Consider the following 57,671-nt stretch of genomic DNA (forward strand, 5'->3'; position numbering starts at 1 on the left):
TGCTTTCTTTTTCGCAGGGCCCCCGGACACCGTCCGGGGGCCCTGCGGCGTTCCGGGGGCCCGCGGCGCGCGGGACGCGGGCCCCCGGCCGGATTCGGGGCCCGCCCCTCTCCGCGCCGCGCGTGCCGAGGGGCTCCGGGCGCGGCGCGCGCGCCGCGGCGGCTCCGGAACCCCCCCCCTCGGCCGCCGCAAGGTCCTCCGGACGGGGCCTCCCCGGCCCTTCGCGCCGTAGCGCTCCCGGGAGGGGTCGTGTTGATTCTGCGCGGGGGAACGGGGGCCGGTCGGGCCGAGAGTATAATGGAGCGAGGAGCATTCTACCTGCATGCTTTCATACGGGGACGGAGGAACGTCTGGTGAGCGACAAGGCACAAGAGGCGGCGAAAACGGCCGAGTTGGCGATGCGCGACGAGGCCAAGCTCGTGGAATTGACGGAAGCGCTGTCGGGAGGGTCGCGACGCGCGCGTCAGAACGCCGCTTCGGCTCTTGCCATCGTTGCCAAGGGGGCTCCCGAATCGCTTGTTCCCCATGGGTCCGCCTTCGTCGACGCGCTCAATCGCCCTGAAGCCCAGACGCGTTGGGAGTGCCTCGACATCCTCACGTCGCTCGTCGACTACGATTCCCGCACGTGCGACAAGGCCGTGGCGGGGGCCGAGGCCGCCCTGTTCGACGAGGAGAGCGGCCCGGTTCGCCTTGCGGCCATGCGCTTTCTGTGCAAGTTGGGCGCTACGACCGAGAACCGTTCCGAAAAGACCTGGCCCTTGATCGACGAGGCCATCCAGTGCTGGCATGGCGACATGGAGTTCCAGGACATGCTCGTTGCGGTGGTGGATTTCTCCGCGGGCAAGCTTGCCGTCCAGGTGAAAGAGGAGCTGGGCGACCGTATGAAGTTCGACGCCGAGAACGGCAAGGGCGCGCTCAAGCGGCGTGCCAAGCAGATCGTCGACAACGTGCAGGCGAGCTGACCTTTTTCCGTATACGCGGCGGGCCTTTCGGGCCCGCTTTTTCGCCGCGCCTTCCCGGATCTGCGGCGCACGGGGATTCGGCAAAGGAGAGCATATGGCACAGCATAAGGTGACGCTCATCCCGGGCGACGGCATCGGCGTGGAGACGTCGGCCGCCATGCAGCGCGTGGTGGAGGCGAGCGGCGTCGATATCGTTTGGGATGTGGCGCCGGCCGGCGCGGCCTGCGTGGAAACGCACGGCACGCCGCTTCCTCGGGAAACCATCGAATCCGTCAGACGCACCAAGGTGGCCATCAAAGGGCCCGTGGCCACGCCGGTGGGCACGGGTTTTCGCAGCGTGAACGTGGCGCTTCGCAAAGAGCTCGACTTGTACGCGTGCCTGCGCCCCGTGCAGTCGCTGCCGGGTGCCGGGGGTCGGTACGACGACGTCGACCTGGTCATCGTGCGGGAAAACTCCGAAGACCTGTACGCGGGCGTTGAGTTCGAAGAGGGGTCCGAGGGCGCCCGCAGGCTCATCGAGCTGTGCGAGGAGGAGGGCGCAGGGTCGATACGGCCCGATTCGGGCATAAGCATCAAGTCCATCTCCGTCACCGCTTCGGAGCGCATTGTGCGCCACGCTTTCGAGTACGCGCTCGAGCACGGCAGGAAGAAGGTCACGGCGGCCCACAAGGCGAACATCATGAAGCATTCGGACGGCTTGTTCCTGCGCGTGGCGCGCGACGTGGCCAAGGAGTACGAGGGGCGCGTGGCGTTCGACGAGCGCATCATGGACGCCTGCTGCATGAACCTGGTGATGGACCCGACGCAGTTCGACGTGATCGTGTTCCCGAACCTGTACGGAGACCTTGCGAGCGATCTTGCGGCTGGCCTCGTGGGCGGCCTGGGGTTGGCTCCCGGCGCGAACGTGGGCGAGGAATACGCAGTGTTCGAGGCCGTTCACGGATCCGCGCCCGATATCGCGGGCCAGAACAAGGCAAACCCGACCGCCCAGATCATGTCTGCAGCCATGATGCTGGACCACCTGGGCGAGGTCGACGCCGCCGCGCGCATACGGCGCGCCGTATGCGCGGTGTACGCGGAGGGCGCCCATTTGACGGGGGACATACGCCGTGCGTCCGGTTCGGCTGGGGCGCCGGCAACTTGCACGGAGTTCACCGAAGCGCTCGTTGCGGCGCTCGACTAGCGAAGACGAGAGGAAGGCGCCGAGGGACGGGATCGCCCGCCCTTCGGCGCACGGCAGCCGCCTCGCGCGGCGGAATGGAGCAAACATGACCGACGAGACGAACCGTTTCGCCGCCACGCTCGACGTGGACGGTGCGAGCTACACCTACTTCCCCGTGTCGGGGGTGCCGGGTTCCGAGAAGCTGCCCTACGCGCTCACGGTGCTGCTGGAGAACGTGCTGCGCAACGTGCGCGACGAGCAGGCGGCCGAAGAGCTCGCCGGGCGCATCGTGGCCGCGGGCAACGCGGGCGAGGTGGGCAGCGAAGTGGAGTTCTCGCCGGCGCGCGTGCTGTTCCAGGACTTCACGGGCGTGCCGGTGTTCGTGGACTTCGCCGTCATGCGCGAGGCGTGTGCCTCCCTCGGCGGTGATCCGGCGAAGATCAACCCGCAGATCCCCTGCGATTTGGTGATCGACCACTCGGTCATCGCGGACGAGGCCGGTTGCGCGGGCGCCCTCGAGCGCAACATGGAGCTGGAGTTCTCGCGCAACAAGGAGCGCTACGATTTCTTGAAATGGTCGCAGCAGAGCTTCGACAACGTGCGCATCGTGCCGCCTGGGGCGGGCATCTGCCACCAGCTGAACATCGAGCAGTTCGCGCACGTGGTGATGACGTCGGACGATGCGGGGGTCGCGCGCGCGGACGGCGAGAGGCCCGTGGCGTACTTCGACACGCTCGTGGGCACCGACAGCCACACGCCCACGGCGAACGGCATCGGCGTGTTGGGTTGGGGCGTGGGCGGCATCGAGGCCGAGGCTGCGGCGCTCGGCCAGCCCATCACGACGCTCGTGCCGCGCGTGGTGGGCGTGCGCCTGACCGGCGAGCTGGCCGACGGCGTGTGCGCTATGGACGTGGCGCTGACGTTCGCGCAGATGCTGCGCGCCAAGGGCGTGGTGGGGTGCTTCGTGGAGTGCTTCGGACCGGGTCTCGACAGCCTGAACGCCACGCAGCGCACGTGCATCTCGAACATGACGCCGGAGTACGGCAGCACGTGCACGCTGTTCCCGGTGGACGATGCGACGCTCGCCTACCTGCGCTTGACCGGTCGCTCCGAAGAGCAGGTGGCGCTCGTCGAGGCCTACGCGAAGGCGCAGGGGTTCTGGAACGACCCGGAGGCTCCGGCGCGCACGTACGCCGAGGTGATCGAGTTGGATCTGGGCTCGGTGGAGCGCTCGCTGGCCGGGCCCTCGCGTCCGCACGACCGCATTCCGCTTGTCGGCGCGCAGGAGCGATTCCGCGCGGTGTGCGACGAGCGCGGGCTCGATCGCGCGAAGACGGTGGACGTGGAGCTGGCGGGCGCGACGCACGAGCTCACGCACGGCGCGCTGGCCATCGCGGCCGTGACGAGCTGCACGACGGCCACCGACCCGCGCATGATGCTGGCCTGCGGGCTCGTGGCCCAGAAGGCGGCTGCGGCGGGCCTCGCGCCCAAGCCGTGGGTGAAGACCATCCTCGCGCCGGGCAGCAAGGCCACCGAGCTTCTGCTCGAGCGCGCCGGGCTCTTGGACGGCTTGCGCCAACTGGGCTTTTACACGTGCGGTTTCGGCTGCATGAGCTGCATCGGCAACTCGGGCCCGATCTTGGACGAGCTGCACGCCGTGGCCGACGACATCGAGCTGGCGAGCGTGCTTTCCGGCAACCGCAACTTCGAGGGGCGCATCTCGCCCGACGTGTCGCAGAACTATCTGGCCGCGCCCGCCACGGTTATCGCCTACGCGCTGGCGGGCACGATGGACGTGGATCTGGAGCACGACGCGCTGGGGCACCGCGCGGATGGCACGCCGGTGCATCTGGCCGACATCTGGCCGACCGACGCGGAGATCGACGCGCTCGTGGACGCGCAGGTGAACCGCGAGCTGTACGAGGACGGCGCGCGCGGGCTGTACGACGGCGACGCGGCCTGGCAGGCGCTGGGAAGCGAGCCGAGCGACACGTTCGCGTGGGACGACGCCTCCACCTACGTGCGCCGCGCTCCGTACTTCGACGGCATGGAGCGCGAGCCGTCCGCGCCGGAGCCCATCGAGGGCGCTCGCGCGCTCGCGCGGCTCGGCGACTTCATCACCACCGACCACATCTCGCCGGCCGGCTCCATCGCGGCCGACTCCCCGGCGGCGCGTTACCTTGACGAGCGCGGCGTCGAGCCGGCCGACTTCAACACGTACGGCGCACGTCGCGGCAACCACGAGGTGATGATGCGCGGCACGTTCGCCAACGTGAAGCTGCAGAACCTGCTGGCCGAGGTGAAGAAGGGCGGTTGGACGCGCGACTTCTTGGAAGGCGATGTGCGCCCGTTGTTCGACGCCGCCATGGACTATGAGGCCGCCGGCGTGCCGCTCGTGGTGGTGGCCGGCAAGATGTACGGCAGCGGCTCGTCGCGCGACTGGGCGGCGAAGGGGCCGGCGCTTCTGGGCATCCGCGCGGCGTTCGCGGAAAGCTTCGAGCGCATCCATCGCTCCAACCTCATCGGCATGGGCATCCTGCCGCTGCAGTTCGCCGAGGGGGAAAGCGCCGAGAGCCTGGGGCTGGACGGTTCGGAGCGCTACACGGTGGGGCAGGTCGACTTCTCGGCCGGGCTGCCCGAGCCGCGCGTGGTGGACGTGAAGGCCGAGCGGGCCGACGGCTCGACGGTGGCTTTCGAGGCGACGGTGCGCGTGGACACGCCCACGGAAGGGCGCTACTACGAAAACGGGGGCATCCTGCCGTACGTGTTGAGAAGTTTATTGTAAGGGCAAAGTAACGTTGGCGCCCGATTGCGCGAGGTAATCGGGCGCTTTGCCGTATAATAGATACTTTAGGCAATCGTAGGTTACGGGAAAGGGATGCCGTGAAACAGACATCCGGAATCGACGCGCTGCTCGAGGCGCTCAAGCAATCAGGGGTCAACGTCGACGGTCGGTTCGACGCCGATGCCGAGGCGCCGTCCGACGGCGCCGGCCGCTCAGGCGGCAACGGCGGCGGCGCGAAGCCTCCCCACGTGCACATGGAGGTTCCGTTCGCGGACCGCATGGCGGCTTGGGGCAAGAAGGCGCTCATCATCGCCGCCATCGTGATCGTGCTCATCGGCTTGGCCGCCTATTGGTGGTTCCATCCGCCCATCAACATCCACAGCACGGACACGTGGATGTTCGTGGCCGTGTTCATTCTGCTGCCGCTGTTCCTGGTGTTCTGGAGCAAGTCGCACAGCTACAAGGCGGGCACGGGCAAGGTCGAGGCGAACCCCGGCAAGGCCAAGGCGTTCAAGTTCGCGAGCTACGTGCCGGTGGCCGTGGCCGTGCTCGGCGTGATCGGCGCCATCATGTCGCTGTCCATCTTCCCCGGCAACGCCGAGAAGTACGCGAACGTGCTGCAGACCGACACGCTCGATTTCGCCAACGACATCAAAGAGGTCAACTACTCGGAGATCCCCATCATCGACCGCGACTCCGCCGTGCTTCTGGGCAACCGTGAGATGGGCTCCATTCCCGAGTTCGTGAGCCAGTTCGAGATATCGCCGCTGTACAGCCAGATCAACTACCAGGGCGCGCCGGTGCGCGTGAGCCCGTTGGGATACGCCGACCTGTTCAAGTGGTTCACGAACCGCGAGGCGGGCATTCCCGCCTACGCGCTGGTGAACATGACGACGCAGGACGCCGAGATCGTGAAGCTGGGCGACAACCCCATCCACTACTCGCAGTCCGAGCCGCTCGTGCGCAACATCGACCGCCACGTGCAGCTGAGCTATCCGTTCTACATGTTCGACGAGAAGTCGTTCGAGATCGACGAGGACGGCCACCCGTGGTGGATCTGCCCGGTGCAGACCCGCACGATCGGCCTGTTCGGCGGCACGACCATCAACCGCGTGGTGCTGTGCGACGCGACGACGGGCGAGACGCAGGACCTGGCCATCGAGGACGTGCCGCAGTGGGTCGACCGCGCGTATCCGGCCGAGCTGCTCATCGAGCAGTACAACTGGAGCGGCAAGTACAAGGACGGCTGGCTGAACTCGGTGTTCGGCCAGGCGGGCGTGGTGCAGACGACGCCGGGCACCGACGGCTCGCTGGGTTACAACTACATCGCGAAGGACGACGACGTGTGGGTGTACACGGGCGTGACCTCGGCCACCGCCGACAACTCCATCGTGGGCTTCGTGCTGGTGAACCAGCGCTCGGCCGAATCGCACTTCTACTCGGTGCCGGGCGCGACGGAGGCGTCGGCCATGCAGTCGGCCGAGGGCCAGGTGCAGAACCTGCGCTACAAGTCCACGTTCCCGCTGCTCATCAACGTGTCCAACGAGCCGACGTACTTCATGGCCCTGAAAGACGATGCGGGCCTCGTGAAGAAGTTCGCCATGATCAACATCAAGCAGTATCAGTATGTGGCCATCGGCGACACGGTGGCGGAATGCCAGAAGTCCTACCAGGCCCTGCTCGCCACCAACGGCGTGTCGACGGGCGATACCGAAACCTTGGGCGTGCTGGAGGCCCAGGGCAAGATCGTGCACATCGCGCAAGCGGTGGTCGAGGGCAACTCGCACTTCTACGTGAAGCTGGAAGACGGCGACAACATCTACGACTTCGCGCTTCCGGGCCTTATCGAAATCGTGGGGTACAAGGAGGGCGACCCCATCGCCTTCAAGTACGTGGAGGCCGAGCCCACGAACCCCGTTGAGGAGATCCTCGCAGCGGACGGCGCCTCGGCTGCCGCTACGGCCAAGGAAGCCCAAGCCACGGGCGACGCGGCCGGTAACGCCGCGTAGGGCGATTGCCCGGAAGGGCCTGCAGGCAACGATGACGCCGTAGGGGCGGGCTACTGCCCGCCCCTACGGGGCTTGGCGTGTTGTTTTGAGCGCGGCGGTTGACATTTTTCGAATTGATGGCAAAATATAGCAGTTGCCTCTTCGGAAGCGACACGATGAAAGATAGTTCCGCTGCCCAAGACAGCAGGCACCGAAAGGTTTAATCGCAGACGATGCGGCCCGCCGAGGTGGTTGTATAAGTTTCGCGCTTAGACGACCCCTGCTGTCATGAGACGGCGGGGGTCGTTCCTTTTTCTCAGGCGACGATCCCACCCGCGAGGGGCGGAACCCGAGTTTGAGAAGAAGGAGGTGTACTACATGCCCAACGTGAAGAACCAAGAGATGCTCGCCAAGATCAAAGAGGATCTGGACGGCGTTTCCGCTGTGTGGGTCGTGGACTACTGCGGCCTGACGGTGAAGGACATCCAGGCGTTGCGCGTGGCTATCCGCGAGACCGGTGCGAGCCTGAAGGTGTACAAGAACACCCTCATGCACATCGCGCTGGAGGAGTCGGACCTGCCCACGCTCGACGATCTGCTGGAAGGCCCGAGCGCGTTCGTGTTCGCCGGCGACGACGTGGCCGCTGCCGCGAAGGCCGTGAAGACGTTCGCCAAGACCAACCAGAACCTGGAGATCAAGGGCGGCTTGATGGAAGGCGCGCAGGTTTCCGCCGCACAGGTGGAGGCTATCGCATCGCTTCCGTCCCGCGAAGAGCTGCTGGCTCAGATCGCCGGCGCCATTTCCGGTGTTGCCCGCGGCCTTGCCGTGGCGCTCAACGGCGTGCCGAGCGGTTTGGCCCAGGTCACGAAGGCCGTGGCCGACCAGAAAGAAGCTGCTTAACCCGCAGCTTGGCAGCGTGACGAGCGCTGCCTAACCGAAAGTTGTACAAGCATCGGTCGGGAAGGCCCGACCGCTTTGAAAGGAAGCTAACATGGCTGTTACTCGCGAAGAGATTATCGAGGCCCTCAAGGAGATGTCCCTGCTCGAGGCGTCTGAACTGGTGAAGGATATCGAGGAGACCTTTGGCGTTTCCGCCGCCGCCCCCGTGGCCGTGGCCGCCGCCGCTCCTGCCGAGGGTGGCGCCGCCGCCGAGGAGAAGTCCGACTTCGACGTCGTGCTCGAGGGCTTCGGCGACAACAAGATCGCCGTCATCAAGGTTGTCCGCGAGATCACGAGCCTGGGCCTGAAGGAGGCCAAGGAGCTGGTCGAGGGCGCGCCGAAGCCGATCCAGGAGGGCGTGGCCAAGGACAAGGCCGAGGAGATCAAGGCCAAGCTCGAGGAAGCCGGCGCCGCCGTCACCCTCAAGTAGCTTATCGCTGCAGGTTGAATCGCGACCATGTGGTCGCTTGGAGGGGCCCGTTGCTTTTGCGGCGGGCCCTTTTCGTCGTAACGCGGGCTTCGCGCCGAAGGCGTTTCTTGGTTGCTGACGTGTCGGCAACGGTTCTTTCTCGTTTTTTAGAGCATGCGTATAGTTAACCGCGTAAACTGGTGGAACGTGAATCGAAAGGCTGCACGGAGGTGCAGCCGTCCGGATAGGAGGCCGCCATGCAGGGATACTTTTCCGCCGCTTGGAACGACATCAAGAGCTCGCCCGGATGGTTCGGCAAGCTGTTGCTGCTGGGTCTGGTGAGCCTCATTCCCGTGTTCGGAGCCATCGTGGTGGCAGGCTATCTGTACGGATGGGCGCGCGACATGGCATGGGGCGTCCACGCTCCCTTGCCCGCGCGCATTTTCGGCAACGAGGACGGCAGGCTGTACAGCCGCGGGTTCTTCGTGCTGGTCATCGGGCTCGCTTGCTCGCTGCTGCCATGGGTGGTCGAGATCATCGGATCGATTCTGACCGGGGGCTCTTTCGGGTTCTGGGCGGGCTGGGGGTACCGTTCCGGGTTCCTGTCGTTTCCGTTCGGCATGGCGTCGGGCTTGGTCGGCCTGGTGTTTTTCGTCTTGTCGATAGCGGCGAGTTTCTTCGCGGTGTGCTTCTACTGGGTTGGCTCCATGCGTATGAGCATCTACGGGCGCTTGTCGGCGGGCTTCCAGTTCGGCAAGGTTTGGAGCATGCTGCGCCATGACATAAACGGCATGCTGCGCATCCTGGGCATGGCCGTTCTGATGGGCATCGCCGTAACGGTGGCGGTGTCGATCATCGCGCTTCTGGTGGTGTTCGCGTGCATGGCCGTCGGCTTCGCCGTCACGGGCGGCAACCTCAACATCAACGCGAGCCGGCCCGACGCGGCCATCGTGAGCATGGTGTTCGCCATCGGCGGCGTGGCCGTCGTTCTGGTGCTGCTCGCAGGGTTCGCATCCATGGTGCTGGCGATGTTCGTCATGGCGATGATCACCCGTGCGCTGGGCTATTGGACGAGGCAGTTCGACGTGCCGGCATGGCGCGGACAGGACGATCCCATGCCGTTCGAGCTGGCGGGCGCCGCAGGCTGGCCGGGCGGACCGGGCCAGCCGCCGAACCAGCAGCCGCCGATGCGCTGATCGGCACGCTTCGAACCCCTCCGACGGGCGGTCGGAGGGGTTCTTTGCTTTCGGGCGCCGCGCGCATCTTGACGCGCTATACTGGTTCGCGAAGGCGCGCTTGAGCGCGAACAGGGGGAAACGAGGTAAGACATGGATTACGGTGAGCTGAAGGAACAGATCAACGGATTGGACGAGCGGCAGCGCAAAGGGTGCGCCCGCGTGCTCTCGCTGGTTTCCATCGGGGGAGGGGTGCGGCCTGAGTTCCGCGAGCATCTGGACGGAGCGTCGACGTACCGCGAGTTCTTCGAGGCGCTGTACGGCGACGACGCCCTGCGCTTCACGAAGGCGTGGGCGGCATGGGCCCGGCACGATGGCAAGCAATGGGTCGAGCGCTTCGAACCGGCCCAGGCGGCGGAGCATGTGCCGTTCGCGGGGCGCGGGCTGCCGGTGGAGTTTTCCGGGAACACCATGCTCGTGCCGTTGGGCGGGCACGGGAAGAAGGCGCGCGTCCTCGCGTTCGAGGACGGGGCTTTCAACGAGGACGCGGCCGCGTACTTCACCTCTTTGGAAGGCGCTTTCACCTGCGGCGGCCTGACGTTCGACGGCATCTACGATGTGTTCACAAGCGGTAACACGGTGCTGTTCGAGCGCTGGACGGTCAACGAGAAGGGCATCCGCGTCAAATCCGCCCAGCTGGCGGAAAACTACGGCCTTACCGGTTGACACTGATCCGGCGGGCCGGTCGGCCCGAAACGATGCGAAGACCGGGACGCTTGCCGAAGGCGCAGAATCGTGCGTCCTTGGCAACCGTCCCGTAGGGCAAGGGCTCTGCCCTTGCCGTCGACCTGCGGAAACGTTGCTGGCTGAGCGGCAAGGGCAGGGCCCTTGCCCTACGGGGAAGACGCGAGGCGCAGGGACGTGCGCCTTACGAGAATTTGACGACGCAGAGCACGACGAACCCTCCGACGACGACGGCCGCCGTCAGGTTCATCACGCGCAGCGGCAGTTTCGCCAGCGCCTTTTGGCACAGGGGGTAGATCACCCAGGTGTAGAGCATGGCCACGGCGCCCAGCGCCACGTCGTTCACGAGCCAGGCCTGGCCCAGCACGTTGAGCGGCAGCTGGGAGTTGTCCCAGAGCGGGTAGACGCCGGCGGCGTTCGGCTGGTTCAGCATGAAGCCCATGCACAGCTCCATGAGCATGCAGACGACGACGGTGACGATGAAGAACTGGACGCCGGCTCCGACCAAGGTGCGCCGCCGCTCCACGAGCCTCGTTTTGAGGGGCACGAGCACGATCACGCACACGGCGGTTCCCACCCCGTACACAAGGAAGGGGTACATCGGGTCGTCCCATACGAGCGAGTCGGCATCCACGATGCCGAACAGGTTCATGAACGAGCAGTAGGCGATCTCCATCCAGTGGCCGAGCACGCTGAACACGCAGAAGTACACGGCCAGGTTGCGCCAGAACGCGAAGGAGTCCGGCGCGTAACCGTGAAGCTCGTCTTCTTTCGACAGAAGGGGCATGGGCTAAGCGGCCCCGAGGGCCCTAGGCGCCCGCATCGGAATCGTACTGGCGTGAGAACTCGATCGTGCTCTCGCCCGTGTCGTCGTCCGCCGTCACCTCGACACCGGGAATGAGCACGTTGATGCAGTACAGGAAGAACAGGATGCAGAATCCGACGACCACGGCGATGAAAGCGATGTTCATACCGTCGCGGGGCACTTTGGCGAGCCAGCCCTCGAGCGCCGGGTAGATAACCCAGGTCATGAGCGTTGCCACCACGCCGAAGGCCACGGCGTTCTGCAGGCACACCTGACCCATGAAGTTGCAGAACATGTCGCTGTAGTCCCATAGCGGCAGCTTGCCGTCGGGCCCGGGCTGGTTGAGCATGAGGCCCATGGCCAGCTCGATGAGCGTGCACACGAGCGCGTTGATGAAGAAGCTGATGATGAGCGGCACCACGCGGCTGCCGATGTGCTTCTCGAGAAAGTTCTTCACGGGGTAGAGCAACAGCACGCACGCCACGGCGCCGAATCCGTAGACGAGGAAGGGGTAGAGCCAGTCCGACCAGATCTGGGAGTTCGGATCGTAGATGCCGGGAATGAGACCGAAGCGGATGAGCGTGCAGTAGCCCGCTTCCATCCAGTGTCCTACCACGCTGAACACGCAGAAGTATATGATGAGGTTGCGCCAAAACGCCCAGGTCTTGGGCTGGTAGTAGTTGATGTCCTTCGAGAGCTCTTGCTGCTTGACCTCGGCGTTGAAGGGCTTCGTGAGCACCGCCTTCGCGCGGCGCGACGTGAGGAAGTACGCGAGCAGGATGATGTCGGACGTGCAGGCGAGCAGCTGGTCCGCGGGGTTGAACACGCCGGTGGCGATGTTGAAGGCGGTGCCGAGAACAATGTTGAACAGGCTGAATCCGATGATGAAGTAACGCGCCAGCCTCTTGCGCTGCCAAATGAGCCAGAAGCTGATGCCGTCGAAGATGAGGTTGACGAAGTCGAGGATGTCCTCGAATCCCAGCTCGTAGTTGCCTTTCACCAGGAACACCAGCAGCGCGATGGTGACGATGACGTTGAAAGCGAAGAACACTTGGAGAAGCCGCATGAAACCGAGCTTCTTCGGGTTGCTGAAATCTTTTGCCATGGGCGGTGACTCCAAACCGTGTGGGGCGAACCGGTGCTATGCGGGAAGGGCCCCCTCGGCCGCTCGCCCGCAATCGTCGTGATTATACCGTAACGTCTCTCGTCGACGCCGCCGCACGGGCGGCGCTTCGGGCGTTCGTGGCGTTTCGAGGGCCTTTCGTTGCGTGCGAGCTGCGGCTGCGGTGCGGTGGACGGCAAAATACGCAACATGCTGCATAGATGCCCGCATACGCGCGTGGCGTTTCGCGGGAGGCGGGCATGCGCTAGCGGCCTTCCGCTTGCGGGGCCGTCTTCGGGCCGCGGGGGTTATCGCTCGCGGCGGCCCGCAGCGTTTCCACGACCTTGGCCGAAGCGGTTCCCACGATGCCCGATCCGAGGATGGTTTGTATCGGGTTGGCGTTGTTCCCATGGCAGGCCTCGTCGCTCATGACCTCGAGCAGGCCGCCCAAGGTGAACCTGACCACCACCATGGCCTCGCTGCTTAAGCGCGATTCGTCGACGTTGAACAGGTCGAACCAGGTTTGCATGACCAGGTTTTTGAGCGTTGCCACGAGCTCGCTCGATCCGTGCTTGCCCACGACGAGCAATGCCCGGTTCAGGCGTTTCCTGAGTCCGGGCTCGTTCGCCAAGGCGCTTATCTGGGCGTCGTCCGTTTCGTTCGGCAACCCGCCCCGCATCAGGAGCATGCGGGCGACTTCGCGGGGGAGCATGTGGTCGAGCGCCTCTTCGGCCAACGATTGCAGTCCGTCGTAGTGGTAGTAGAACGCGTTCTTGTTAACATGGGCCCGCTGCGCGATCTCGCCGACGGTGATCTTGGCGTAGGGCTTCTCGGTGAGAGCCTCCCAGAACGCCTCTTCCATGCGCTCGCGGGCGCTGGGTCCTTCTTGGTCTTTGCGCGGTCGTGGCATTTCTGCACCTCAAAACTAGACAACAAGAACAATATTATCCATTTTAATTAGTCATATCGACCAATAAAATGACTTCCTAAGGATAAGCGATGCCGGAGGGCCGGTCAAGTGCCCGCCGGTAGGTGAGAAGGAGGCTTCCGATGTTCGAGAGACTCGGGAAAGCGAAATACGTGGTGCCACTGGTGCTTGGCATCGTGGTGGCGTGCGTGATGTCCGTCATGTTCTACCCCATGGCGAACATGGAGATGAAAGGGCTGCCGTTCGCCGTGCTCTCGCTCGACGAGGGCGTGGAGACGCCGCAGGGCACCATGAACGTTGGCGAGACCATGATCGAGGGTATAACGTCCTCGACGGCGACGGAGGACGGCGAGGAGTCGCCCATCGCCTGGACGAAGGTGGGCAGCCAAGAGGAGTTGGACGAGGCGTTGGAGAACGGCGAGTACTACGGCGCGCTGATCGTGCCCGCTGACTTCAGCGCTCAGCAGATGGCCGCGAAGCAGGCCGAGACGCAGGCGTCGCTGGCGCAGGCCCAGGCTCTGATGGCCGCGCAAGCGCAGGCCCAAGCCCAGGCAGCGGCTGCCGCCGCCGGCGGCGCTGCCGCGGGCGGCGACGCTTCCACGGGCGATCAAGCGGCGGCCATGGCGGCGGCTGCAAGCGGGGCTGCCGCTGCGGGCGGCGACCAGGCGGCGGCGTTGGCCGCTGCGGGGCAGGCCGGCTCTTCCGACCAGGCCGCCGCTCTGGCCGCGCTTGCCGGGCAGTCGGAAACCGCGACGGAAGCCGAAGAGGTGGAGGCCCCGGCGCTCAAGGTGATCATCGACAAGGCCAAAAGCCCCTTGGTGGCGAGCCAAATGAGCACGAGCATCTCGTCGATGTTCCAGCAGATGGGCGTCGATGTGGACGTCGAGACCATCCACACCGGCTCCGCAGCCGGCGACGACGCCGCGTCGGCGAACCCGATGTCCGGCATGGTGTCGCTCCAACTTGCCATCATGCCCTTGTTCATGGTTTCGATGATGACCGGTTTGTTCCTGAGCCGTATCTTCAAGAAGAAGCCCGGCGAGCCGAGCGCCGCGCGCTGGCAGTCTATCGGCATCCAGGCGGCCTACGCCGTTGCGGCCTCGCTGATCGTCAGCCTGTGCGCGTACTGCATGCTGTTGTGGGTCGCGGGCATCGAGGCGCCCATGGGAGCTATCGTGCCGTTCATGTGGCTTGCCAGCTTCTGCGTGATGCTGCTGTTCATCGGGGCGTTCAACATCTCCACGGGGCTCGGTGCCCTTCTGGCGGTGATTGGTTTTGCCTTGGGCATGATGACGGGCACGTTCCCCTTCGAGGCCCTTCCGGCGTTCTGGCAGGACTGGGTGTACCCGTGGGCCCCGCAGCGCTTCATGAGCGAGGGTATCCGCGCCATCCTGTATCTGGATGCGGGCGCTTGGAACGTGGGTAGCGCTCCGCTCGTGATCGTCGGTGCGGTCGGTGCGGTGCTGGCGTGCATCGCGGCGCTCATCCCCGGAAAGAAGGTTGCGAAGGAGGCTGCTGCCGCCTAGCGCATCTCGCAGAACGCACGAACCGGGAGGCGGGCTTCGGCCCGCCTCTTTTTGCTTCTGCAGCGGAAAAGCCTCCCGAGTCACGAAAATCACCGCTGTGAAGTCCATGCGCGCGGATTATGGTTCGCTCGCGTTGCCGCGACCTGCGGGAACGATCATGGGAAGCAAGAAGGCGACGCGTTGGAGGCTCTTCGGAAGCGAATCGGGCGCTGGGATCGCTTCACAGCGGTGATTTTCGTGACTTGAGCCCCGGTTTTCGTGCGGCAACGATGTCGGCTCGGGCCGTTCTGCGCTGCGAACCGAGAGGTGCCCGATCGGGTTAGAGTGGGGAGGCCGGGCGTGGGCGGCGGGTTGGGGTATCATGGTTTCGAAAGGGCGTTTGGAAGGCGCCTGTCCCGTTTGCCTTACAAGGCGCCCGGTCTCTTTTGGGGCGTTTTGGAGCCGATGGGGCGGGCAAGGGGGTGATGCGTCGTGCGGGATGCAGAGGCGGCGGGCTCGGGGATGATCGAGATGGACGACGTGTTCTTCGAGCGCGTGTACGAGCAGGTGCGCCGGGTGCCGGCGGGCTCGGTGTGCACGTACGGCACCATCGCGGAGCTGGCGGGGTATCCCAAGGCGTCGCGCGAGGTGGGGTTCGCCATGAGCCGCGTGCAGCGCGGGTGGAACCTGCCGTGCCATCGCATCGTGAACGCCAAGGGGACCCTCGCGCCCACCTACGCGTTCGGCGGGCATCGCGTGCAGCGGCAGCTTCTGGAAGACGAGGGCGTGACGTTCGTGGACGACGAGACCATCGACATGGCGCGGCATCGTTGGCCCCCGCTCGACGAACCCGGCGGGCCCGAGCAGCTGGCGCTGCCGCTCGGGTAGGCGTGCAAGCGACCGCAGTCGAGCTTCGAGGGCGGCCGGGCCGCGTCCGTTACAGCCCCAGGCCCTTCGCCACGTTCGCGATGAAGTCCTGCACGTTCGTCACGATGCCGCGCGAGGCCAGCGACCCGCGGTCGGTGAGCTTGTTGACGGCGAACTCGGCGATGTCCACGCAGTAGAAGTACACCTGGCGCACGGTGCCGTCGGGCAGCACGCGGTAGGACGGCGTCATGTTGCCGGTGGCGATGGAGTGCAGCATGGTGGCCATGCACACGACGGTGGTGGCCTTGCGCAGGTGGTGGCGCATGGCGTCCTGCGCCTCGTAGACGTTGCTGATCACGCTGGGCATCGGGCCGTCGTCGCGGATGGAGCCGGCCAGCACGTAGGGCACGTTGTTCTTCTCCAGCGCGTACATGATGCCGCCCGTCACCTGTTCCTCCTCGATAAACCGGGCGATGGAGCCGTGGAACCGCACGCGGTTGATGGTGTCCAGGTGGTTGTAGTGGCCGAGCGGGCGGTTCTCCTGCGTTTCGATGTCCTGTCCGAGCGCCGTGTGGAAGTACGACCCCTCCAAATCGTGCGTGGCCAGCGCGTTGCCGGCGAACACGGCGTCGGCGTAGCCCGCGTCCACGATCTTCGAGAAGGCGGTGCGCGAGAAGCCGTTGAACGAGAACGCCGGCCCCATGACCCACACGATGTAGCCGTGCTCGCGCTCGTACTTCAACAGCTCGTAGAGCTCGTCGTATTCGCGGGAGAACGCGGTTTCCCGCGAGCGTCCCAGGCGGAAGGCGAAGTTGTCCGCGCGACGCCCCGCGTCTTCCGGCGCCTCCGTGCCGCAGTCGGCGGGGCAGAAGCCGTCGGTGTGGACGTAGATGCCGTGCGCGCCCGTTTCCGTGCGGCCGCACACCACGAGGTCGCCCTGCTCGAGGTGGCGGAACTCGCGCACGAACACCTTCCCGTCCTCGTAGACGGGCACGCAGTCCATGCGGCTGTCTTCGGCGAGCAGCCACTCGCCGTCGATTTTGAAGTACTCGGGGTACACGCTCAGGGCGTGGTAGCCCTCCGGGGCCACGCCGTCTTTCGGGGCGGGCTCCATGACGGCGTCCGGCGCGTCCGCGAAAGGGGCCTTCGCGAAGTCGGGCGCGGTGTAGGGGTTCAGTGCGAAGCTCATGGTCGACCTCCTGGTCGAGGTGGAAGGGAGGGGTTTCGCCCGCCCTGGTTTTGTTCGATGCACGATTATACCAGCATGCGAACCGCGCAACCTCCCCCTATCGTCCTGAGCGGAGGGGGCGTTGCGGCTCGGCGGTGGAGGCGTTCGGCGCAAAAATCACCGATGTCCCCCTTCGGTGCCGGACAGAAAGGGGTCATGCGGGCTCGCATGGTTCGACATGACGGCTGTTTGCCCAGATGGCGCCATTCGGAAACGGCCCGTCCGACTCTGGGGCGCACTGCCGCACGGGGACATCGGTGATTTTTGCGCCGAACGGGGCAGCGCAAAAGCCGGGAACTTTGCCCTTGCCCCGGCGCACGGCGGCGGTTGCGAGTAGAATACGCATTCGACGTGATTTCGAACCCCCGGAGGTTGTCCCGCATGGTTGAACGCTCAGCAGAAGAAACGACGGAGTCCTCCGAGGGCGCGGCCTTTGCGCACGGCTCGCTCGGGCGGCTGGCGCCCACGTGGTGGGAGCCCGAGGAGGGCGAGCCCGAGCCGGAGCCCTGGCTGACGCCGGATGCGGCGCTCGACCGGTTCCTCGACTGGACGGCCGCGCGCGGCATCGAGCTGTGGCCTCACCAGGAAGAGGCGCTCATGGACCTCATGGTGGGCGACCACGTCATCCTGGGCACGCCTACCGGGTCGGGCAAGTCGCTCGTGGCGCTGGGCATGCACTTCATGGCGTTGGCCACGGGGCGCCGCGCGTACTACACGGCCCCCATCAAGGCGCTCGTGAGCGAGAAGTTCTTCGATTTGGTGGAGCTGCTGGGGCGCGAGAACGTGGGCATGATCACGGGTGACGCGCACATCAACGCGGGCGCGCCCGTCATCTGCTGCACGGCCGAGATACTGGCGAACCTCGCGCTGCGCGAGGGGGAGCGCGCCGACGTGGGCTGCGTGGCCATGGACGAGTTCCACTTCTACGGCGACGCCGACCGCGGGTGGGCGTGGCAAGTTCCCCTGCTCACGCTGCCGAAGACGCAGTTTCTGCTCATGAGCGCCACGCTGGGCGACGTGACCGACATCGCCGCGTCGCTTAAGGAGCGCACCGGAGTGGACGTCGACGTGGTGGCCGATGCGCCGCGCCCCGTGCCGCTGGCCTACGAGTACGTGGAGATGCCGCTGGAGGGCACGGTGGAGCTGGCGCTGCGCAAAGGCGAGGCTCCGCTGTACCTGGTGCACTTCTCGCAGGACGCGGCGCTGGCCACGGCGCAGTCGCTGTCGAGCTACGGCGTGGCCAGCAAGGAGCAGCGCGAGCAGGTGAAGGAAGCCGTGAAGGGCACCCGCTTCACCACGGCGTTCGGCAAGACGCTCAAGCGCCTGCTGGCAAGCGGCGTGGGCGTGCACCACGCGGGCATGCTGCCGCGCTACCGCCTGCTGGTGGAGAAGCTGGCCCAGCAGGGGCTCCTGCCGGTGATCTGCGGCACGGACACGCTGGGCGTGGGCATCAACGTGCCCATCCACACGGTGGTGCTCACGGCGCTCACGAAGTTCGACGGGCATCGCATGCGCCGGCTGCGCGCCCGCGAGTTCCACCAGATCGTCGGGCGGGCCGGACGCTCGGGCTTCGACACCGAGGGCATGGTGGTGGCGCTCGCGCCCGAGCACGACATCGAGAACGCGAAGCTTTTGGCGAAGGCCGGCGACGATCCGAAGAAGATCCGCAAGATCAAGAAGCGGCAGCCGCCTGAGGGCTTTGTCACGTGGAACAAGCAGACCTTCGAGCGGCTGATCGAGGCCGTGCCGGAAACGCTGAAGCCGCGTATGAAGATCACGCACTCCATGGTGCTGTCCGAGGTGGTGCAGGGCGGCGACGCGTACGGCCGGGTGCGCCAGCTGATAGCGGACTCGGCGCAGACCGACGAGGAGAAGGCGGCGCTGCGGGTGCGCGCCGACGAGATATTCGACACGCTCATCAACGCCGACGTGGTGGAGCGCCTGGAGGGCGAGGACGGCGCCGTGGAATACGTGACCACGGTGGACCTGCCGGAGGACTTCGCGCTGGACCAGCCGCTGTCGCCGTTTTTGCTGGCGGCGCTTGAGCTGCTGGACCCGGAGGACGAGAGCTACGCGCTCGACGTCATCTCCATGGCCGAGGCCACGCTGGAGAACCCGCGCCAGGTGCTGCGCGCGCAGGAGCGCGCGTGCCGCGAGAAGGCCATCGCCGAGATGAAGGCCGACGGCGTGGAGTACGACGAGCGCATGGAGCGCATCGCCGAGGTGACGTATCCGCGCCCGCTGGAGGATTTGCTGGACGCCGCGTTCGAGCGCTACTGCGAGGAGGTGCCCTGGGCGCGCGACTTCCAGCTGGAGCCGAAGTCGGTGGTGCGCGACATGGTGGAGACGGTGTCGGACTTCAAGACCTACGTGGGCCGCTACAAGATCGCTCGGTCGGAGGGAACGCTTTTGCGCTACCTGGCCGACGCGTACCGCGTGCTCGATCGCACGATTCCGGCCGAGCGGCGCGACGAGCGCCTGGAGGACATCGTGGCGTGGCTCGGCTTCGTGGTGCGTTCGGTGGACTCGAGCCTGGTGGACGAATGGGAGAGCGCCGGATCGCTGCTGGATGCCGCGCCGCCGCAAACGGGCGACGCGGTGGTGGCCGACCGCCGCGGCCTCACCGTGCTCGTGCGCAACGCGCTGTTCCGCCGCGTGCGGCTGGCGGCGCAGGGGCGCGTGTCCGAGCTGGGCCAGCTGGATGCGGAGTGGGGCTGCGGCGAGCCGCGCTGGCAGCGTGCGCTCGACGCGTACTACGAGGAGCACGAGGAGATCGCCATCGACGCGGACGCCCGCTCGATGGCCTACCTGGCCATCGACGAGGGGGACGAGAAGGCCGACCGCGTGTGGCACGTGCGCCAGATATTCAGCGACGAGGCCGGCGACCACGACTTCGGCATCGTGGCGGACGTGGATTTGGACGCCACGCAAGAGGAAGGCGAGGCCGTGTTCAAGAACTTCCGCGTGGGGTTCGCGGAGGAGCTGGGGGAGTAGCGGCGGTTCCGCTTGCGGCTTGCGCTTGGGGCGGGCGGGGTTATTCCGCTTGCTTGCACAGCCTTGCGCCCATGGCGCGGGCGGCTTGGAGCTCTTGGGGGAAGCGTTCGGCGCGGACGGCGGCTTTGTGGGGCTCGTCGAAGTTCGAGGCCGCGTAGCGGGCGTAGTCGTCGAACTGGTAGTTGTCGGCCGAGATCACGTACTCGGACGGGCCGCCCAGCAGCTCCAGGTAGCGCTTGTTCTCCTCGAACAGGTGTGGATAGCCCGCTGCCTCCACCCGGTCGTGCGGCATGCCCATGGCGTAGACGAAGCCGGTGGCGATGCGCCCTTCGAAGCACGTGCGGTCGGGCGTGTCGTAGGACAGGCACGGGAACACGAGGCGCTCGAGGAACGCCTTCGTCGCGGCGGTGACGCCGCCCAGGTAGATGGGCGATCCTAGAATCACCACGTCGCTCTCCATGGCGCGTTGGAGCACAGGCGAGAGGTCGTCGCGCAGGGCGCAGCGCCCGACGAACCGGCCGTCTTTCAGCTTGCAGGCGAAGCAGCTGGCGCAGCCCTTGCCGTTCAGGTCGCGCAGGTGCACAAGCTCGGTCTGCGCGCCGACGGACGTCGCGCCTTCGAGGGCCGCTTCGAGAAGCGTTGCCGTGTTCCTGTTCTTGCGCGGGCTTCCGTTGACGGCGAGCACCTTCATGGGCGGCCTCCCTGTTCTGTCGGGGAAAGTAGGGGAGTCTCGATTATCGCGCTCGGCCGGCCTTCGCGCAAGCGCGCGCCGGAGCGTGCGCGCTGGGCGCATGGCCCGGAGAAAACGCGGTGGCGGGCGGCTCGGGGTGGCGGAGGACTCGGGGCGTCTGCCTCGGGCCCTCTTTGCGCCTGCGGGCGGGTTTGCTCGGCTGCGCGGCGCTTTCTGCAAGAAAAATATCCCATACTGGTGAACCTGAAGGCGTTTCGGCGCTACTAAGGGGTTGCAGGCGATCGATACGCAAAGTGACGGAAAGGCGGTGGCATGGGCGGGCAGGACGCGGACGACACGCTGGCGCGTTCGGCGCTCGCGCGCATCGCGCGCGGGGACGAAAGCGCGCTGGAGGGCCTGTACGACCTGTACGCGCCCGCCGTGCTCGCGTTCGTCTCGGCGCGTTTGGGCGACCGCGGCGTCGCCGAGGAGGTGGCGGCCGACGTGTGGCTGGGCTGCTGGCGCTCGGCCGCGGCGTTCCGGGGCGACAGCCGCGTGCTTACGTGGCTGCTGGGCATCGCGAAGCGCCAGGCGTGCGCGCGCATGCGGCGCGTCCGCCCGGCGGAGTGCCCGCTCGACGAGGGCGCGACGTTGCTCGCCGACGAAGCGGGCAGTCCGTCGGACGCGCTCATGGAGCAGGCGGGGGTGGACGAGATCGTGGCCGCCTTGGACGCGCTGCCGCCCGCGCTGGCCGAGACGGTGCGCCTGGCTTGGCTGCACGAGCTTCCGTATGCGGAGATCGCGCAGGTGACCGACGTGCCGGTGGGCACGGTGAAGTCGCGCGTGTCGCGCGCGCGGGCGCTCGTGCAGGAGATGTTGGGAGGGCGGCTATGAGCGTGGAAGCGGATAGGTCGGAGGCGGCGGGCGCCGCCGTGAAGGAGGCGCTGCGCCGACAGGAGCGCGTGCTCGCGGCGGAGGTGCCTTCGTTCGCGCGCATCGCGGCGCGCATCGAGGAGGAGCCGTCGACGTTCGAGGCGCCCGCCTGGTCGGCGCGCAAGAGCGCGCGGCTCGCCGCGAGCTTGGCCGCGGCGCAGGTGCGCGTGATCCCGCGGGCGGTGCTGCCCGCGGCGCTGGTCGTGGCCGCGGCGGCTACGGTTGCGGCGTGCTTCGTCGCCTCCGTCGGCGCAGCGGGCGAGGCCGCCTGGTGGTTCTCGGCGTTTTTGCTGCTGGGCGCGGCGATCACCGTGACGGCGGCGCTCTCGACCGACGCGGCCGACGCGCTGACGCTGGCCATGCCGCTCGGACCGCAGACGGTGCTGCTCGCGCGCTTGGCGGTGGTGCTGGGCGTCGACGCGCTCGCCGGCCTTGCGGCGTCGGCGGCGTTCGCCTGCTGGGGCGCGCCGCTCGACTTCGGTGCCGTGGTGTCCTCGTGGCTGGCGCCGCTGGCCGCCGTCGCGGGCGTCTCGGCGTTCGCCTCCGTGTGGACGGGCTCGCCGTGGGCGGCGGGCATCGCAGGCGCGGCGGCGGTGCCTTTGGCGGTGCCGGTCGGGCGTGCTGCGGCCGACGGAGGCTTCGCCGCGGCGCTCGCCGGGCTCCAGAGCGCGATCGGGCCCGAGGTCGCCGTGGTCGCGGGCTGCGCCTTGCTGGCGGCGGCGGTGGCCACGGCGCGGCGGGCGGCGCTCGCGCGCTTGGAGTCGGCATGATGAGCGAACGGGACGAGACGGATCCGAGGAGGTTTCGCATGGATGCTTTGGATGGAGCCGGCGCCCGCTCGGCGCCGTGGGCGTTGCTGGGCGCGCAGGTGCGGCGCGTCCGGGTCGTGGGGATAGCCGTGCCGCTCACGACGGCGGCGCTGATCGCGCTCGCGGGCTCGTGCTGGGCGCTGGCGGCGGGAACGGCGTCGGCCTCGCTCGCTATGCTGGTCCTCATGCCGTTGTACGCCGCTGCGGCGGGCCTGTGCGCCGCAGCCGTGTTCACGGGCGACGCGCTCGTGGAGCTGCACGCGTCCACGCCGGCGGGGTTCCGCGCGGTGCAGACGATGCGCGCGGCCGTGCTGCTGGTGGCGGCGGCTGCCGGAGGCTTCGCGCTGTTCGCGCCGCTGCACCTTTTGGGCGTGGTGTGCAACGACGCCGGTTGGGCGAGCGCGCTTTCGCCGGCGGGCGGGGCGGTCATCATGGTGCTGGTGGCGTATGCGGCGGCGCTTGCGGGCTCCGGACGGTCGGCGACGCTCGTGGTGGCGCTTGTGTGGCTGTTCTTCGCGCTGATATGGGACCCGAACATGGCGTCGCTCGCGTTGCAGCGCGGGGTGCCGCTGCTCGTGCTGCTCGCGGTCGGCGCGTGCGCGTGGCATGCCCTGGGCTCGCCCGAGTACGCATGGAAGAAGCTGGGAGGTGCGCGATGAGGTTCTTGTCGCTCGCGCGAACCCATGCCCGCATGGCCGCCCGGCAGCGCGCGGTGTGGATCGTGTCGCTGCTGCTGGCGCTGCTGTCGCTGGGAACGACGTTGAACGAGGGCCTTGCGTACGAGACGGGCGACGTTGCGGACCTCGTGTTCTTGGCGCAGGTGCTGGCCATGCTGCCGCCCGTCGCGTACGCCGCGGCCTTCACCGACCTCGCCGCCGAGCCCGAGCGGCTGGGCATCTCGGAGGTCGAGGCCTCCGCTCCCGTGCGCGCGGCCGAGTTGACGGCTGCGCGCGTGACGGGCGCGTTGTGCGTGATGGCGCTGCCTTCCGCCGCCCTGCTGCTGTTCTGCGCGGGCGGGCAAATGCTGCACGGCAACGCCTGGGCGGCGTTGCAGGCGGTCGTCCTGTTCGTCGGGGTGGTGCTTCCCGCCGCGCTCGTCGCCGCGGCGCTGTCGGCGCTGGCGGGCTCGCTGCTGCCGAAGGCCGTCGCGCGCATCGCGGCCATCGCCGCGTGGCTCGGGGCGCTGTTCGCGCTCTCGTTCCACGCGGTGCCGGTGGACGGGGGCGGCGGCTTTCAGGTCCATGTCGCTGCCGATCCGATCTGCCAGGCGTTCTTCGGATCGCGGCCGTTCCTCGATTACCAGGGGCCGGCCGCATCCGCCACGCCTCTCGAAGCGCTCGCCCTGCTCGTGCTCAAGTTCGCCGTCGCGGCGGCGCTGCTGGCCGTCGCCGGGGCCATCGCCCGCAGGCGCACGTACCGTCGCCGCTGACGTTTGGCCCCACGCCTCACGGAAAGGATCACCATGTTCATCTCCCTCGACCACCTGGGGAAGGACTTCCCGAAGAAGCCCGGCGCCCTCGACGATCTCACGCTCGACCTGCCCTCCGGCATGATCGGGCTCATCGGCCCCAACGGCGCCGGCAAGACCACGCTCATGCGCATCCTGTGCGGCATCGTGGGCCCCACCCGCGGGCGGGTGCTGGTGGACGGCCGCGACATCGCCGAGCCGCGCAACCGCCGCGCGCTCAAGAAGACCCTCGGGTACCTGCCGCAGGACATCGAGCCCTATCCGAACCTCACGCCGCCGGAGTTCCTCGACTACGTGGGCGTGCTCAAGGGCATGGACGACAAGCGCGCCCGGCGCCGCCAGGCCGACGAGCTCATCGAGCGCGTGGGGCTGGCCGACGTGCGCCGGCGGCGCATCGGCGGCTTTTCGGGCGGCATGCGGCGGCGCGTGGGCATCGCGCAGGCGCTCATGGGCGACCCGCGCCTGCTCGTGGTGGACGAGCCCACGGCCGGGCTCGACCCCGAGGAGCGCATGCGCTTCCGCACGCTCATCGCCACGCTGGGCGGCGACCGCACGGTGGTCCTGTCCACCCATATCCTCGACGACGTGGCGCAGACCTGCCCTTACGTGTGCGTGCTGCGCGCGGGGCGGCTGCGCTACGACGGCGCCACGGCGGGCCTCGCGGGCGGCGCTCACGGCCGCACCTGGCTCACGCCGCCGCTCATGGCGCCGCCGTCGGGCGCGGTCGTGGTGAACGCCGCCACCACGGCTGAGGGCACGCGCTACCGCATCGTGAGCGCCGCGCCGCCCGCAGGGTCGCAGCCCGTCGAGCCAACCCTCGAAGACGGCTACATGGCCCTGGCCGCCGACGACCGCGCGGGGCTCTGAGGCGCTTGTCCGCCGCCTTTTGGCTTTGCGCTGTAAATCGCCTTTCCACGTGGCCTGCGTGGCCGTTCGATGGGTATCATGGTCGGGTACGAGAAAACGGGTCTGCCGTGCCCGGAGGGTTGGGGGCGGCCGTATGAGGACGAAAGGGCGACCATGGCGAAAATTCAGATGACCACGCCGCTGGTGGAGATGGACGGCGACGAGATGACGCGCATCATCTGGCAGATGATCAAAGACGAGCTGCTGGAGCCGCACATCGATTTGAAAACCGAGTACTACGATCTGGGCCTGGAGCATCGCAACGCCACCGACGACCAGGTGACGGTGGACTCCGCCGAGGCCACGAAACGCCTGGGAGTGGCCGTGAAGTGCGCCACCATCACGCCGAATGCCGCGCGCATGGACGAGTACGACCTCAAGCAGATGTGGAAGAGCCCCAACGGCACCATCCGCGCCATCCTTGACGGCACGGTGTTCCGCACGCCCATCACCGTGGCGGGCATCGAGCCGTGCGTGCGCAACTGGACGAAGCCCATCACCATCGCCCGTCACGCCTACGGCGACGTGTACAAGAACGCCGAGATGCGCATACCCGGTCCCGGCACGGTGGAACTGGTGTACACCGCCGCCGACGGCACCGAGACCCGCGAGCTCGTGCACGAATTCGACGGCCCCGGCGTGGCCCAGGGCATGCACAACCTGGACGCCTCCATCGAGAGCTTCGCGCGCAGCTGCTTCGAGTACGCGCTCGACCTGGGGCAGGACATCTGGTTCGCCACGAAGGACACCATCTCCAAGAAGTACGACCACCGTTTCAAGGACGTCTTCCAGGAGATATACGACGCCGAGTACGCCGCGCGCTTCGAGGAGGCCGGCATCGAGTACTTCTACACGCTCATCGACGACGCCGTGGCGCGCGTGATGAAGGCCGACGGCGGCTTCATCTGGGCGTGCAAGAACTACGACGGCGACGTGATGAGCGACATGGTTTCGAGCGCGTTCGGCTCGCTCGCCATGATGACGTCGGTGCTGGTGAGCCCCCAGGGCTATTACGAGTACGAGGCCGCGCACGGCACGGTGCAGCGCCACTACTACAAGCACCTCAAGGGCGAGGAGACGTCCACGAACTCGGTGGCCACCATCTTCGCGTGGTCGGGCGCGCTGCGCAAGCGCGGCGAGCTGGACGGCCTCGACGACCTCGTGGCGTTCGCCGACCGCTTGGAGAAGGCCACGCTCGACACCATCGAGGCCGGCGAGATGACGGGCGACCTCGCGCTCATCACCACGCTGCCGGACCCTGTCAAGCTCAGCACGCGCGACTTCATCTTGGCCGTGGCCAAGCGCCTGGAGGCGTAACGGCGCGCATTCACTGAACGCAGAAGCGGCCCCGGCGGGATCTCCCTGCCGGGGCCGCTTTGCGTTGCCGGGCGCTCGGTTCGCCGTGGCTCGCATGCCTTTGACCTGCGACTTGAAAGCCGGATAGTCAATCCTTAATAATAAATTGAATCCCCGCCCGTCTATGTTAGCCCTCTTCCCGTTTTGGCATACTTACTGTTTTGGCGACGCATAGGCGACCGAATCGCGCTCAAAAGCGCCGGAGCAGGTCGCAGCTGCTTTCGAGGGGCCCCGCGCGCGCTGAAAGCTTGTTCGGACGCGCGGCAGACGGGGCAAAGGTTCTTGCGGATCGGAGGAGAAGGATGGGCGGAATTGGCAAGAGGAGGGGCATGGCGTTCCTGCTTGTCGCCCTCGCGCTTGCGTGCGCGCTCGCGGGGCTGGCCGGATGCGCCGGCGACGGCGGAAAGGGAACGGCGGCCAACGGGACGCTGCGCGTAGGCGTGCGAAGCGACGTGGTGGGCTTCGGGTACCTCAACGAGGACACGGGCAAGTACTACGGCTTGGAGATCGATATCGCCAACGAGCTGGCCGAACGGCTGGGGTACGCCGACGTGGAGTTCGTGACCGTGCTGCCTGAGAATCGCAAGGACCTGCTGCAGAACGGCGAGGTCGATTGCCTGATCGCCTGCTACTCCATCGCGGAGTCGCGCGAGAAGAACTTCGACTTCTCCCCGGCGTATTACGAGGACTCGTCCATCATGATGGTGGAGAACAGCTCGCTCGTCGCCAGCATCGAGGGGCTCAAGGGCGGGACGATCGCCACCATGTCCGGAGCGAACACGGCTCCGCAGCTGGCTCAGAGGTTGACGGACGTGGGCTTCACGTCGGGCGAGGTGGTGTCCCAGACCGAGGATCACGCGGAAACGGTGTTCGACACCTTCCGCCTGGTGCAGCTCGACTCGTATCGGGATCTGAGCCGGGCGCTGGAGGAGGGCACCGTCGACGCCGCCTGCATGGACGGCAGCATCGCCCATACGTACCTGAACGACAACCGCAGCGTCCTCAGCTTCAAGATCGCCACCCAGAGCTACGGCGTGGCCACGCAGAAAGATTCCGAGCTGAGCAAGCCGGTTTCCGACGCCGTTCAGGCGATGATCGACGACGGCACGGTCGCCGAGCTGACGGACAAGTGGGACTGACGGGGAGGCGCGGGCATATGTCGAGAAAACTCAAAGTCAAGATCGCCGTCCTCATCGTGGTCGCGGCGGTCAGCATGGCCGCCATGGGCGTGCTGCTGGCCACGATGCAGACCGACCTGTCGCTGGACGGCTACACCCAGGAAATGCAGCAGGAGGCGGCCGCGCTCCCCGATTTGCTGGTGGACGCCGACGACGGCGTCAAGCAGAACACGGCCACGTACGACGCCATATTCCAGTCGAAGGCCGAGAGCGTGGCCTATATGGCGAACAACAACACGGGCTTCGAGGCCACGCCGGCCAAGATGGCCGAGTACCAGGACCTGCTGGGCGTCGGCAACGTCATGGTGGTCGACCGCGAGGGGAACCTGATCGCGCAGGCGCGGGAAACGCTCGCGAACTTCACCTACTCCCGCTTCAACCAGCTGCGCACGGTGTTCGACGACGGGAAGCCGTCGAAGGCGGTGGAGATAGAGCTGCCCGACCAAGACTGGCTCATGCGCTACTACGCCGCCCGCATCGACGATTCCACCATGGTGGTGATCGAGCAGAACCCTGCGGAGCTGCGCGAGCTGACGCAGATCGCGGGTTCCACCGAAAGCGTGCTCAAGAACATCGCCATAGGCCAGCACGGCTACATGTTCGCCGTGTCGGCGCAGGACTACCTAGTGGAATACCACCCGAACAGCAACCTGGTGGGCGCCGACGCCATCGACAAGGGAATCGACGCGACCGACTTGGAAGACGGCGCCTTCTCGTGGATGACGCTGGACGGCGAGTCGCTGTACTGCCACGTGAGCAAGATCGGCGACACGTATTACATCGGCGCCGTGCCTGAAAGCGACATGGCCGCCACGCGCAACATCACGGTGGGCGTCATCCTGTTCATCTTCTTCGCGGTCATGTGCGTGGTCATCATGTACGGCGTGTTCGTCATGCGCGAGGACGAGCGCCAGGGGCACGATTCCGAGAACTACCGCGAAATAGGGCCGCTGCGCTACAACAAGGTCATCGGCAGGAAGGCCGCCGTGCTGTCGCTCGTGGGCTTTCTGGGCATCCTGCTGGTGTCGTTCTACATGCAGACGCTGTTCGCGCTCTCGTCGCAGTCGGTCGCCAACAACGAGCGCGCCGACGAGATGGTGGAGACCATCCAGCGCGCGAACGGCCGCATGGACGACCTGAGCGACCAATACGGCGAGCGCTACCTGAGCAAGTGCCGGGTGGCGGGCTACATCCTCGACCGCAATCCCGCCCTGGCGAACAGCGACGACTTGAAGAAGCTCGGTGACGTGCTCCAGATCCAGTACCTGTACGTCTACGACGAGACCGGCTTCATGACGGCCACCAGCTCCTCGTACACGAACTTCACCCTGAGCGAGAACCCCGACGACCAGTCCTTCGAGTTCCGGAAGCTGCTCCAGGGCGCCGACGCGGTGGTCCAAGAGCCGCGGGCCGACGACATCACCGGCGAGCTGCGCCAGTACATCGGCGTGTCGCTGCACGACGCCAAGGGCAACGCGAGCGGCCTCGTGCAGATCAGCGTCCGTCCGACGCGCTTGGAGAACCTGCTGTCCACGGTGCGCATCGACAGCGTGCTCGACGGCGTGAAGGCCGGCTCCGACGGGTTCGCCTTCGCGGTGAGCAAGGCCGACGGCACGTTCGCCTATTTCCCCGACGAGCGTCTCGTCGGCAAGGACGCGCTCGAGCACGGCATGACGGAGAACCAGCTGAAAGACGGGTACTGCGACTACGTGACCGTCGACGGCGCGCAGTACTACGCCTCCTCGGCCGAGACCGACGACTACTACCTTTACATCGCCGGCGCCGAAGGCGAGCTCATGGCCGAGCGCGTGCCCTTGACGCTCGCCACGGGCGGCGTGGCGCTCGTGTGCCTCGTTGTGATATTCCTGCTGCTGGCGTTCGAGCCCCGGCGCAGCATCACCGTGGCCAAGGCGCCCGTCGATGCGGATGCCCGCATGTTCGACGTGAAGATGCCGAGCGGCCGCATGGCGAAGACCGAGTCGGCCGCCAGCCGCTGGCTCGACCGCTCGTTCAAATGGAACGAGCGCACGGCCGAGCAGAAGACGGCGGCGGTGGTGAAGTGGCTCGTGGGCATCTCGGTGGTCGTGGTGTTCGTGGCCGTGGTGTTCCAGGACCGCTTCTTCGGCAGCAACTCCATCTTCTCCTACATCCTGGGCGGGGAGTGGGAACGCGGGCTGAACGTGTTCGCCCTCACGGCGTGCATCATGTTCGTGTGCGTGGCCCTCACCGTGGTGGCCGTGGTGCAGAAGCTGCTGAACCTGCTGGCCACGGTGCTGGGCGCCCGCGGCGAGACGGTGTGCCGCCTGCTGGGCAGCTTCATCAAGTACGCCACCATCATCGGCATGGTGTACTACTGCCTCATGCTGGTGGGCGTGGACACCACCACGCTGTTGGCCTCTGCCGGCATCCTGTCCATCGCCATCAGCTTCGGCGCGAAGGAGCTCGTGTCGGACATCCTGAGCGGCCTGTTCATCATCTTCGAGGGCGAGTTCCGCGTGGGCGACATCATCAAGGTGGGCGACTGGCGCGGCACGGTGGTGGAGATAGGCGTGCGCACCACGAAGGTGGAGGACGGCTCGCAGAACATCAAGGTCATCCGCAACAGCGACATCAGCAACGTGATCAACATGACCAAGGAGACGTCCTACGCGTCGTGCGACGTCGGCATCGAGTACGGCGAGTCGCTCGAGCGCGTGGAGAACATCCTGGCCAAGGAGCTGCCGTTCGTGCGCAAGCGCCTGCCGGCCATCATCGACGGCCCGTTCTACAAGGGCGTGGTGTCGCTGGGCGACAACAGCGTGAACATCCGCATCGTGGTGCAGTGCGCCGAAACGGATCGCCTGCAGCTGGAGCGCGACCTGAACCGCGAGATGAAGCTGATCTTCGACAAGCACGACATCGGCATCCCGTTCCCGCAGGTGGTTATCAACCAGCCCACGGAGTTCAAGAAGGCCACGGAGTGGGAGAAGCGCAGCGCCGACCAGTTCAACGAGGAGCAGAAGGCCGCTGCAAAGGAACTCGGCAACGAGGAAGAGGACCAGACGCGATAGACCCCTGCGGTCGAAACGCATGGCGAGGCCCGGGCGTTGCCCCGGGCCTCGCCTTGTTGTGGCATAATCAAGCGGATGCAAGAGAAGGGAATCCGCATGGCACGAACCGGTGCTCCGTCGACGACGCGTCGCACGCTCCATTACTTCTGGCTGGTCACGCGAAAGCACCTCGGGCTGTTCGCCGCGCTCATGTGCGCGACGTTCCTGTTCGTGGCGCTGCTGTCGTACGGCAACCCCTACGTCATGAGCCTCGTGGTGGACCGCGTGAGCGCGGGCTCGGTGGCGCCCGACGAGGTGTTCTCGGTGTTCGGGCCCTACATCGCCGCGCTCATCCTCATCAACGTGGCCGGCCAGGCGGCCAGCAAGGTGCAGGACTACACCATGTACCGGCTGGAGATAGCCGCCTCGTACGATTTGGCCACCATGTCGTTCGACGCGCTCTCGAACCAGTCGATGTCGTTCCACTCCAACCGCTTCGGCGGCACGCTGGTCAGCCAGACGACGAAGTTCATGAGCGCCTACCAGCTGCTGCTGGAAACCATCACGTTCCCGTTTCTGCCGGTCATCTGCTCGGTGGTGTTCACCTGCGCCATCCTCGCGCCGCGCGTGCCGGTGTACGTGGCCATCCTCATGGTGCTGCTGGCGGTGTACGCGGGCGTGTCGTACTACATGTACAAGCGCATCCTGCACCTCAACGAGCAGGCGGCGAGCGCGCAGAACCAGCTGTCGGGCGAGCTGTCCGACTCGGTGGCGAACATCCTGGCGGTGAAGACCTACGGGCGCGAGGACTACGAGCGGGGGCTGTTCGACCAGGCGAACCGCGAGGTGGTGGCGCGCGACTCGAAGCGCATGTGGGCGTCGCTGACGCGCGGCATCGTGACGGCGTGCATCACCATCGCCATCATGAGCGTGGTAGCCGTGTTCATCGCGGGCGGCAACGCGTGGTACGGCATCACGCCCGGCACGCTCGTGGTGATGTTCACCTACACCTACACGGTGACGAACCAGTTCAACTTCATCAACAACGGCCTGCAGCGCTTCAACCGCGCGTTCGGCGACGCGAGCGGCATGACCGTCATCCTGGACGAGCCGCGCCTCGTGGACGATGCGCCCGGCGCGCCCGAGCTCGTGGTGCGCGAGGGCGCCATCGACTTCGAGGACATCGACTTCTGGTACACCGACGGGGAGGCGCGCACGCAGGTGTTCGACGGCTTCGAGCTGCACATACCCGGCGGCCAGCGCGTGGGCCTCGTGGGCACGAGCGGGGCGGGGAAGACCACGCTCACGAAGCTGCTGCTGCGCCTGTCCGACATTCAGGAGGGGCGCATCCTCATCGATGGCCAGAACATCGCCGACACCACGCAGCAATCGCTGCGCCGCCAGATAGCCTACGTGCCGCAGGAGGCGCTGCTGTTCCACCGCAGCATCGCCGAGAACATCGCCTACGGCCGTCCCGACGCCACGATGGAGCAGATCCGCGAGGCGGCGCGCCAGGCGAACGCGCTGGAGTTCATCGAGCGGCTGCCGCAGGGCTTCGACACCGTCACGGGCGAGCGCGGCGTGAAGCTGTCGGGCGGGCAGCGCCAGCGCATCGCCATCGCGCGGGCGCTTCTGGCCGACTGCCCGGTGCTCGTGCTGGACGAGGCCACGAGCGCGCTCGACTCCGAAAGCGAGCAGCTGGTGCAGGACGCGCTGGCCACGCTCATGCGCGGGCGCACGTGCATCGTGGTGGCGCACCGCCTGTCCACCGTGGCCAGCCTCGACCGCATCGTGGTGCTCGACGGCGGCAAGGTGGCCGAGGATGGCCCGCACGCCGAGCTCATCGAGGCCGGCGGGGCGTACGCGAACCTGTGGAGCCGCCAGACGGGCGCGTACTTGGAGTAAGGGCTTGGCCGGAGGGCGCGTTCTTGCGGTGCCTTCTGCGTGTGTGCGGTTCCGCGCCGTTCTCCCGTAGGGGCGCTCTCCTGAGCGCCCGCTCGCGCGGAGCGCGAGAACGCGGGTTCCGGTTGCTTTTCCGGCTTCGCCGGAACGGGCGATCAGGAGATCGCCCCTACGGGGGTTCCCTGTTGTGGGGGGGGGGATCGTTCCCTTGGGAATTCTGCGCTTCGTGCGTGCAACCCTTCGTCAATGAGCGGCCTACGCTTCGCCTTCGAGCGGTTTGCCCATCGTCGCGGTGGGCTATCGTCATCGGACATATAGACGATGGCGAAGCGAAAGGGCCGATCATGACCTCTCTATGGGCAGCGCGTACCCCGAGGCCCCACGGGGCGGCGAAAACGCTCGACCGGGACATCACCGCCGATGTGCTGGTGATAGGCGGCGGCATGGCGGGCATGCTGTGCGCCTACCTGCTGGGCCAAGGCGGATGCTCGTGCGTGGTGGCAGAGCAAGGGCGCGTTGGGTCGGGCGTCACGCAGAACACGACGGCCAAGGTCACCGCGCAGCACAACCTCGTGTACGACCGGCTCATCAGGGAGCACGGTCCCGAGAACGCGCGTTTGTACTACGAGGCGAACCAAGCCGCCGTGGCGGGCCTGCGGCAGCTGAGCGGCACCTTCCCCTGCGATTTCGAGGAGAAGACCGCGTATGTGTACGCCGAGGGCTCGACGGAGGGCTTGGAGCGGGAGCTCGTCGCGTACGAGCGGCTGGCCATACCGCACCACGTTCTGCCGAGCGCGCCGGTGCCGATAGCGAACAAGGGGGCGCTTGGGATGGAGCGGCAGGCGCAGTTCAATCCTCTCAAGCTCCTCTACGCGCTGATGTCGACGGTCGACGTGTACGAGAACGCCTTCGTGTCGGACGTATCGGGTTCCACGGCGCACGCGCAGGGCGGCTCCATCACGGCGGACCACATCGTGTTCGCGACCCACTACCCCTTGGTCAACATACCGGGGCTCTATTTCATGAAGCTGCATCAGGAGCGCTCGTACGCGATCGCCTTGCAGGGCGTCCCCGCCGTGGACGGCATGTTCATCGGCGAAGGCGGCGGCTTCTCGTTCCGCACCTACGAGGACTGCCTTCTGGTGGGCGGCGGAGGCCACCGCACCGGTAACGGTCCGGGGCCGAAGGACGGCTACCGTGCGATCCGCTCCTTCGCGGACGCGGCGTACCCGGGGCATGCCGAGTGCTGCGCGTGGGCCACGCAGGACTGCATGAGCCTCGACGGCATGCCCTACATCGGCGTGCATCGGCGCAAGAATCCCAACTGGTACGTGGCCACCGGGTTCAGCAAATGGGGGATGACCGGGTCGTACGTGGCGGCGAAAGCCATAACCGGCCTGATCGTGAAGGGCCGAAGCCCGGTCGAGGAGCTGTTCTCCCCGCAACGCTCCATGCTGAACGGCGAGCTGCTCTCCAACATGGGCACCTCGGCGGCGAACCTAGTGAAGCCGGGAAAGCGGTGCTCGCACATGGGATGCAGCCTTTCGCATAACGACGTCGAGAACTCGTGGGACTGTCCTTGCCACGGCTCGCGCTTCGATGAGAACGGCGCCGTGGTCGACGGGCCCGCCACGAAGCCGATCTCGATGGGAAAGCGATAGGGCGCCCGCGTCTTCGCGTCGAACATGCTATACTAAGCGAACAAGTGTGCTGTATTGTTCTGTCATCCTGAGCGCAGGCGGTGTAGCCGCCGGAGTCGAAGGATCCCGTGCGGCGCCAGCTCGAATAGTCACGGCTGGCGCCGTGCGGGATCCTTCGACTACGCGCCTGACGGCGCTCCGCTCAGGATGACAGGAGGGAGCACTCAGGGAGCGGAAAGGAGGGCTGGCCCCATGGAGCGCACGTACGTGTGCATCGATTTGAAGAGCTTCTACGCGAGCGTCGAGTGCGTCGACCGCGGGTTGGACCCGCTGACGGCGAACCTCGTCGTGGCCGATCCCGACCGTACCGAGAAGACCATCTGCCTGGCCATCACGCCGTCCATGAAGGCGCTGGGGCTTTCCAGCCGCTGCCGCGTGTTCGAGATCCCCGCGTGCGTGGAGTACGTCATGGCCCGCCCGCGCATGCAGCGCTACATGGAGGTGTCGGCCGACATCTACTCCGTCTACCTGCGTTACGTGTCGCCCGAGGACATCCATCCCTATTCCATCGACGAATGCTTCATCGACGCCACGCCGTATCTGTCGTTGTACCAGGTGAACGCCAAGGAGTTCGCCGTCATGCTCATGGAGGCGGTGCTGGCCGAGACGGGCGTGCGCGCTACAGCGGGCATCGGGCCGAACCTGTTTCTGGCGAAGGTGGCGCTCGACATCACGGCAAAGCACGCGGACGACCATATCGGCTTCCTCGACTGTGCCGAGTTCGAGCGCACCATCCAAACCCACCGGCCCATCACCGACATCTGGAACATCGGCCCGGGCATCGCGAAGCGCTTGGCGAAGTACGGCGTGCGCGACCTGCGCGGCGTGTGCGAGATGAGCGAGGCCGTGCTGTACCGCGAGTTCGGCGTGAACGCGGAGTACCTGATCGACCACGCCCACGGCGTCGAGCCGTGCACCATCGCCGACATCCACGCCTACGAGCCGAGCGCCCATTCCCTCATGAACGGCCAGGTGCTTCCCTGCGACTACACCTACGACGAGGCGAAGGACGTGCTGAAGGAGATGGTGGACCAGCTGGTGCTCGATCTGGTGGACAAGGGCTTGGTGGCCGATTCGATATCGTTGTACGTGGGGTATGCGAAGGAGCGCGGCGCGGACGTGGGCGCGCAGGAGGAGCCCGACGCGTACTTCGACGGCGGACACGGAAGGCGCCCGGCAAGTGGCAGGCGCGGCGGCCCCCACACCGGCGGCACGCGTCGGCAGCCCGACCGCACGAACCTCTACTCCAAGCTCATGCCGCGCTTCCTCGACCTGTTCGAGGAGACTGCGCGCAAAGGCGTGCCCATACGCCGCATCAACGTGGGCTTCGGCGGCGTGATGCCCGAGGAATTCGCCACGATGGACCTGTTCACGGACGCGGCGGCCGAGGCCGAGGAGCGCAACCTGCAGAAAGCGGTGCTGGCCGTGAAGGGCAAGTTCGGCAAGAACGCGCTGTTGCGCGGCACCAGCCTGAAGGAGAAGGCCACGGCGCGCGAGCGCAACGAGCAGATCGGAGGGCACCATGCCTGAGCGCCGCCCCCGCGCCGACCGCGCGCAGCAGTTCATGCCCTTCGCCGCGCTCAAAGGCTACTACGACCTCATCCGCGAACGCGAGCGCACGGAGGAGCCGAGGCGCGAGCTGACCGATGAGCAGGCGCTCGAGCTGTCGCGGAAGCTCTCGCACGTGGAGCGCCGGAAGATGGCGAGCGTCGTCCACTACGACGGCGAGGCGTACGTCACCACGCGCGGCCTGGTGACCGACATCGACCTCGCGGGGCGCACCGTCACCGTCGTCCGCACCCGCATCGCCTTCGACGACATCGCGGAGATCGAGGTAGGTTCCCCGTTGTCGTCCTGAGCGAGCGGAGCACCCCCCCCTGTCATCCTGAGCGAAGCGAACGCAGTGAGCGTAGTCGAAGGATCCCGTGCGGCGCCAGCCGAAAGCGTCACGGCTGTCGCCGCACGGGATCCTTCGACTACGGCCTTCGGCCTCCGCTCAGGATGACAACCGGAGGGGCTCGCTCACTCGGGGTGTCGGTCGGCTTGCTTGGCCCTACAGGTACCTCCCGGTGACGCTGTCGGGGTTCGCGGCCACCTCCTCAGGGGTGCCGACGGCCACGATGCGGCCGCCGAGGGCGCCGCCGCCGGGGCCGAGGTCCACCACGTAGTCGGCGTTGGCGATGACGTCCAGGTCGTGCTCGATGACCACGACCGTCGCGCCCTGCTCCACCAGGCGGTCGAACACTTCGAGCAGCGTGCGCACGTCCAGGGGGTGCAGGCCGATGGTGGGCTCGTCGAACACGAACACGGCGTCTTCCTGCTCGCGTCCCATCTCGCTGGCCAGCTTCAGGCGCTGCGCCTCGCCGCCCGACAGCGCCGGCGTGGCCTCGCCCAGCGTGAGGTAGCCGAGCCCCAGGTCGTGGAGCGTCTGCAGGCGACCGCGCGCCTTCTTCAGGTCCGCCACGGCTTCCAGGGCCTCGTCCACGCTTCGGGCCATGAGATCGGGCAGCGAGACCATATCCACCGGATCGTCGGCGTGCGGCCGGCGGATGCGGTCGGCCTCCGGGGCGTAGCGCGAGCCGCCGCACACGGGGCAGGTGATGTCCACGTCGGGCAGGAACTGCACGTCCAGGCTGATGGAGCCCGTGCCGTCGCATTCGGGGCAGCGCAGCTTCCCCGTGTTGTAGGAGAAGTCGCCCGCCTTGAGCCCGGCCGCTTTGGCGTCGGGCGTGCGTGCGAAGGCGCGGCGCAGCTCGTCGTGGACGTCGGCGTAGGTGGCCACGGTGGAGCGCACGTTGATGCCGATGGGCGAGGCGTCGATGAGGTTCGCGCGCTCGATGCCCTCGGCCTCGATCGAGCGGACGTGGGTGGGGAGCTTGGCGCCGCTCGCATGCGCCTTGAGCGCCGGGACCAGGCTCTCCAGCACGAGCGTGGTCTTGCCCGAGCCGGACACGCCCGTCACGGCGGTCAGGCGGCCGCGCGGGATGGACGCTTCGAGCGGCTTCACCGTGTGCAGCGCGTCCGTGGCCAGCCGGATGCGGCCGAGGTCGAAGACGTGCTCCGCCGAAGCGCGCCGGCGCACGCGCACCGACTGCGTGCCGGAGAGGAAGCCGCCGATGCGCGAGGCGGGGTCAGCCTCGATCTGGGCCACGGAGCCCTGCGCGATCACGCGCCCGCCGTCCGCGCCCGCGCCGGGGCCTATCTCGACGATGTGGTCGGCGGCGGAGAGGATGCGCGTGTCGTGGTCCACCATGACGATGGAGTTGCCGTCGGCAAGCAGGTCGCGCATGACGTCCAAAAGGCCGTCCACGTTCGACGGGTGCAGGCCGATGGACGGCTCGTCCAGCACGTACAGCACGCCGGTGGTGCGGTTGCGCACGGCGCGGGCCAGCTGCACGCGCTGGCGCTCCCCGGTGGAGAGCGTGGAGCCCGCGCGGTCGAGCGCGAGGTAGTCCAGCCCCAGGTCCACGAGGCGGCGGGCCGTGTGCTGGAACGACTCGGCGATGTTCGCGGCCATCGGGCGCATCTCGGGCGCGAGGCCGCCGGGCACGGCGTCCACCCACGCGACCAGCTCTCCCAGGGTCTTCGCGGACGCCTCGGCCAGGTTGATGCCCGCCACCTGCGGCCGGCGCGCCGCCTCGGACAGGCGCGTGCCGTGGCAGACGGGGCAGGTGCCTTGCTTGAGGAAGCGGGCCACGCGCTTCAGGCCCTTCTCGTCCTTCACCTTCGCCAGCGCGTTCTCCACGGTGTAGACGGCGTTGTAGTAGGTGAAGTCCAGCTCGGCGAAGGTGTCGGTCTTCTTCGCTTGGTACAGGATGTGCTTCTTCTCGGCGGGGCCGTAGAACACGATGTCGCGCTCGGCGGGCGTCAGCTGGTCGAAGGGCACGTCGGTGCGCACGCCCATCTCGCGCGCGACCTGCTTCATGAGGTCCCACATGAGCGTGCTCCACGGCGCGACGGCCCCCTCGTCGATGGAGAGCGTCTCGTCGGGCACGAGCGAGTCCAAGTCCACGGTGCGCACGATGCCCGTGCCGTCGCACTCGGGGCAGGCGCCGCCGCTGTTGAAGGCCAGGTCCTCCGCGCCGGGGCCGAAGAACTCCACGCCGCAGACGGGGCACGTGATGGGGCGCTCGGCGGCCACGTTCAGCGTGGGCGGCACGCGGTGGCCGTTCGGGCACACGTGGCTGCCCACGCGCGAGAACAGCAGGCGCAGGCTGTTCAGCAGCTCGGTGGACGTGCCGAAGGTGCTGCGCACGCCGGGCACGGCGGGGCGCTGGTGCAGCGCGAGCGCAGCGGGCACGTGCAGCACCTCGTCCACCGCCGCGCGGCCCGCCTGCGTGAGGCGCCGCCGCGTGTAGGTGGAGAGCGCCTCCAGATAGCGGCGCGACCCTTCGGCGTACAGCACGCCCAGGGCGAGGGAGGACTTGCCCGACCCCGACACGCCCGCAATGCCCACGAGCCGGCCGAGCGGGATGTCCACGTCGATGTTCTTCAGGTTGTGCACGCGCGCCCCGCGCACCTGGATGCGGTCGGGACCGTGCAGGTTGGACGGATGCGGGTGTCGATTGGTTTCCATATTCCCATTGTAGCGCCCCGAGTGCTTCGCCGCGAGGCGAGAAAGCAGCCGCACGCGAGCCTTACGAAGAAGTAAGCGTGCCGTAAGCGATGGGCAAGTTTGCCGCAAGGGGGCCGCGCCATACTGGAATGCGTGAGAACGGGCACCGTGTCTTGGGAAAGGGGGCGCAGTGGGGTACCTATCGCAGTTTCTCGGGCGGTTCAGCGAGAGCTTCTTGGCGGCGGTGGCGCTGTGGCCCCTGGCGTCGATGGCGCTCACGCTGCCCATCTTGGCGTATTTGTACCATCGCGACGGTCGCATGCGCGCGGCTACGGCGGTGTCGGCCTACCTTGCGGTGCTGTACGTTTTGGGCCTGGGATGCTTCACGCTCTACCCGCTGCCCGAGGGTGCGTCCGGACCTGGCATCACCTACGGTATCGAGCCGCGCTTCAACCCGTTGGGCTTCTTCGACGACGTGGCTAAGGATGGGGTCAGGGCCTTGCCCGACATGGTGGCGAACGTGGTGTTCTTCGTGCCGCTGGGCTTTCTGGCGGGACGGCTTTTGCGCTGGGGGCTGGTGCCGGCGTTGGCGCTGGGGTTCTGCGCCTCGCTTCTAATAGAGACGGCGCAGCTTACCGGCCTGTTCGGCGTGTATCCTTTCGCTTATCGCATGTTCGACGTGTGCGATTTGATATGCAACACCGGGGGCGCCGCCGCAGGGTGGGGCCTCGCCGCGCTTGCCGCTCGCCTGCTGCCGCCGGGCGAGCTTGCCCGGGAGGGGCACGTTACGAACCGGCCCGGCTTCGTGCGCCGCGCCGTGGCGTTCTGGATCGATATGATGGTTGCGGGAGCGCTGCTGGTCATTATATTGCTCGCGGCGAACTTTGCCCTGATGGCTACGGGCTTGCCTGCGTGGGCCGACGACAGCGGGTGGGAGCGCGCGCTCATGGCGGCCGTGTTCGTGGCGGTGGAGGGCATCGTGCCCTGGTTTCGGCAGGGCCGCACGCTGGGCGGCGGCTTCGTGCGCATGACGTGCGAGACGCGTCCGCGCACCGGTTGGCGGCGGGCGGCCTTCTACGTCGCGCGTGTGGCGACGCTTGCCTGCGCCATCGCGTTCTCGCCGGTGGCCCTGCCGATCTTGCTCGTGTTCTACGTCGTCAAGCGCTGTATGCCCTACGACCTGATGTGAGGGGCGGCCGGCAAATGAAGGCTTCGTTCGCCGATGGACGGGATCGCGTCAACGAGTGCCAAGGCGCTTCTCTGGTCGAACCCCTTCCGTAGGGGCGATCTCCTAATCGCCCTCTTGCGTCGCGCGCGGGGTGGGTGCCGGTTGGTTTTCCGGCTTCGCCGGAGCGGGCGATCAGGAGATCGCCCCTACGGGGGTTGCCGTTGTGGAGGGGTTGCCGTTGCGGGGCGGGCCTTACGCCTTGCCCTTCACCATGGAGAGCGAGATCTTGCCGCGATCCTTGTCCACGCCGGTCACCCACACGGTGACGGTGTCGCCCACGGCAACCACCTCGCTCGGGTGCCTGACGAAGCGGTCGGCCATCTTGGACACGTGCACGAGGCCGTCCTGCTTCACGCCCACGTCCACGAACGCGCCGAAGTCCACCACGTTGCGCACGGTGCCCGTGAGCTCCATGCCCGGCGCGAGGTCGTCGAAGTCGCGTACGCCCTCGCTGAACACGACCTCCGGCGCGTCGTCGCGGGGGTCGCGGCCCGGCTTCTCCAGCTCGGCCACGATGTCGCGCAGCGTGGGCGCGCCCACGCCCAGCTCGGCGGCCAGCGCGTCCACGTCGCCGAGGCGGCTCGCGATGTTGGGGACGCCGCCGTTCGCGAGCGCCTCGGGCTTCACCTTCGCGCGCTTGAGCAACTCCTTCGCCGCGGCGTAGCTTTCGGGGTGCACGCTCGTGGCATCGAGCGGGTTCTTCCCGCCGCTGATGCGCAGGAAGCCCGCGCAGTTCTGGAAGGCCTTCGCGCCCAGCTTCGGCACCTTCTTGAGCTCCTTGCGGTCGGCGAACGCGCCGTGCTCCTCGCGGTAGGCCACGATGTTTCGGGCCACGGCGGCGCTGACGCCCGACACGTAGCCCAAGAGGCTGGGACTGGCCGTGTTGAGGTCGACGCCCACGCGGTTCACGACATTCTCCACCACGCCCGTGAGCGCGCGCTCGAGCGCCGCCTGGTTGAGGTCGTGCTGGTACTGGCCCACGCCGATGGACTGGGGCGGGATCTTCACGAGCTCCGCCAGCGGGTCCTGCAGGCGGCGGCCCAGGCTCATGGCACCGCGCGTGGTGACGTCGAGGTCGGGGTACTCCTCGCTCGCCAGCTTGGACGCCGAGTACACCGACGCGCCGGCCTCGTTCACGATGGTGTAGCGCACGGGCCGGTCCAGCTGGGGTATGAGGTCGGCCACCACCTCCTCGGTCTCGCGGCTGCCCGTGCCGTTGCCGATGACGATGACGTTGACGTCGTAGCGCCGCACGTACTCCGCCAGCCGCGCCTGCGTCTCCTTCACCTGTGAGCGCGGCGGGGTGGGGTAGACGGTGGCGTGGTCGAGCAGCTTGCCGTACTCGTCCAGCACGGCTACCTTGCAGCCCGTGCGGTAGCCGGGGTCGAGCGCGATGACGCGCGCGCCGCGCACGGGGCGCTGCTGCAGCAGGCTCTCGGTGTTCTTGGCGAACACGCGGATGGCGTCCGTCTCGGCGCGTTCGGTGAGCTCGGCGCGCAGGTCGCGCTCCACCGACGGCGCGATCAGGCGCTTGTAGCCGTCCGCGATGGCGGTCTTCAGGGGCGCGGTGAACGGGCCGGTGCCGCGCACGATGCGGCGCTCCAATTGCTCGATGGCCGCATCGGCGTCGGCGCGCACCTTCACCTTGAGCTTGCCCTCCTTCTCGCCGCGGTTGATGGCGAGCACGCGGTGGTTGGGGATGCGCGTCAGCGGCTCGGAGAAATCGTAGTACGCCTCGTAGGCGGTCTTCTCGGCGGCGTCGGCCGCCTCGACGGACAGCGCCCCGTTGCGCTTGGTGAAGGCGCGCAGGGTCGCGACGTGCTCGGCGTCGTCGGCGACGACCTCGGCCACGATGTCCTGGGCGCCCTGCAGCGCGGCCTCGGGGGTGGGGAAGCCGGCTTCCGCGTTCACGAGGTCGGCGGCCAGGGCCAGCGGGTCTTTGCTGCTGCGCCCCTGCGCGAGGATGAGCAGCGCCAGCGGCTCGAGCCCGGCGTCGCGCGCCTTCGAGGCCCGGGTGGCGCGCTTCTTCTTGTACGGCTTGTACAGGTCCTCCACGCGCTGCATGACCGTGGCGGCCTCGATCTTCGCGCGCAGGTCGGCCGTGAGCTTGCCCTGCTCCTCGATCGAGCGCAGCACCTCCTCTTTTCGGGCCTCGAGGTTGCGCAGGTAGGTCAGGCGCTCGTCCAGGTCGCGCAGCGTGGCGTCGTCCACGCCGCCCGTGGCCTCCTTGCGGTAGCGGGCGATGAAGGGGATGGTGTTCCCCTCGTCGATGAGGCCGATGACGGCCGTCACCTGCGCGGCGGTGAGGTTCAGCTCCTGGGCGATGGTTGCTTGGATGGAAGGCACGGTTGTTGCTCCTGCTCTTGGGGTTCGCGTTCGGTTCGGCATTATACGCGATGGCCGGCGCCGTTCGCTCGCGGCGCGGCGGCCGCGCCGTTCTTTTCGCCCCATGCGCACATGGCCTCCATCAGGGGGTACAGCGAGAGGCCCTTCTCGGACAGCCGATACTCCACCTTCGGCGGTATCTGGGGGTACTCGGTGCGCACGATCAGGCCGTCGGCCTCCATCTCCTTCAGCTGGCGGCTGAGCGTCTTGTCGGTGATGCGCCCGATCTTGCGTTTGAGCTCGTTGAACCGCATCGTCTCGCATTCCACGAGCCAATACATGATAACGAGGCGCCACTTCCCGCCGATCATCGACAGGGTGTAGCCGAACGGGGTGTCGGCAAGCGACGAGAGGTTGCCCGCGTAAGGCTCCATGCTCATGTTCCGCTTCCTTTCGAGAAAGTACCTATCCTGAAAGACCGTACTATCTTCGCGGTCTGTCACACAGTATAACGGGGAGAGGGCGAAAGCCGAACATCACGCGCGGAAGGAGCAGCAATGGCTATGACAAAGGTGAGGATCACCGTCTTGAAAACCACGCTGGACGAGGAGCTGGCCGCAGAATACGGCGCCCCCGGCCTGAAGGCGTGTCCGATGATGACCGCAGGGCAGGAGTTCCTTGCCGACTACGCCAAGCCGGAGGGCTTCTGCGACGAGGCGTGGAAGGCCGTGTACCAGTACGTGTTCGCGCTGGCCCACGGCGGGGGCGACGTCGCGTTCTACTTCGACGACTGGATGCGCGAGCCGGGTAAGGCGATCGTCAGCTGCAACGACGGCTTGCGCCCCGTCATCATGAAGCTGGAGGCCACCGACATCCCCGCCGAGTTGGACTACGCCCCGGTGAGGTGACGCGCGCTTGCCATCCCGAGCGAGCGGAGTGCAAAGGCGCCGCCCCTTTGTCATCCTGAGCGGAGCGAACGCAGTGAGCGCAGTCGAAGGATCCCGCGCGGCGATAGCCGTGAGCGTTCCAGCTGGCGCCGCACGGGATCCTTCGACTGCGCGCCTGGCGGCGCTCCGCTCAGGATGACAACGAGGAGCGAGCCATGCTTGTTGACTTTTGACCCCTGAGGGCGTACTTTGATTGTAGATACTCTAGTAGATACGAAACGAATGAGGTGCGGCATGGCGACGACGATAGCTCCTTGGGGGAATTCCGAAGCGGTGCGCATTCCGCGCGACGTTCTCAGAAGCGCCGGTTTGCGGCGAGGCGATCAGGTGAGCTTCGAGGTCAACCGGAGCGGCAGGATAGAGATCGTTCCCCAGAAGCGGCAGCATCGCTGCGTGGAGCCTGCGCGCGGTGTCACGTTCGATAGCCTGTTCGAGGGCTACGAAGGGGCGCGCCTCGAGAACGGCGACGCGTGGCCGAGCGACGATCTTGTCGGTGCGGAATGGGACGCGTGGGCTCGATGATGTACGAACAGGGTGATATCGTCAGCATCAACTTCGATCCCTCGACGCGTCATGAGCCTGCCGGACGTCATTACGCTATCGTGGTGAGCCCCTGGCACGTCAACCGCATGTCGGCGCTCACCGTGCTTGTTCCGGTGACTTCGACGGACAACGGGTATCCCCTCCATGTGCGTCTTGCTGACGACAACGAAATCCACGGCTATGCGCAATGCGAGGCGATCCGCGCCATGGATCTCGGCGCGCGCGAGCGGCAGGCGTCCGTGGAGCTGGTGGGTTCGGTGGATGATTCGACGTTGGCCGACATCATGGCACGCATCCTGGTCGTGCTCGGCATCGAGCCGATCTAGCGAGGCGCGGGCGTGTTCGGCTCCGCAGGCCGCGTTTGCCAGGTAACGGTTCGGTAAAAAACGAAGCGTCCGGGCGCCGTTCGCGCCCGCCCGTCGACGTCCACCGGATAAAATGCGCTGGATGACAAAGCGCTTTTGGGGACGGGGCGGTACATGAAGAAGGTGGAGCGGTTCTACACGCAACGCGTGCGCAGGTGGCGCTTTATCGACCGTTTGTCCCTCGCCCTTCCTTTGATCTTGTTCCTCGTGCTTTTGGCGGTTTGCGAGGCGACGGGGGGCCTGTGCTCGACGGCGCTTTCCCGAGGCGACTACGGAACGTTGGCGGTCGTCATCGTTACGATGCTGGCGACTTCCGCCCTGTACTCGATTCCCCTTGTGTTCGTATGGCGCGCGGTGAGCGGGTCGATACGCAAGTCCACCCTGCGCAACGCCACGTTCGACGTGACCGAGGGCATCGACTACTACCGCGAGAAGCTCACGGGCTTGTCGCCCACCGCCATCAGCCTGCTGATGGACCTGCGGATCGAGCCGCAGAAAGACGTTGCGGCGCTCGTCCTCAGGTACGCGATGGACGGCGTCGTGGCGTTCGAAGGCGACGCCGTGCGCGTGGTGACGTTCGAGCATCCTTCGCTCAAGCCGAGCGACACCCTGCTGCTGCATTTGCTGGCCGACCAGGCGGTCGATCGAGCGGGGCTCGAGCGGTGGGAGGCGCTGGCCACGCAGGAGGCGGTGGAGGAGGGCTACCTTGCGGCCCAAGGCGGCGGCGGGGCCTCGGCGCAGAAAGGCTGCTTGCGCGGGTGCCTGGGCGGATGCCTGGTTCCCTTCGCGCTGCTCATGATCTGGGGCGTGTTGGCCGGCTCCCTGCTCAACTTCGACGCGATGGACGCCTTCCTCGATGCCGCCCCCGTGACGCAGGACGCCTACGAAGAGGCGCTCTACCTGTCGTCGGACATGGCCGAGTTCGGCAACCTGGGCATGATGCTGCTGTTCGCGCTGGCGGCCATCGCGATCTTCGTCCTGCCCGTGGCGGCTTTGGTGTCGATGATCGCCTCCTCGAGCAGCACGGTGCGCGTTCGGCGCACGGAGCAAGGGCAGTTGGCGGCCGAGCAGATAGCGGGCGTCAGGAACTTCCTGCACGACTTCACCAACCTGTCGCAGGCCGACCGGGGGAGCTTGGTGGTGTGGGACGACTTCGTGGTGTACGCCGTGGTTTTGGAGGAGAACGACCGCATCGTCAAGGAAGTGCTGAGCATGCGCGGCTTCGACTACGGCGCGCTCATGCGCTCGACGTTCGGATTCGGGGGACGCTGAGGAGGTCCCCGTCCCTTTCCCTGCGATCACGACCCTCGTTACGGATTGACAAAACACGCCAATCCGTCAATCTCGCCTGACGGGCCCTCCCGGTAGGAGTATCATTGACCGGTATTTCTATCGGTGCGGGGAAGGGGTTTCGGCGGGCATGGGAAACGTTTGGCGCGTATTCAAGCGCGATGTCCTGCGCCTGCTCAAAGTGCCTCCGGCTTTGGTGGTGGTGCTCGCCCTGCTCGTGCTGCCCTCGGTGTACACCTGGTACAACGTCGTGGGTTTCTGGAACCCCTACGCCAACACGGGCAACCTGCGCGTGTGCGTGGTGAACGAGGACGAGGGCGGCTCGAGCGATCTGACCGGCGAGCTGCACGTGGGCGACATGATCGTGGACGAGCTCCATGCCAACACCCAGCTCGACTGGACGTTCACCGACCGCGACGAGGCGATGGGCGAGCTCGAATCGGGGGAGAGCTACGCCGTGTTCGTCATCCCCGAGGGCTTCACCGAGCAGCTGCTCTCCCTGACCACGGGCGATTTCACGCAGCCCGAGCTGGAGTACTACGTGAACGAGAAGGCCGGGCCCGTGGCCCCCAAGATCACCGACACGGGCGCCAGCACGCTGGACGAGACCATCAACTCCACGTTCGTGTCCACGGTGAGCGATGTGGCCGCCGACGCCATCGACCAGGCGCTCGGCGAGTCGCGCGAGGCTCTGGACGCGTCGCGCTCCCAAGCCGTCTCCAAAATAGCGGAAATCGTGCAGGCGGTGGGCGATGCGCGCAGCGCGTTCGCGGAGATATCGTCGGCAACCGACCAGGCTCAGGGCAAGGTGGGCGACGCAAAGGGGTCGCTCGACCGCGCGCGCACGGCGGTGGGGACCGCGAGCGACGCGCTCTCGACCATCTCCGACCTGACGACGCGGATGCGCGCCGAGCTGTCGGACTTCTCCGCGGCGGCCATGCCCGCCGTGAGCCAAGGGCTGGTCGCGGTCTCGCAGGCGTCGTCGAAGGCGAACGAGGCGGTGGCCGGCCTGGTGGGCTCCGCCGGCGAGGCGCAGGGGAGCATCGGCGCCACGCTGGCGCAGGCGCAGTCCGTGGTCGACGAGAGCCGGGCGCTCGCCGCGTACCTGAGGGATCTGGCGGCTTCGCAGGCCGACGAGTCGACCAAAGCGGCGATGCTGGCCGTTGCCGACAGGCTCGACCAAAACGCCGCCGACGCCCAGAAAACGCTGGAAGGCCTCGGCACGCTCAACGACCAGGCGGGCGACACCACGCAAGCCGTGTCGCAGGCGGGCGACGCGCTCAACGCCGCCGTGCAGCAAGCGGCCAGCGGCGCCGAGGCCTATTCGAACAGCCTGTTCGGCACCACGATTCCCGCCGTGAACGAGAGCCTGGCGCAGCTGGGCACGGCGTCGGCGTCGCTCGCGACCGCCGTGTCGAACCAGCGCCTGCTCATCGACCAGGCCCAGCTCGTGCTCGACCAGCTTTCCTCCACGCTGGGCGTTGCCAAGGACGCGCTCGGCCAAACCGACGGCATCCTGGGCGACCTCGAACGGAACATGGACACCGTGCGCGCGGACGTGCTGGCGCTCGGCGAGTCCGACGCCCTGATGAAGGTGTTCGGCGAGGACGGCCTCGACGCCTCCCGGTTCGCCGACTTCATGGGCTCTCCCACCGAGCTCGTCACTGAGCAGCTCTACGAGCTGAACGCCTACGGCTCGGCCATGGCCCCGCTGTTCATGAACCTGACGTTTTGGATAGGCGCCTTCATGCTGCTGGTCATCATGAAGCAGGAGGTGGACGGCGAGGGCATTCGCAACCTCACCGTCACGCAGCGCTACCTGGGCCGTTTCCTGCTGCTCGCGGCCATGGCCGTGCTGCAGGCGGTGATCTGCTGCGCCGGCGTGCTGGTGCTGGGGGTGCAGGCCGCCAACGCGGCGGCGCTGTTCTTCGCGGCCGTCGTGGCCTCGCTTTCGTACCTGAGCATCATCTACGCGCTCTCGGTCACCCTGCAGCATATCGGCAAGGGCATCTGCATCGTGCTCGTGTTCGCGCAGATCCCGGGCGCCACGGGCTTGTACCCCATAGAGATGACCTCGAGCTTCTTCCAGGCCGTCTACCCGTTCTTCCCGTTCACGTACGGCATCAGCGCCATGCGCGAGGCCATCTGCGGCTTTTACGGTTCGCACTACGCGGACGCCATCGGCACGCTCGCCCTCTTCTTCGTGCTGTCCATGGCGTTCGGCATCCTGCTGCGCCCCCTGATGGCGAACGTCAACCGCATGGTGGCCGGGCAGGTCCGGCAAAGCGGCATCTTCAACGGCGAGGACGTGGAGATACCCGCACGTCCCTACCGCTTCTCCCAGCTGTTCCGCGCGCTGTCGGACCGGGACGAGTACCGCGAGGAGCTGCAAGTGCGCTACGAGCGCTTCACGCGGTGGTACCCGCGCCTCATCCGCGGCTCCGTCGCCTTGGGCCTGGCGGTGCCCGTCGCGCTCACGGTGGTGTTCGCGCTCACGCCCACCGAGAAGGTGTGGCTGCTCACCGCGTGGCTGGTGTGGCTGGTGGCCGTGTTCGTGTTCCTGGTGGTGGTGGAGAGCCTGCGTGCCAGCTTCGAGCGGCAGATGAGGCTCGACGGCATGACCGAGGCGGGGCTGCTCGAGCTGGGCGCCTCGCGCAACGACATGGAGCGCGCGGGCGCCGACGCGGAGGCCGGTGCCCGCGCAGGCCGCGACGCGGAAGGGGGCGCCGCTCATGAGTAACGTCTGGCACCTCGTCCGCAGCGACTTCAAGCACCTGTTCTCGAACGCGATGAGCGTCATCATCGTGGTGGGGCTCGTGGTCATGCCGTCCATCTTCGCGTGGTACAACGTCATCGCGTGCTGGAACGTGTTCGACAACACGGGGAACCTCACCGTGGCCGTGGCCAACGTCGACGAAGGCTACGAGAGCGACCTGGTGCCCCTGCGCGTGAACGTGGGCGAGCAGGTGGTGTCCGCGCTGCGCGCCAACGACGAGATAGACTGGACCTTCACCACCGAGCAGGACGCCGTCGACGGCGCGAAGTCGGGCCGCTACTACGCGGCGGTGGTCATCCCCGCGAGCTTCAGCCGAGACATGCTCACCTTCTACTCCGACGACGTGCAGCACGCGAAGATCGTCTACTATTCCAACGAGAAGAAGAGCGCCATCGCCCCCAAGATCACCGACAAGGGGGCGGACTCGGTTTCGTACCAGGTGAACGAGGTGTTCGCCGAAACGCTTTCCGAGGTGGCGCTGGGGATTGCCACCTCGCTCACCACGTACGCCGACGAGTCCGGCCTGGACGGCCGCATCGCCGACGTTGCGAACCACGTGCGCAGCATGGGCGACCAGACGGAGCGGACGGCGTCGGTGCTGGGGCTGTACGCGTCGCTTGCGCGGGCGTCCCAGTCGCTCATCTGCGACTCCGCGAAGCTCGTGAGCGCGGCCCAGGGCCAGATCGACGGCATGGGGGGCGCGGCGTCGCAGGGCGCGGCGTCGGCCGGAACCATGGTCGACGCGCTCAGAGGGTCGCTCGACGACCTCTCGAACGCCATCGAGAGCAGCGGCCAGGGCTTCGGAGCCGTGTCGAGCTCCGTCGACGCGCTGTTCGACACCGCCTCGGCGGGGGCGGGGGAATGCGCGGTGCAGATGCGCAGCCAGGCCGATGTCCTCGACGGGCAGATCGTTCAGTGCAAGGCGATCGCCGGCGAGCTCGAAACACTGCGCGAGAGCGTGCCCGACGAGTACCGGCCGGCCGTCGATGCCGCGCTGTCGCGTTTGAACGCCTCCGTGGACCTCATGACCGGCATGCGCGACAATCTGCGGAACGCCGCCGACAAGCTGGAGGCGGGCAACGCCGACACGCAGGCCGAGCGTGCGGAGATCAAGCAGCTGGCGGCCCAGGCGCAGCAAAACGCCGCCGCCCTCAAAAACGAGTTCGACGCCAACCTGAAGCCGGGCTTGCAGCAGCTTGCCGACGATGCGGCCTCCCTCGCGGCCAACGTGGGCGCCGGCATGGAGAACCTGCGCTCCGCAGGCTCCGGCCTGTCCGATTCGGCCGGGTCGGCCAGCAGCCTGATGGGGGGCGCGGCGGACAAGATCGACGCGGTCATCCAGAAGCTGCACGACGCCGCCGCCGGGTTGGATGAGCTGGCCGACGGCATCAGCCAGGCGCTGGCCACCGGCGACACCGAGCTGCTGCGCCAGGTGCTGGGCTCCGATTCGCAGATGCTGGCGAAGGCGCTTGCGGCCCCGGTGGGCATCGAGCGCGTCGCCGTGTTCCCGGTCGACAACTTCGGGTCGGCCATGGCCCCGCTCTACACGACGCTCGCCCTGTTCATCGGGTCGCTGCTCATTTTAGTGGTGGTGAAGCCGACGGTTTCGGGGCGCGCGCGGGAAGAGCTGGCCGACCCGAAGCCGCACCAGCTGTTCCTCGGCCGCTTCGGCGTCATGGCCTTTTTGTCGCTTGCGCAAACCACGCTCATGGGTCTGGGCAACCTGCTGTTTTTGCAGGTGCAGGTGGCGGACCCGATGCTCTTCATGCTGTGCTTCTGGACGGCCGGCCTGGTGTTCGCCTTCCTCATCTACGCGCTGGTGGCGGCGTTCGCCAATTTGGGCAAGGCCATCGCCGTGCTGCTGCTGATCGTGCAGGTGACGGGCTGCGGCGGCTCGTTCCCGCTGCAGCTGCTGCCGCCGTTCATACAGGGGCTCAGCCCCTGGCTGCCCGCCACGCACGTGGTGAACGCCATGCGCGCCGCCATGTTCGGCGCGTACGGCAACGACTTCTGGATCGAGATGGGCTTGCTGCTGCTGTTCCTGCTTCCCGCCGCGCTCATCGGCCTCGTGCTGCGCAAGCCGCTGGCGAAGTTCATGAACTGGTACGTGGAGCAAGTGGAGTCCTCCAAGCTGGTGGGGTAGGGCCTTGGTTTGATGGGCTTTCTGCGGAGAGGGCGATCGCGCGGCTCGTTAATCGGTGAGCGGTAGGTGCGGTAATCCTGCATGAAACGCGGCCTTCGCGCCCGTTTTCTGCATGACGTCCCCAGGGGCTTCCATATTTTCCGGCGAACGGCTTATCGCCCGTTTTCGCCGAGAAAAGAAATCGCTCGAAACCTGTTTTGTGCATGTGCACAAAACGATATAATGCAGCCTTCCCAAAGGACGGGGCTCGATGGAGCGGCCCAGAGGGGAAGGCAGGCCGGTGCGGCCTGGCTGCAGGTATCGTTAAGCGGAGCACTACACAAGGGAGGTACTACATGAGCGGCGACAACGTGGTATTGGCAAGGAACACCGACGACGCCCCGATAAGCCCTCTGCGTTCGCAGACCGTGGCATTCTCGCACTACAACAACATCTCGGCCCAGCTGCCCCTCGATCCGGAGACCGGCGAGATCGTCGAAGGCGGCGTCTTGGAGCAGGCCGAGCAGTGCTTCGAGAACCTCGAGGCCATCGCCCAGAGCATCGACCATTCGCTGAACGACGTCGCCCGGCTCACCGTGTTCGTGCGCGACATCCGCGACCTGGACGTCGTCGACGAGGTGTTCCGCGCGTTCTTCCCCACCTACGTCCCTGCGCGCACGGCCATGGCCGTGGCCGACCTGCCGATGGGCGCCCTCGTGCAGATCGAGGCCCTGCTGACCAACGGCGAGGGCACCATTCCGAACGAGCCGCAGGCGGGCGACCTGGTCAAGTGCACGAACAACACGCACAATGCGCCGTTTGACGCCCTGTCCACGCAGACCGTGGCCTTCTCGCACTACAACAACGTTACGGCCCAGCTGCCCCTCGACCCGAAGACGAACCAGATCGTGGTGGGCGGCGTGGCCGAGCAGACGGCCCAGTGCCTCAAGAACGTCAAGGCCATCCTGGAGAGCATCGACGTGCCCTTCGACGACATCGTCAAGGTTACCGTCTTCCTGAAGGACCTCTCAGACCTCGACGCCGTGAACGAGGTGTACACGCGCTTCTTCCCGGATTCCGCCATCGCGCGCGCCGTCGCCTACGTTCCCGCCCGCACGGTGGTGGAGGTTGCCGAGCTGCCGATGCACGCCCTCGTGCAGATCGAAGCCGTGGTGTCCCACGGCGACGGCACGCCGCCGCAGGAGGTGGAGGCCCGTCACGGCCTCATCATCGAGGCGAACAACACGCCGAATGCCCCCCTCGACCCGCTGTCCACGCAGTCCGTTGCCTTCTCGCACTACAACAACATTTCGGCGCAGATCGGCGTCGACCCCGCGTCGGGCAAGCTGGTGGCCGGCGGCGTGGCCGAGCAGGCCGAGCAGGCGCTCAAGAACATCAAGGCCATCATCGAGAACGTCGGGCACACGATGGAGGACGCCGTCAAGGCGAACGTCTACCTGAGGAACCTGGACGACCTCGCCGCCATCGAGGACGTGTACGCCCGTTACTTCACCGGCGTGCCCGCGCGCCGCGTGGTGGGCACTTCGGCCCTGCCGATGGACGCCCTGGTGCAGATCGACGCGATCTTCGGCAACGCCGAGGGCACCCCGCCGCTGGCGTAGCGAACGCGCAATCCCGCAACGGCGGAAAGGCCCTCGGATCCGACAACGGTTCCGAGGGCCTTTTTGGTCGGGCGGACGGGCTCGGACGGGTCGTCCGGCCCCGCAGCGCGTTCGCGGCGCTAGCGCGTATCGTTCCTGTCGCGGTGCTTGTTCGCGTACATCTCCTGGTCTGCCTGGCGTATCAGGTCGTTCAGCGAGAACGGGGCCTCGCTCCAGGCGGTTCCCACGGCGGCGGTCACGGCGATGCCGCTTTCGCTCGCCAGCTCGCCCATGCTGGCCTCCCATTGGCCGATCAGCCCTTCGAGTTCGGATTCCGCGCCGTCGCACGCCACCACGAGGAACTCGTCGCCGCCGTAGCGGTATCCGTGGATGCGGTCGGTGGCGAGGGAGCGGATGCCGTCCGCGACGACGCGCAGCAGCACGTCTCCCTGGGCGTGGCCCTGCGTGTCGTTCACTATTTTGAGGCGGTTCACGTCGAAGAACAGGACGCCGCAGGACGCGAGCTTCCGGTACGCGCCGATGCGCATGTGCGCGAGCTTCGTTCGGTTGAACAGCCCGGTGAGCTCGTCGCGCTCGGCCATCTCGCGCTCTTCCAGGGCCAGCTGGTCGGTGAGGTCGGTGTAGTAGCCGCTCAGCAGCAGGTTGCCGTCGCGGTCGTCGGTCACCCGGTAGAACACCTGCATGGGCACATAGCTGCCGTCGCCGCGCACGAGGCGCAGGCGCAGCGTTACCGTCTCCCGCGTTGCGATCAGGTCCTCTAACGCGCGCTTCGCCATCTCGTTGTCGTCGGGATGCACGCCGGTGAAGCCGTCCGTGCTGTAGAACTCGACGCACTCGCGGTGGCTCATGCCGCTCATGCGGCAGAACTCCTCGTTGATGAATATCGGCACCGTCCTGCCGTCGGGGCTCACCCGCTGCTGCACGAAGCCCCCGGGCATGTCGTTCATAAGGTCGCGCATGATGCGGTTGTCGCGCAGGATCTGCTCCTCGTTGTCGCGGCGCTGCAGGATGGCCGTGACCGAGTCGCCCAAGCCCATGAGGTGGCTGATGTGGGTGACGTGCCGCTTCGGGTTGTCCACCCCCATGAACCCCACGAGACGCACGCCGGCTTGCAGCGGAACGAGGATGATGCTGTCGATGCCCTGGCTCGTGATGATGCGGTCGGCGTCGATGCCGCTGTTCGCTATCGTGCTCTCGCTGTCGAGGTAGATGCTCTTGCCCTTTCGCAGCTGGCTCAGGGCGTATTCCTGCAGATCGTAGGGCACGTGCTGCAGGCTGTCCTTCTCCGGCGCGACACCCGGCGCGCACACCTCGTAGGTGTTGGACGTCTCGCGCTTCTCGTCGCTCGCCTCGAAGATGTAGGCCCGATCTCCGCCGAAGTACTCCATCGTCTTGCGGAGCGCCGAATGGATGGCGTCGTTCGGGTCGTCGCCCGTGAGCAGGCACCGGGACACGTCGTTGAGGAAGCGAAGCTGCTCGTTGGTGTCCCGGGCCAGCTGCTCGGCCCGGCGCTGGTCCGCCAGCGCGACGCTGAGCGAGCGGGTCTCCTCGTTGATGGGCGTGTAGGTGGTGTACATGACGGTTTTCTGCTCTTCTTTTTCCACGATGCGGCCCACCAGATGGAACGCGACGTAGCCGCCTCCGCCCCTCAGCACGCGGATGTCGGTTTCCATGTCGCAGTCCTGCCGGATGGCCTCGTTGATGCACCGCATGAGGCGCTCGCGGTCGTCGGGGTGTATGCCCTGGATGGAATCGTGCGCGTGCAAACCCTCTTCGCTTCGGCCGACCAGCTCCATATAGCGTTTGTTGATATGCGGCGAGTCGATAACGCCGTTCGCGCCGATTTCGAAGATGATGGCGCCGCAGGGCAGGTTGTCGAGAAGCTCCTTGCGGCGCTCCTCCTGCTCTGTTTCGGCGGTCATGTCCACGTAGTAGCCGTTCGTGTACTGAACTCCGTCGGAGTCCGTGGTGGTGCGGTAGAACGCTTGGAACTGTAGGTAGCCTTTCTCCTTGTGGAGGAACCGGGCGCGTGCCGAGAACATGGCGTCTTCCTCCATGGCCTTCATGGCCGCCCGTTGAAGCTCGGGCACGTCGTCGGGGTGCACGCCGGCGTAGGCGTCTTCGGTGTAGAGCGCCATGGCTTCCTCGTGCGTCATGCCCATGATCTCGCAAAAGCCGTCGTTGATGAACACGGGGACCGCGTTGCCGCCGGGGAGCATTTTCAGACGAACGAAGCCGCCCGGCGTGTCGTTCATCAAGCGCTGCATGAGTTCGTTGTCCTTCTTCATGCGCAGCGTGTGATCGCGCCTTGCGAGCATGGCCGCCATGTAGTCGCCGATGGCGGCCAGGGTGCTTACATGGCGGGCGTTTCTTTTGGGGTCGTCTACTCCCGTGTAGCCGATGAGCGCTCCGTCGTTCCACAAGGGGGCGAGGAAGACGCTGCGAATGCCTTGCTGTTGGAGGATCTCCTGCTCTTCTTTTCCTACGGACGAAGGGTCGTCCACGTTTTCAACGCAAACCACGCGGCCGTTGCGAAACTCCTCCAAAAGGTACTTTTGCATTCGATAGGGTATGCCCTGCAGGTTCTGTTTCTCCGACGCGATGCGAGGGGCGCACACCTCGTAGGTGTTGTCCGATTCCTGCCGCTCGTCGTCGAACTCGAAAATGTAGGATCGCTCGCCGTCGAAGTGTTCCAGTATCCTCCGTAACGCTTGGTGGATGGCTTCGTTCGGATCTTTGCCTACGAGGAGGTACCGGGAGATGTCGCCGAGGAAGAGAAGCTGCTCGTTCATCTCCCTTGCTAAGCGTATGGCTTCGTGAGGGTCGACGGGCGCTTCGGCTCTGCCTTCGCTGTCGCCGTTCGTCGGATCTGCGGGGGAGGAGGCCCTCGTCGCTTCCCCGGTCGCGTTGGTTTCGCTCATACGTGTCCTCGTTCTCGTGCTGGTCGTCTCCCCGTTTGCGGCGCCGCCGATCCGAACGGGGGTGCCGCGAAGCGCGATTCCCGCGCGGGGCCGGCTGGCGATCCGAGCGAGAACGTCGTCGCGGGTAATGCTATATTCTCTCTAGCATTCTACCCCATGATCCCGGCTTTTCATTGTTGCAGGTCAAACAAACGCCCTCGGTCTTCCGTTGTTTTAAGGTCGGGAAGACGCGCCGCGCGCCCTTCGGCGTTGTTCGAGAACGCGGAAGGGCGCGCGGATGCGGCGGTTGTTCGGGTGGGGGGGGGGCTCGCTAGCGTCTCGATTCCTTTTTGCGCGCCCCCAGGGCGATGGCGGCGGCGCTGGCGCATGCGAGCGTTGCGAGGGCGAGCGTCGCGCTCGCGCCCGAAAGCGGATCGCCGGTTTTCACCAACGCGTCCGGGACGACGGGGCTGGGGTCGACGGGCTTGGGGCTCGCGCTCACCGCCGTGGATGCGAACACGTAGTTCTGCGGGTTGGTGTTCATGGACGCCAGCACGTAGAACTTGCCTCGATGGACGGTTCCTTGGACCAAGGCCAGCGGGGAGTCGCTCGCGCGTTTGTCGAAATCGCTCCAGGCGTTCGCTTGCAGGTTGTACGTGTAGGTGTCGGCCGAGCCGGTTGCGTTGAGGGCGCCGGTTGCGATGAAGCCTCCCGCCACGGCGCCGGTGCCCCATGCCAGCCCGCCGGTTTGCGTGACGCCGGTGGGAACGGGCACGGCTTCGGACGTTGCGACGCCGTCGGCTATGCGCACGCGGTCGACGAGCTGGTTGACCGTCATGTAGACGTCGAGCTTGTACCCGTTGGTCACGAGGAAGGTGCCCTCGGAATAGGCGACCGACGCGGCGTGGCGCGTGTCGCTCAGGTCGCCGATGTGCTCGAACGAGTTCGCGTCGAGGTCGATGCGGTTGATGGCGGCGGTCTCTCCGCTTGCGGTGATGCCGCCGAACGTGTAGAGGTCCTTGCCGTCGGTGCCGATGGTGGTGAGCACGAGCACGGACGCGGGATCGTTTTCGGGGAACGAGGCGGCGAGCTTCCAAGCGGAGCCGTCGTACAGGTACAACTTGCTCGAATCGGCGGTGTAGCCGAGCACGGCGAGCTTGTCGTTCCAGTCGGTTGCGCTCATGCAGCTCATCTTCTCCGGGAGCGCGACGTAGCTCCACGAATTCGTGGATTCGTCGAAGCGCTGGATGGAATCGTAAACGGCCGTGTCCATGTTGGCGACCGTGTTCCTGGGAACGCAGTAGACGTACGCTCCGAAGCCGCACAGCTGCCAGTCGGCGCATCCTTCGATCTCCAGGGGAAGAGGCAGGTTCGCGTTGTCGAAGTACGTCACGTCGGTCGCGCGGCCCACCTCGAACAAGTCGTGCCCCTCCCGGCCGTTTGCCTGCGCGACCGAGACCATGGTCTGGCCGCCGGCGAATCCTGCGGGCTTCGCCACGGTTAAGGTCGTTTTGCCGTCGGGCCCGTCCTTGCGGCTCGACCACGTCGTCGGGGCGCCGTCGAAGGCGACGGTGGGGGCGTCGCCGAAGAAATAGCCCTCCACCTCGACGGTGCTTCCGTTGTCCGTCGCGCCGTTGACCACCGGTTTCAGGTTGCCGAGATAGCGCAGGTCCACCATGCCGCCGCTCGAGCACCGGTCGGCGAACGCGGGGTAGTCTGCAACGCATCCCTTGATGGTGGCCGCCAGCGCCTCGCCTTCGAGGCTCGGGTTCTGCTCGGCTATGACGGCGGCGGCTCCCGCCACCGTCGGGCACGCCATGGAGGTGCCGGTGCTGTAGGCGAACTGCGAGTCGTCTTTGCCCATCAGGCCCACGCCCAGGGCGTCGAGCACGGCGGTTCCGGTGACGTTGGGCCTTTCCTTGAAGCTTCCGAGCGTGCTGATCGCGCCCACATGGCACACGATCTTGACTTGGAAGTTCTTGAAGTCCGTGTCGTCGGGCAGCAGGAACGACGCCGCCGTCCAGGTGTCCTTGGTGACGGTGGCGGTGCCGGCGCGCGCGGCGGCGCTCATGCCGCCTGCGGTGTTGCGGACGTAGACGTCCGCAACCGGCATGTCGGCTTCCGACCCTTCGACGCCTCCCGTGGCCAAGGCATGCAGCGTGAAATAGGCTTTCGTGTCGCCGTCGACCGAGGCTCCCATGGAGCTGATGTCCCGTTCATCGCTCACGAGCGTTGCACCCTGCTCGGCATCGACGATGTTCACCGTCGCGGCCTGGGAGCCTTCGTAGGACCAGGCGGTCGTCGTCGCCGGCGCCGGCCCGCTCGCGGAGTCGCCTTCGTGGAACGTCCAGGCGTTCTCCTCCCCGCTTTCGAACCCGGTGTACAGGGCGCGCGCCGCATCGAATTCCGGCAGGTACTGGATTGAGTTGGATCTCGACGAGTACGTGGACAAGATGGACTGGCCGGGCGCCACCACGTCGGTCGTCCTCATGCCGTAGTTGCTGAACCTGCCGAAGTCGCCTCGGTTCGTGGCCGCGTCCACCACCACGACGTACGGATTGTGCGCCAAGGTGCTGGTCATGAACCCGAGCGTGTCGAGATTCGCGTTGGTGTTGCCCGAGCCGAAGATGCTGATGACGCCCGCCTGTCCCAGCGCGGTGATGACGACGTCCATCGCGCGTGAAACGTCGGCCATGATCCAGGAGTTGCTGGTGGCTTTGAGGTTGACTCCCAGCTGTTTGGCTTGCAGCACGTAGCCGAACGACGCCACGTAGCCGGAGACGACGCCCGGGCCGCGGAAGGCCATCAGCTGCGCGCGCTCGGAAAGGCCCGAGGTGCCCACGCCGTTCCATTCGGCGGCGATGGCCCCTGCGCAGTGGGTGCCGTGTCCGTCGGGGTCGCCCGTGCCGTCCTCTCCCGGCTTGAAGTAGTCGTAGCCGTGCTCGCCTCCGGGCAGGTTTGCCCAGGCAGGATCCTTGGGGCGGCTCCACATCTTGTTCGCCAGGTCGACGTTGGTGTTGTCGATACCGGTGTCGATGACGGCGATGACGGGGTCGGTGGGCGCTTTGAAGCCATCGTAAGTATTGGAGTTCCATTCGGCGTAGCCCATGTCGAAGCCGCTCGCGCCGTTGATCTGGCCGGTGTTTTTGTAGCCCCACTGGTAGCCGGTCATGTCGGGAGGGAGGCTTTTGCGTAGTGCGCCGGCGAGCTCGCCGGCCTCGTTCGGGGCCTCGATGGAGTTCGCCGCTATCGCGGTGTTCTCGGCCGGCGGGCTTGCGGGTTCGCTTGCGGCTTCGGCGTCGTCGGCATCTTCCGCGGCTTCGGCGCCCTCCGCTGCTTCCGTTTCGGCCTCCTCGGCAGGATCCTTCGTTTGCTCGTCTTCGAGGGTTGCCGTTTCGGCGAGGTAGTTGGGCTCGGCGAACACGACGCGTTCGTCTTGGGAAAGCTCCGCTAT

At 66.8% G+C, this 57,671-nt stretch carries 41 protein-coding genes and 1 other annotated feature (1 of these 42 running past the window's edge); of the genes, 31 read left to right on the forward strand and 10 right to left on the reverse strand.

What is annotated here, in order from left to right:
- The first annotated feature begins 353 nt into the window (after positions 1-353).
- The 8 genes from HCH03_RS15485 (at position 354) to HCH03_RS15520 (ending at position 10,146) form a co-directional block, all read left to right on the forward strand.
- Entirely contained in the window at positions 354-962 is a 609-nt protein-coding gene (locus HCH03_RS15485) for a hypothetical protein (RefSeq protein WP_080142104.1), read from the forward strand.
- Positions 963-1,056: 94 nt separating this feature from the next.
- Positions 1,057-2,145 carry an isocitrate/isopropylmalate dehydrogenase family protein gene (locus HCH03_RS15490; RefSeq protein ID WP_221690216.1) on the forward strand — a complete coding sequence of 363 codons (1,089 nt, stop codon included), beginning with the start codon at positions 1,057-1,059 and terminating at the stop codon, positions 2,143-2,145.
- Between the two features lie 85 nt (positions 2,146-2,230).
- The gene (acnA, locus tag HCH03_RS15495) at positions 2,231-4,909 is read left to right on the forward strand and encodes an aconitate hydratase AcnA (protein ID WP_221690217.1); all 2,679 of its coding nucleotides are present in this window, start codon (positions 2,231-2,233) and stop codon (positions 4,907-4,909) included.
- A gap of 98 nt (positions 4,910-5,007) precedes the next feature.
- Positions 5,008-6,918 carry a Tat pathway signal sequence gene (locus HCH03_RS15500; RefSeq protein WP_185905588.1) on the forward strand — a complete coding sequence of 637 codons (1,911 nt, stop codon included), beginning with the start codon at positions 5,008-5,010 and terminating at the stop codon, positions 6,916-6,918.
- Positions 6,919-7,074: 156 nt separating this feature from the next.
- Positions 7,075-7,216: a sequence feature (ribosomal protein L10 leader region), on the forward strand.
- A 59-nt stretch (positions 7,217-7,275) separates the two neighbouring features.
- Positions 7,276-7,797 (forward strand): 50S ribosomal protein L10, encoded by a 522-nt coding sequence (gene rplJ / locus HCH03_RS15505; RefSeq protein WP_080145096.1) that lies wholly within the window; start codon positions 7,276-7,278, stop codon positions 7,795-7,797.
- Positions 7,798-7,888: 91 nt separating this feature from the next.
- Positions 7,889-8,266 (forward strand): 50S ribosomal protein L7/L12, encoded by a 378-nt coding sequence (gene rplL / locus HCH03_RS15510; protein WP_185905587.1) that lies wholly within the window; start codon positions 7,889-7,891, stop codon positions 8,264-8,266.
- A gap of 236 nt (positions 8,267-8,502) precedes the next feature.
- The gene (locus tag HCH03_RS15515) at positions 8,503-9,441 is read left to right on the forward strand and encodes a DUF4013 domain-containing protein (RefSeq protein ID WP_185905586.1); all 939 of its coding nucleotides are present in this window, start codon (positions 8,503-8,505) and stop codon (positions 9,439-9,441) included.
- Between the two features lie 132 nt (positions 9,442-9,573).
- Positions 9,574-10,146, forward strand: a complete 573-nt coding sequence (locus tag HCH03_RS15520; protein ID WP_185905585.1) for a hypothetical protein — start codon at positions 9,574-9,576, stop codon at positions 10,144-10,146.
- Between the two features lie 202 nt (positions 10,147-10,348).
- On the opposite strand, the gene HCH03_RS15525 is transcribed toward HCH03_RS15520, so the two are convergent.
- The 3 genes from HCH03_RS15525 to HCH03_RS15535 form a co-directional block, all read right to left on the reverse strand.
- Complete coding sequence (locus HCH03_RS15525) at positions 10,349-10,951, reverse strand: putative ABC transporter permease (protein WP_221690218.1); 603 nt, start codon at positions 10,949-10,951, stop codon at positions 10,349-10,351.
- 22 nt (positions 10,952-10,973) lie between these two features.
- Positions 10,974-12,074: a putative ABC transporter permease gene (locus HCH03_RS15530; RefSeq protein ID WP_221690219.1), complete on the reverse strand. Its 1,101-nt coding sequence runs from the start codon at positions 12,072-12,074 to the stop codon at positions 10,974-10,976.
- Positions 12,075-12,336: 262 nt separating this feature from the next.
- Positions 12,337-12,981, reverse strand: coding sequence for a TetR/AcrR family transcriptional regulator (locus tag HCH03_RS15535; RefSeq protein ID WP_221690220.1), 645 nt, complete (start codon positions 12,979-12,981; stop codon positions 12,337-12,339).
- Between the two features lie 140 nt (positions 12,982-13,121).
- On the opposite strand from HCH03_RS15535, the gene HCH03_RS15540 reads away from it, so the two are divergent.
- Positions 13,122-14,525: a YhgE/Pip domain-containing protein gene (locus tag HCH03_RS15540; RefSeq protein ID WP_221690221.1), complete on the forward strand. Its 1,404-nt coding sequence runs from the start codon at positions 13,122-13,124 to the stop codon at positions 14,523-14,525.
- A 471-nt stretch (positions 14,526-14,996) separates the two neighbouring features.
- Positions 14,997-15,392 carry an MGMT family protein gene (locus HCH03_RS15545; protein ID WP_368042466.1) on the forward strand — a complete coding sequence of 132 codons (396 nt, stop codon included), beginning with the start codon at positions 14,997-14,999 and terminating at the stop codon, positions 15,390-15,392.
- Between the two features lie 49 nt (positions 15,393-15,441).
- On the opposite strand, the gene HCH03_RS15550 is transcribed toward HCH03_RS15545, so the two are convergent.
- Positions 15,442-16,560, reverse strand: coding sequence for a hypothetical protein (locus HCH03_RS15550; protein ID WP_080142115.1), 1,119 nt, complete (start codon positions 16,558-16,560; stop codon positions 15,442-15,444).
- A gap of 420 nt (positions 16,561-16,980) precedes the next feature.
- Between HCH03_RS15550 and HCH03_RS15555 the strand changes: the two genes are divergently transcribed.
- Positions 16,981-19,593, forward strand: a complete 2,613-nt coding sequence (locus tag HCH03_RS15555; RefSeq protein ID WP_221690222.1) for a DEAD/DEAH box helicase — start codon at positions 16,981-16,983, stop codon at positions 19,591-19,593.
- A gap of 40 nt (positions 19,594-19,633) precedes the next feature.
- On the opposite strand, the gene HCH03_RS15560 is transcribed toward HCH03_RS15555, so the two are convergent.
- The gene (locus HCH03_RS15560; RefSeq protein ID WP_221690223.1) at positions 19,634-20,284 is read right to left on the reverse strand and encodes a flavodoxin family protein; all 651 of its coding nucleotides are present in this window, start codon (positions 20,282-20,284) and stop codon (positions 19,634-19,636) included.
- 312 nt (positions 20,285-20,596) lie between these two features.
- Between HCH03_RS15560 and HCH03_RS15565 the strand changes: the two genes are divergently transcribed.
- From HCH03_RS15565 to HCH03_RS15620, 12 genes are all read left to right on the forward strand, one after another.
- The gene (locus tag HCH03_RS15565) at positions 20,597-21,157 is read left to right on the forward strand and encodes an RNA polymerase sigma factor (RefSeq protein WP_221690224.1); all 561 of its coding nucleotides are present in this window, start codon (positions 20,597-20,599) and stop codon (positions 21,155-21,157) included.
- Positions 21,154-21,966, forward strand: a complete 813-nt coding sequence (locus HCH03_RS15570) for a hypothetical protein (protein ID WP_221690225.1) — start codon at positions 21,154-21,156, stop codon at positions 21,964-21,966. Before HCH03_RS15565 ends, HCH03_RS15570 begins: the two co-directional genes overlap by 4 nt.
- Positions 21,967-22,004: 38 nt before the next feature.
- Complete coding sequence (locus tag HCH03_RS15575; RefSeq protein WP_221690226.1) at positions 22,005-22,664, forward strand: hypothetical protein; 660 nt, start codon at positions 22,005-22,007, stop codon at positions 22,662-22,664.
- On the forward strand, positions 22,661-23,434 hold the full coding sequence (locus HCH03_RS15580) for a hypothetical protein (protein WP_221690227.1): 774 nt from the start codon (positions 22,661-22,663) through the stop codon (positions 23,432-23,434). The genes HCH03_RS15575 and HCH03_RS15580 overlap by 4 nt, the downstream gene beginning before the upstream one ends.
- Before the next feature lie 33 nt (positions 23,435-23,467).
- Positions 23,468-24,340 (forward strand): ABC transporter ATP-binding protein, encoded by an 873-nt coding sequence (locus HCH03_RS15585; protein WP_221690228.1) that lies wholly within the window; start codon positions 23,468-23,470, stop codon positions 24,338-24,340.
- Positions 24,341-24,493: 153 nt separating this feature from the next.
- Positions 24,494-25,696 carry an NADP-dependent isocitrate dehydrogenase gene (locus HCH03_RS15590; RefSeq protein WP_221690229.1) on the forward strand — a complete coding sequence of 401 codons (1,203 nt, stop codon included), beginning with the start codon at positions 24,494-24,496 and terminating at the stop codon, positions 25,694-25,696.
- Between the two features lie 368 nt (positions 25,697-26,064).
- Complete coding sequence (locus HCH03_RS15595; RefSeq protein ID WP_246600088.1) at positions 26,065-26,874, forward strand: transporter substrate-binding domain-containing protein; 810 nt, start codon at positions 26,065-26,067, stop codon at positions 26,872-26,874.
- A gap of 17 nt (positions 26,875-26,891) precedes the next feature.
- Positions 26,892-29,963, forward strand: a complete 3,072-nt coding sequence (locus HCH03_RS15600) for a mechanosensitive ion channel domain-containing protein (RefSeq protein ID WP_221690230.1) — start codon at positions 26,892-26,894, stop codon at positions 29,961-29,963.
- Positions 29,964-30,059: 96 nt separating this feature from the next.
- On the forward strand, positions 30,060-31,847 hold the full coding sequence (locus tag HCH03_RS15605; RefSeq protein ID WP_221690231.1) for an ABC transporter ATP-binding protein: 1,788 nt from the start codon (positions 30,060-30,062) through the stop codon (positions 31,845-31,847).
- A gap of 341 nt (positions 31,848-32,188) precedes the next feature.
- On the forward strand, positions 32,189-33,505 hold the full coding sequence (locus HCH03_RS15610; protein ID WP_221690232.1) for an FAD-dependent oxidoreductase: 1,317 nt from the start codon (positions 32,189-32,191) through the stop codon (positions 33,503-33,505).
- A 231-nt stretch (positions 33,506-33,736) separates the two neighbouring features.
- On the forward strand, positions 33,737-35,074 hold the full coding sequence (locus tag HCH03_RS15615) for a DinB/UmuC family translesion DNA polymerase (protein WP_221690233.1): 1,338 nt from the start codon (positions 33,737-33,739) through the stop codon (positions 35,072-35,074).
- Positions 35,067-35,402 carry a YolD-like family protein gene (locus HCH03_RS15620; protein WP_221690234.1) on the forward strand — a complete coding sequence of 112 codons (336 nt, stop codon included), beginning with the start codon at positions 35,067-35,069 and terminating at the stop codon, positions 35,400-35,402. The genes HCH03_RS15615 and HCH03_RS15620 overlap by 8 nt, the downstream gene beginning before the upstream one ends.
- A gap of 195 nt (positions 35,403-35,597) precedes the next feature.
- On the opposite strand, the gene HCH03_RS15625 is transcribed toward HCH03_RS15620, so the two are convergent.
- The gene (locus HCH03_RS15625; RefSeq protein ID WP_221690235.1) at positions 35,598-38,120 is read right to left on the reverse strand and encodes an excinuclease ABC subunit UvrA; all 2,523 of its coding nucleotides are present in this window, start codon (positions 38,118-38,120) and stop codon (positions 35,598-35,600) included.
- Between the two features lie 169 nt (positions 38,121-38,289).
- On the opposite strand from HCH03_RS15625, the gene HCH03_RS15630 reads away from it, so the two are divergent.
- Entirely contained in the window at positions 38,290-39,288 is a 999-nt protein-coding gene (locus HCH03_RS15630) for a VanZ family protein (protein WP_221690236.1), read from the forward strand.
- A gap of 231 nt (positions 39,289-39,519) precedes the next feature.
- Here HCH03_RS15630 and HCH03_RS15635 read toward each other — a convergent pair whose 3' ends face one another.
- Both HCH03_RS15635 and HCH03_RS15640 read right to left on the reverse strand, forming a co-directional pair.
- Positions 39,520-41,673 (reverse strand): Tex family protein, encoded by a 2,154-nt coding sequence (locus tag HCH03_RS15635; RefSeq protein ID WP_221690237.1) that lies wholly within the window; start codon positions 41,671-41,673, stop codon positions 39,520-39,522.
- A gap of 41 nt (positions 41,674-41,714) precedes the next feature.
- On the reverse strand, positions 41,715-42,092 hold the full coding sequence (locus tag HCH03_RS15640; RefSeq protein WP_185905564.1) for a winged helix-turn-helix transcriptional regulator: 378 nt from the start codon (positions 42,090-42,092) through the stop codon (positions 41,715-41,717).
- A gap of 117 nt (positions 42,093-42,209) precedes the next feature.
- Between HCH03_RS15640 and HCH03_RS15645 the strand changes: the two genes are divergently transcribed.
- The 7 genes from HCH03_RS15645 (at position 42,210) to HCH03_RS15675 (ending at position 51,317) form a co-directional block, all read left to right on the forward strand.
- A complete protein-coding gene (locus HCH03_RS15645; protein ID WP_221690238.1) occupies positions 42,210-42,560 on the forward strand; it encodes a TIGR04076 family protein in 351 nt (116 codons plus the stop codon).
- Positions 42,561-42,833: 273 nt separating this feature from the next.
- Complete coding sequence (locus HCH03_RS15650; RefSeq protein ID WP_080142135.1) at positions 42,834-43,121, forward strand: AbrB/MazE/SpoVT family DNA-binding domain-containing protein; 288 nt, start codon at positions 42,834-42,836, stop codon at positions 43,119-43,121.
- On the forward strand, positions 43,118-43,468 hold the full coding sequence (locus HCH03_RS15655; RefSeq protein ID WP_080142136.1) for a type II toxin-antitoxin system PemK/MazF family toxin: 351 nt from the start codon (positions 43,118-43,120) through the stop codon (positions 43,466-43,468). Before HCH03_RS15650 ends, HCH03_RS15655 begins: the two co-directional genes overlap by 4 nt.
- A 153-nt stretch (positions 43,469-43,621) precedes the next feature.
- Positions 43,622-44,779, forward strand: coding sequence for a DUF2207 family protein (locus HCH03_RS15660; protein WP_221690239.1), 1,158 nt, complete (start codon positions 43,622-43,624; stop codon positions 44,777-44,779).
- Positions 44,780-44,927: 148 nt separating this feature from the next.
- Entirely contained in the window at positions 44,928-47,537 is a 2,610-nt protein-coding gene (locus HCH03_RS15665; protein WP_221690240.1) for a YhgE/Pip domain-containing protein, read from the forward strand.
- A complete protein-coding gene (locus HCH03_RS15670; protein ID WP_221690241.1) occupies positions 47,530-49,716 on the forward strand; it encodes a YhgE/Pip domain-containing protein in 2,187 nt (728 codons plus the stop codon). The genes HCH03_RS15665 and HCH03_RS15670 overlap by 8 nt, the downstream gene beginning before the upstream one ends.
- A gap of 335 nt (positions 49,717-50,051) precedes the next feature.
- Positions 50,052-51,317, forward strand: a complete 1,266-nt coding sequence (locus tag HCH03_RS15675; protein ID WP_221690242.1) for a Rid family hydrolase — start codon at positions 50,052-50,054, stop codon at positions 51,315-51,317.
- Between the two features lie 119 nt (positions 51,318-51,436).
- On the opposite strand, the gene HCH03_RS15680 is transcribed toward HCH03_RS15675, so the two are convergent.
- Both HCH03_RS15680 and HCH03_RS15685 read right to left on the reverse strand, forming a co-directional pair.
- The gene (locus HCH03_RS15680; protein WP_221690243.1) at positions 51,437-54,109 is read right to left on the reverse strand and encodes a PAS domain-containing protein; all 2,673 of its coding nucleotides are present in this window, start codon (positions 54,107-54,109) and stop codon (positions 51,437-51,439) included.
- A 439-nt stretch (positions 54,110-54,548) separates the two neighbouring features.
- Positions 54,549-57,671: the 3' portion of a S8 family serine peptidase gene (locus HCH03_RS15685; RefSeq protein ID WP_221690244.1), read on the reverse strand. The gene runs 399 nt beyond the window's last position; only the last 3,123 of its 3,522 coding nucleotides appear in the window; its start codon lies beyond the right edge, outside the window; the stop codon is at positions 54,549-54,551.

The sequence above is a fragment of the Gordonibacter massiliensis (ex Traore et al. 2017) genome (assembly GCF_019731765.1).
Taxonomy (GTDB): domain Bacteria; phylum Actinomycetota; class Coriobacteriia; order Coriobacteriales; family Eggerthellaceae; genus Gordonibacter; species Gordonibacter massiliensis.

What these genes read in the sequence shown, in the direction of transcription:
- HCH03_RS15670 (WP_221690241.1), top strand. Translation starts at nt 47,530, where the DNA reads ATGAGTAACGTCTGGCACCTCGTCCGCAGCGACTTCAAGCACCTGTTC.
- rplJ (WP_080145096.1), top strand. Translation starts at nt 7,276, where the DNA reads ATGCCCAACGTGAAGAACCAAGAGATGCTCGCCAAGATCAAAGAGGAT.
- rplL (WP_185905587.1), top strand. Translation starts at nt 7,889, where the DNA reads ATGGCTGTTACTCGCGAAGAGATTATCGAGGCCCTCAAGGAGATGTCC.
- HCH03_RS15515 (WP_185905586.1), top strand. Translation starts at nt 8,503, where the DNA reads ATGCAGGGATACTTTTCCGCCGCTTGGAACGACATCAAGAGCTCGCCC.
- HCH03_RS15525 (WP_221690218.1), bottom strand. Translation starts at nt 10,951, where the DNA reads ATGCCCCTTCTGTCGAAAGAAGACGAGCTTCACGGTTACGCGCCGGAC.
- HCH03_RS15665 (WP_221690240.1), top strand. Translation starts at nt 44,928, where the DNA reads ATGGGAAACGTTTGGCGCGTATTCAAGCGCGATGTCCTGCGCCTGCTC.
- HCH03_RS15620 (WP_221690234.1), top strand. Translation starts at nt 35,067, where the DNA reads ATGCCTGAGCGCCGCCCCCGCGCCGACCGCGCGCAGCAGTTCATGCCC.
- HCH03_RS15530 (WP_221690219.1), bottom strand. Translation starts at nt 12,074, where the DNA reads ATGGCAAAAGATTTCAGCAACCCGAAGAAGCTCGGTTTCATGCGGCTT.
- HCH03_RS15565 (WP_221690224.1), top strand. Translation starts at nt 20,597, where the DNA reads ATGGGCGGGCAGGACGCGGACGACACGCTGGCGCGTTCGGCGCTCGCG.
- HCH03_RS15650 (WP_080142135.1), top strand. Translation starts at nt 42,834, where the DNA reads ATGGCGACGACGATAGCTCCTTGGGGGAATTCCGAAGCGGTGCGCATT.
- HCH03_RS15595 (WP_246600088.1), top strand. Translation starts at nt 26,065, where the DNA reads ATGGCGTTCCTGCTTGTCGCCCTCGCGCTTGCGTGCGCGCTCGCGGGG.
- HCH03_RS15580 (WP_221690227.1), top strand. Translation starts at nt 22,661, where the DNA reads ATGAGGTTCTTGTCGCTCGCGCGAACCCATGCCCGCATGGCCGCCCGG.
- HCH03_RS15535 (WP_221690220.1), bottom strand. Translation starts at nt 12,981, where the DNA reads ATGCCACGACCGCGCAAAGACCAAGAAGGACCCAGCGCCCGCGAGCGC.
- HCH03_RS15615 (WP_221690233.1), top strand. Translation starts at nt 33,737, where the DNA reads ATGGAGCGCACGTACGTGTGCATCGATTTGAAGAGCTTCTACGCGAGC.
- HCH03_RS15600 (WP_221690230.1), top strand. Translation starts at nt 26,892, where the DNA reads ATGTCGAGAAAACTCAAAGTCAAGATCGCCGTCCTCATCGTGGTCGCG.
- HCH03_RS15550 (WP_080142115.1), bottom strand. Translation starts at nt 16,560, where the DNA reads ATGAGCTTCGCACTGAACCCCTACACCGCGCCCGACTTCGCGAAGGCC.
- HCH03_RS15590 (WP_221690229.1), top strand. Translation starts at nt 24,494, where the DNA reads ATGGCGAAAATTCAGATGACCACGCCGCTGGTGGAGATGGACGGCGAC.
- HCH03_RS15610 (WP_221690232.1), top strand. Translation starts at nt 32,189, where the DNA reads ATGACCTCTCTATGGGCAGCGCGTACCCCGAGGCCCCACGGGGCGGCG.
- acnA (WP_221690217.1), top strand. Translation starts at nt 2,231, where the DNA reads ATGACCGACGAGACGAACCGTTTCGCCGCCACGCTCGACGTGGACGGT.
- HCH03_RS15575 (WP_221690226.1), top strand. Translation starts at nt 22,005, where the DNA reads ATGGATGCTTTGGATGGAGCCGGCGCCCGCTCGGCGCCGTGGGCGTTG.
- HCH03_RS15540 (WP_221690221.1), top strand. Translation starts at nt 13,122, where the DNA reads ATGTTCGAGAGACTCGGGAAAGCGAAATACGTGGTGCCACTGGTGCTT.
- HCH03_RS15675 (WP_221690242.1), top strand. Translation starts at nt 50,052, where the DNA reads ATGAGCGGCGACAACGTGGTATTGGCAAGGAACACCGACGACGCCCCG.
- HCH03_RS15560 (WP_221690223.1), bottom strand. Translation starts at nt 20,284, where the DNA reads ATGAAGGTGCTCGCCGTCAACGGAAGCCCGCGCAAGAACAGGAACACG.
- HCH03_RS15555 (WP_221690222.1), top strand. Translation starts at nt 16,981, where the DNA reads ATGGTTGAACGCTCAGCAGAAGAAACGACGGAGTCCTCCGAGGGCGCG.
- HCH03_RS15645 (WP_221690238.1), top strand. Translation starts at nt 42,210, where the DNA reads ATGGCTATGACAAAGGTGAGGATCACCGTCTTGAAAACCACGCTGGAC.
- HCH03_RS15680 (WP_221690243.1), bottom strand. Translation starts at nt 54,109, where the DNA reads ATGAACGAGCAGCTTCTCTTCCTCGGCGACATCTCCCGGTACCTCCTC.
- HCH03_RS15655 (WP_080142136.1), top strand. Translation starts at nt 43,118, where the DNA reads ATGATGTACGAACAGGGTGATATCGTCAGCATCAACTTCGATCCCTCG.
- HCH03_RS15660 (WP_221690239.1), top strand. Translation starts at nt 43,622, where the DNA reads ATGAAGAAGGTGGAGCGGTTCTACACGCAACGCGTGCGCAGGTGGCGC.
- HCH03_RS15625 (WP_221690235.1), bottom strand. Translation starts at nt 38,120, where the DNA reads ATGGAAACCAATCGACACCCGCATCCGTCCAACCTGCACGGTCCCGAC.
- HCH03_RS15570 (WP_221690225.1), top strand. Translation starts at nt 21,154, where the DNA reads ATGAGCGTGGAAGCGGATAGGTCGGAGGCGGCGGGCGCCGCCGTGAAG.
- HCH03_RS15490 (WP_221690216.1), top strand. Translation starts at nt 1,057, where the DNA reads ATGGCACAGCATAAGGTGACGCTCATCCCGGGCGACGGCATCGGCGTG.
- HCH03_RS15520 (WP_185905585.1), top strand. Translation starts at nt 9,574, where the DNA reads ATGGATTACGGTGAGCTGAAGGAACAGATCAACGGATTGGACGAGCGG.
- HCH03_RS15640 (WP_185905564.1), bottom strand. Translation starts at nt 42,092, where the DNA reads ATGAGCATGGAGCCTTACGCGGGCAACCTCTCGTCGCTTGCCGACACC.
- HCH03_RS15605 (WP_221690231.1), top strand. Translation starts at nt 30,060, where the DNA reads ATGGCACGAACCGGTGCTCCGTCGACGACGCGTCGCACGCTCCATTAC.
- HCH03_RS15585 (WP_221690228.1), top strand. Translation starts at nt 23,468, where the DNA reads ATGTTCATCTCCCTCGACCACCTGGGGAAGGACTTCCCGAAGAAGCCC.